The sequence below is a fragment of the Labrys sp. 22185 genome, from assembly GCF_052045555.1.
GTDB lineage: Bacteria > Pseudomonadota > Alphaproteobacteria > Rhizobiales > Labraceae > Labrys > Labrys neptuniae.
Genome location: NZ_JBQEPH010000001.1, coordinates 275,412 through 331,169, shown reverse-complemented (window position 1 = coordinate 331,169; position 55,758 = coordinate 275,412). Strand labels below are relative to the sequence as shown.

The window sequence follows — 55,758 nt, the reverse complement described above, 5'->3', positions numbered from 1 at the left end:
AGGAAGCCGGCGAATATGCCAGCCTGTCCTACCCGATCAAGAACGCTCAGGCGATTAATACGGGCAAGGCAGCGGTGGATACGCTCGGCGTCAAGGCCATCGATGCCGGCACGCTGGAAATCACCCTCGAAAGCCCCGTTCCCTTCTTCCCCGAACTCCTGGCGCATCAAAGCGTCGTGCCGGTGAACAAGGCCAATGTCGAGAAATATGGCCGCGATTTCGCCAAGGCGGGCAAGCTGGTGTCGAACGGCGCCTATACGGTCACCGAGCAGATACCCGGCGATCACCTCACCTTCGTCAAGAACCCCAATTACTGGGGCGCGGCAAATGTGAAGATCGATCGCGTCGTCGCCTATCCAAGCGAGGACCAGGCCGCCATCCAGCGCCGCTTCCTGGCCGGGGAACTCGACCTCGCCTATCAGTTCCAGGCCGATCAGCGCAAATTCCTGCAGGAGAAGGTCGGCGACGAGGTTCACGTCTCGCCATCGACGTCGAGCGAATATTACGCCTTCGACACCCGCAAGCCGCCCTTCGACGACATCCGGGTCCGACGGGCCTTCGCCATGGCTATCGACCGCGACTTCCTGGCCAATGACGTGCTGAACGGTGTCTATCAGCCTCTCTATAGCTGGATCCCGGAGGGTATCGCCAACTACACGCCGGCCAAGGCCGACTTCGCCGACACGCCTCAGCTCGACCGCGAGGACAAGGCCAAGGAACTCTTGAAGGAAGCGGGCTACGGCCCGGGCGGCAAGCCGCTCAAGGTCGAGATCCGCTACAACACCAACGAGAACTGGAAGAAGGTCGCCACGGCGATCGCCGATATGTGGAAGAGCCTCGGCGCCGAGGTCACCATGCTCAATTCCGATCTCAAGTCTCACTATTCCTATCTGCAGCAAGGCAATAGTTTCGACGTCACGCGGGCAGGCTGGGTCGCCGACTATGCCGATCCGGAGAATTTCCTGACCCTGGGTGTCTCCACCAACAAGGTCTTCAACTACGGCCACTACAACAATCCCGAATTCGATGCCTTGATGGCCAAGTCCTTCACCGAGCGGGACGTGGCCAAGCGCATGCAGATCCTGCACGACGCCGAAGCCATGCTGCTGCGCGATGCGTCGGTCACACCCCTGCTGGTTTATAACGACCCCTGGCTGGTCTCCAAGAAGGTCAAGGGCTGGCACGACAACCTTGCCAACCACCACGGCACGCGTTTCCTCACCAAGGAATGAGCTGCTGCGTGTGAGAGGCAGGAGGCCATCCTCCTGTCTCTCATCCGCGGTTGGAGAAGCGTGCTTGCCTCGCCGATGACAGGCCTGAACGCTTCGCAGACAGCCAATCCGAGGCGATGTCATGCTTTCATTCGTGCTGAAGCGTCTGGCGAGCGCGATTCCGACCCTATTCGTGATCGTCACGCTTTCTTTTTTCCTAATGCGCCAGGTACCGGGCGGGCCCTTCAATCTCGCCCGGCCGCTGCCGCCGCAGATCATGGACAACCTGAATCGCGTCTATCATCTCGATGACCCGGTATGGAAACAGTATCTAAATTATATCTGGAACGTATTGCGCGGCGATTTTGGCCCCAGTTACGTCTATCGCGACTATACGGTCTCTGAAATCATCCTCCAGAAACTGCCCTACTCCCTGCAACTGGGCAGCATGGCCCTGCTTCTGGCTGTCGTCGGCGGCATTCTGATCGGAACGACCGCCGCACTGCGCCAGAATTCGATCGTGGATGTTGCCGTGACCGCGATCGGCAATATCGGCATCACCATCCCCAATTTCGTCATCGGGCCGGTCCTCGCGCTCCTCTTCGGACAAACCCTGCATTGGTTGCCGACCGGCAGTTGGGGCGACGGTTCGTTTCGCTATCTGCTCCTGCCGATGATCACCCTGGCCCTGCCGGAACTGGCGACCTTTGCCCGCCTGATGCGTGGCTCCATGCTGGAGGCCCTGCATGCCGACCACATCCGCACGGCGAAGGCCTATGGCCTGCCCGCTAAGCTGACCATCGTCGCCCATGCCATGCGCGCCGGCATCCTGCCGATCGTCACTTATCTTGCTCCCGCCGCCGCCTCGCTGCTGACGGGCTCGGTAGTGGTCGAGAAGGTGTTCGGCATTCCCGGCGTCGGCAAGGATTTCGTCGAGGGTGCGCTCAACCGCGATTATACGCTGGTGATGGCGACCGTGGTGCTGGTTTCGGTCTTCATCATCGTCTTCAACCTGATCGTCGACCTGCTCTATGCCTGGCTCGATCCGAGGGTGCGTCATGACTGAAACAAGCCTGGCACCCGCCACGCTCCCGCGCAGCCGCAGCCTGCTCGAACTCGCCTGGCTGCGCCTGCGCCGCAACAAGGCCGCCATGGTCAGCCTGTTCGTGTTCGCGGCCATCGTGATATTTTCCGTGCTGGGACCGTTCTTTTCGCCCCACGGCTATGACCAGGTCTATGGGTCCTACGTCAAGGTTCCCCCCAGCCTCTCGCCCTATCCCAAGCACGCGACGCTCGAGGAGGCCATGAAGCGCGCTGCTTCACAGGCCCGTCTGCAGGTCCAATCCTTCGAGACCTCGGGCACCCAGTTCACGGCCACATTGACGTCAAGCCGGGCGATCGATCCGCGCGCCACCCGCTATGTCGACCGCATCGACGAATTCCGCAACACCAAGGTCACCGATATCAGGGCCGACGGCCGTACGGTCGTCATGCAGGGTGACATCAATGGCCAGTATTTCCTGCTCGGCACCGATGGCAATGGCCGCGATCTCATGACCCGTATCATGATCGGCGGCCAGGTCTCGCTGCTCGTCGGCCTGCTCGCCAGCCTGGTCAGCTTGGTCATCGGCGTTACCTACGGCGCCGTGTCGGGCTATATTGGCGGGCGTGCCGACAATCTGATGATGCGCTTCGTGGAGATCCTCTATTCGCTCCCGTTCATGTTCTTCGTCATCCTGCTGGTGGCTTCGTTCGGGCGCGATTTCTGGCTGATCTTCGTCGCCATCGGCGCCATCGAATGGCTCGACATGGCCCGCATCGTGCGGGGCCAGACCCTGTCCCTGAAACGGCGCGACTTCATCTCGGCAGCCCATGCCCTGGGGCTCAGCGAGGGGGCGGTGATCCGCCGCCACATCATTCCCAACACGCTGAGCCCGGTGCTGGTGTTCCTGACGGTGCGCATTCCCCGCATCATCCTGCTCGAAAGCTTCCTTTCCTTCCTCGGGCTCGGTGTACAGGCACCGCTCACCAGTTGGGGAGCGCTGATCAAGGAAGGCGCCGATTCCATGGAGGCGGCCCCCTACCTGCTGATCTGCCCGGCCATCTTCCTGGTCACCACCCTGTTCTGCCTCAATTTCATCGGCGACGGCCTGCGCGACGCCTTCGACCCCAAAGATCGCTAGGGCGTTTTTCTTTCAGACGGAGGCGCTTTGAACCGCAAAATGCTACCGATATCAATACGTTAAAACGCGGAGACGGTTCGGCTTAGCCGCATTTTGCTTAAGGGAAGACCGATGCAACAGACACCTGTGGATCAGGCTACGAAAGACATCCTCCTCGACGTCAGCGGCCTGGAGGTCGACTTCAGCACCCCCGACGGTACGGTCAAGGCGGTCAAGGGCATCGACCTCAAGGTCAGCAGAGGCGAGACCGTCGCCATTGTGGGCGAATCCGGCTCGGGCAAGAGCCAGACCATGATGGCATTGATGGGCCTGCTGGCCGGCAACGGCCAGGTCCGGGGATCGGCCAAATATCGCGGCAGGGAACTGCTCGGCCTGCCGGCGAAGGAGCTCAACAAGGTACGCGGCGACAAGATCACCATGATCTTCCAGGAGCCGATGACCTCGCTCGACCCGCTTTACAAGGTCGGGCGCCAGGTAGCCGAGCCGATCGTCCATCATCGCGGCGGCAGCTACAAGCAAGCCCGCAAGAAGGCGGTGGAGCTGTTCAAGCTCGTGGGCATTCCCCATCCCGAGCGGCGGGTGGATGCCTATCCCCATGAGATGTCGGGCGGCCAGCGCCAGCGCGTGATGATCGCCATGGCACTCGCCAACGATCCCGATCTCTTGATCGCGGACGAGCCGACCACCGCGCTCGACGTCACCGTGCAGGCGCAGATCCTGTCCCTCCTCGCCGATCTCCGGCAGCGCCTGGGCATGTCCATCGTCTTCATCAGCCACGACCTCAACATCGTCCGGCGTTTTGCCGATCGCGTCTATGTCATGCGCCGTGGCGAAGTGGTGGAGACCGGCACCACGCAGGAAGTCTTCGACAATCCCCGACATGACTACACCAAGATGCTGCTGGCAGCCGAACCGTCGGGCCACAAGGATCCGCCGCGTCCCGATGCTCCCGTGCTGCTCGAGGGCCGCAACATCCGCGTCACCTATCATCTCAGCGGCAGTCTGTTCGGCGGCCACAAGGCGATGGATCTGAAGGCGGTGGACGATGTTTCCGTGCGCCTGCAGCAGGGACAGACCATCGGCATCGTGGGTGAGTCGGGGTCGGGCAAGTCGACCCTGGGCCGCGCCCTGCTGCGGCTGAATACCGGCGAAGGCGACATCCGTTTCGATGGCCGGGACATCTCGCGGGCGAGCGTGCTCGAGATGCGCCCACTGCGGCGCGCCCTGCAATTGGTGTTCCAGGACCCCTATGGCTCGCTCTCTCCGCGCATGTCGGTGGGTTCCATCGTCACCGAAGGCCTCAGGGTGCATGAACCGAATCTGTCGGCCGCCGAGCGCGACAAGCGCGCCGTCCAGGCTCTGACCGAGGTTGGTCTGGATCCTGCCGCCCGCAACCGCTATCCGCATGAATTCTCGGGCGGCCAGCGCCAGCGCATCGCTATTGCACGGGCGATGATCCTCAAGCCCAAGGTGGTGGTGCTGGACGAGCCGACCTCGGCGCTCGACCGCTCGGTGCAGAAACAGATCGTCGAGCTGCTACGCAACCTGCAGGCCGCGCATGGCCTGTCCTATCTGTTCATCAGCCATGACCTTTCGGTGATCAGGGCCTTGTCCGACTATGTCGTCGTGATGAAGGAGGGCCGCATCGTCGAAGAAGGGGCCACCGCCCAGATTTTCGATGCGCCGCGGGAAACCTATACCCAGACCCTGATGGCGGCAGCGCTGGGCAAGGAACGTGTGGAGGCCGTAAGGGACCTGAGCGACCACCATTGACCAAGGTGACAAGATACGCGTCTGGTGGGTATCCTGGGAAACGCCGCATGATCACGCTTGCTGGCATGGTTCTTCGTCCTACTTTGTAATGGAACCGTTCGATGAAAAGGCCCCGCTTCTTCCTCTGCGTCATCCTCGCGCTGGCACTGATGCCTTCTGCTTTGAGCACTCCTGCCCTGGCCGATGATTCGATGGTGAGCTTCGCCATGCCGAGCGGCAATATTTCCTGCCAGTTCATTCCGCAGAGCGATGGTGCCAGCGCGGGATCAGGATTGCCGACCCTGAGCTGCGAAAGGGATAAGCAATCGCCCGCACGGATCATTCTCGGGCCGAGCGGGAAGGGCGCCCTCTATAAGGATGTCAGCGATCCCTTCTGCTGCGAGGGCGAAACCACCGTTGGCTATGGCCAGACCTGGGAGAACGGTCCCTTCAAATGCGTCTCGGCCGAGGATGGCTTGACCTGCCGCAGGCGGGACGGGCACGGCTTCTTCATCAGCCGGACGAAATTGCTGGCCTATTGAAGAAATCGCGAAGAGCTGTCGCCGACGCGTCGCTTTGCGGGACCGTTGTCATGCCCCCGTCATCGCAAGGTCTTATCCGCGATTCCCAATTCGTAACCTGGAATCGGGAAGGAGCGGATGGGCATGACGGATGCGAACAGCATCGGGACGCAGGCGCCGGCCAAGCGGCAGGGGCATGTCAAGCAGGCCGTGGAGCACCACCGACTGCTGTCGTTGCGCGGCCTGCAGGATCGGCTCTTCACCCTGGCCTTCAGCGGCCTCGTCTATGCCCAGATCTGGGAAGATCCCGAGATCGACATGGAAGCGCTGGCGCTGAAGTCCGACGACCGGCTGGTCGCCATCGCCTCCGGCGGCTGCAACGTGATGAGCTACCTCAAGGCCGATCCGGCCTCGATCACCGCGGTCGACCTCAACCGCCACCACATCGCGCTCAACCGCCTGAAGATCGCCGCGGCCCGGCAGTTGCCGGATCATGCCGCCTTCTACGATTTCTTCGCCCGCGCCGACCAGCGCCGCAATATTCAGGCCTATGAAACGGCGCTTCGTCCCCATCTCGATGCGGAGACGCGGGCCTACTGGGATGGCCGCGACCTGCTCGGCCGCCGCCGTATCGGCTATTTCGGCAAGAACCTCTACCGCTATGGCCTGCTCGGCCGCTTCATCGGCTTGGGGCATCTGATCGGGCGGCTGCATCGCATCGATCCGGCCGACCTGCTGGCGGCGCGCGACCTCGCCGAACAGCGCCGGGTCTTCGACGAGCGCATCGCCCCCCTGTTCGACCGTCCGCATATCAAATGGCTCACGCGCCGGCGGGCCTCGCTTTATGGCCTGGGCATTCCGCCCGAGCAATATGACGCCCTGGCCGGGGCGGCCGCAGACGGGGAAGGCATTGCCGACGTGCTGCGCGAGAGGCTGGAGCGTCTCGCCTGCGACTTCGACCTCAAGGACAATTATTTCGCCTGGCAGGCCTTCGGCCGCGGCTACAAGCCGGAAGGCGACGGGCCGGTGCCGCCCTATCTCGAGCAGGCCGCCTATGAAGCCGTGCGCGGCCGTGCCGATCGCATCGATGTCCGCCACGTCAATTTGATCGACCACCTCAAGGCCCAGCCGGCAGCCAGCCTTGACGCCTATGTGCTGCTCGATGCTCAGGACTGGATGACCGATGTCATCCTCACCCAGCTGTGGAGCGAGATCACCCGCACGGCCCGTCCCGGTGCCCGCGTGATCTTCCGCACCGCCGCCGAGGAGAGCCTGCTTCCCGGTCGCATCCCAGCCGACCTGCTGGCTCGCTGGTCCTACGACCGCGAGCGCTGCCGGGCCTGGACTGCGCGCGACCGCTCCGCGATCTATGGCGGCTTTCATCTCTACGAACTGCGAGCCCTCCATTGAGCATCGGGATGCAGACGGACGATGCTGCGGCGGCGATGAACCGGATCTATCGCCACCAGCGCTACATCTATGATCTCACGCGCAAATATTACCTGCTTGGCCGGGACCGCCTGATCGCCTCGCTGCAACCGGCCACCGGCGATGCCATTCTCGAAATCGGCTGCGGCACCGGCCGCAACCTCATCGCCGTGGCCCGGCGCTATCCGGCCACGCCGCTCTCCGGCTTCGACATCTCGACGGCGATGCTCGAAACGGCACGAGGCTCACTCGACCGCAAGGGACTGGCCCGCGTCGCGGTGGCCCAGGCCGATGCCACCCGTTTCTCGCCCGAGCAATTCGGGCGCAAGGGTTTCGAGCGCATCTATATCTCCTACACGCTGTCGATGATCCCCGATTGGCACGCCGTGCTGCAACGGGCCGTTTCAGCCTTGGAGCCGGGCGGTCGCCTTCTCATCGTGGATTTCGGCCAGCAGGTGGGCCTGCCGAGCTGGTTCAAGCGGGTGCTCTTTGCCTGGCTGGCGCGCTTCCACGTCCATCCGATCGCCGCACTGCCCGCAGCACTGGCGGATCTCGCAAGCCGCGAGGGCTTGCAGCTCCGAGCCAAGGACCTCTACCGCGGCTACGCGTTCTATGCGGAACTGGAACGGAAACCGAGCAAGCCGATCTCCTGATCGCGCCACGTCTTGGCGCTGGTGCTGGGAGGGTGGGAGAAACCCCTCTGCTCTTTTCGGAGCCCCAGCTGATCGCCTCGCCAAGTCTTACCTCCCGGCCTGGCTAAGGCATGTCCATTGAGCCCGATCGACAGGGTTCGAGCAAATATGCGACAAGGCTGATGGCGTCAGCTCCTTCAATGCCGGTTGACGACCGGTACACCGAGACGCCTCATCCCCGCCTTTCCCAAAACACCGTGCCCTCGAAGCGGAAAGCCTGCTCGCCATGCTGGTTGAGCGCCGAGCTCAGCATGGAGACGATGCCCCATTCGGGACGGGAGGCGCTTTCCTTCTTGCCCGTGATCTCCACGCTGTAGCGCAGCGTATCGCCGGCGCGCACCGGCCTGGCCCAGACCATGTTGCGGAAGCCCGGCGACGGGCCGAGCTTGACTACCGGCTTGCCGAGCTGACGCGCCCTGATGATCTCGACCTCCTGATGCGCCACCAGGAGCTTCATCCAGACTGCGGCAACCTGCCAGCCCGACGCCACCAGGCCACCGAAATGGCTGTCCGCCGCAGCCGCTTCGTCGACATGAAAAGGCTGGGGATCGTAGAGGGTGGCAAAGCGCTTGATATTCTCGGCCGAAAAGGTGAAAGCGCCGATCTCGTCGGTATCACCGATGGCAAGATCCTCGAAATATTTCATGCCGCCTGCCTCCGGCCGAACATGATGGAACCGGTCTGGGTGGTCACCACCGTCTTGCCGTCCGCCACCAATTCGAACAGGAACTTCACCAGGCCCATCTCGGGGCGGCTCTTGGAAGCGCGCGCTTCCAGGACCGTGCGGCGAACGCTCAGCGTGACATCCGGGCGGAGCGGCGCCAGCCACTTCACCTCGTCGATGCCCGGCGCGCCCATCGAGGTGGAGTTGAGCATGAAGCCATCGCAGTTGAGCCGCATCAAGATGCAGCAGGCGTGCCAGCCCGAAGCGGCGAGCCCGCCGAGCATGGTACCTTTTGCCGCCTCGTCGTCGAGATGAAACGGCTGGGGATCGTATTCCCTGGCAAAAGCCAGGATGGCCTCGCGTGTCAGCCTGTACGAGCCGTAGGTGGCAATCTCGCCGACCGGGAAATCTTCGAAATGGAGCAAGGTATCAGCCATGCCCTCAGGATGGACCGATTAGGCCCTCAACGGCAAGAGCCTGGTATTTGTCGAGGAAGGCCTCGACTGGGAGCCTGCGGAAGTCCGGCAAAGCGGCTCGCAGGGTTTCGTGCGGCCAATTCCACCAGGCCAAGGCCTGCAGGCGCTCGGCAACCGCTTCCGCGAAGCGACGACGGATCGGCCGCGCCGGATTGCCCGCAACGATGGTATAGGCTTCCACGTCGCGGGTGATCACGGCGCCGGCCCCCACCACGGCGCCAGTGCCGATACGGCGACCCGGCAGCACGATTGCGCCATGGCCGATCCAGACGTCATGGCCGATATGGACGTCATGCTGCCTGCGCCAGGCAAAGAAGTCGTCCTCGTCGCCCTCGCCTTCGAAATAGGCCGAGGCGCGATAGCTGAAATGGCTCTGGCTCGCGCGATCCATCGGATGATTGCCCGGATTGATGCGCGTATGGGCCGCGATCGACACGAAACGCCCGATATGGCTGTAGGCGATGTCCGCATCGTTGACGACATAGGAATAGTCGCCGAGCTCGACCTCGTTCAGGTTGGTCCGCGGACCCACCTCGGTGTAACGCCCGAGCCGGCTCGCTGAAATCGAAGCCGTCGGGTCGATGAAAGGCGTGTGGCTGAGTTTGGGCAAGACAATTCACCGGTGATGGAAAGCCCCCTGCTTCCCATCCTCCTGCGACAGCGCCATGACAGGAAACGATCCGAGCGCCCGGCCTGTCGCAATTGCCGGCGACATCCGCGGGGGATCGTCACCGAAACATCATTGAACTGCCATCCCTCTGTAATCGCCCGGCGTTACCGACTCCGGAAACCTGCACGAGAAGGATCTGTTCATGCTGGCGATCAAAGGAGTTTCCAGGCGCTTCGGCGGCAAGGCGGCCGTCGCCGACGTCAATCTGGAAATCGCGCCCGGCGCCTTCATCGGCGTGATCGGGCGCTCAGGGGCCGGCAAGTCGACCTTGCTGCGCATGCTGAACCGCCTCGTCGACCCGAGCGAGGGTACGATCTCCTTCGATGGCGTCGATGTCACGGCCCTGCGCGGACAGGCCCTGCGGGACTGGCGCGCGCGCTGCGCCATGATCTTCCAGCAGTTCAACCTCATCGGCCGCCTCGACGTCCTCACCAATGTGCTGATGGGCCGCCTCAACAAGGTCTCGACCGCCAGCGCCGTACTGCAGCTGTGGGGCCTCGAGGACAAGGCCATGGCGCTCGCCGCGCTGGAGCAGTTCGACATCGCCAATCTTGCCGGCCAGCGTGCCGACAGCCTGTCCGGCGGTCAGCAGCAGCGCGTGGCGATCGCCCGCGCCTTGGTACAGGAACCTTCGATCATCCTGGCGGACGAGCCGATCGCCTCGCTCGACCCGCGCAATACCAAGGTGGTGATGGATGCGCTCTTACGCATCAACAAGCATTTCGGCATCACCGTCATCTGCAATCTCCATTCGCTCGATCTCGCCCGCGGCTATTGCGACCGCCTGATCGGCATGTCCGCCGGTCGGGTGGTGTTCGACGGCGCCCCCGCGGCGCTGACGGCAGATGCGGCCCGCGACCTCTACGGCCTGGAGGCCGGCGAAGTCATGGACGCCGATGCCGACACCAAATGGGCAGGCGGTACAAATTCGGCAGGCTTGGCTCGCCCTGCCAGCGTCGCGGCCTGACAGGCCGGCTGCGCATCTTCAAGAGCCATAAGAATACGATATTTCCGACAGGAGAGACCTATGCTTTCGCGCCGCACGCTGCTCGGCCTTGCCGCAGCCGCCATGAGCTTTGCCGCGGGTACTGCCCAGGCCGAGGACTGGAAGGCCCAGTATCCCGAATTGACGCTCGCCGTCATTCCGGCCGAGAACGCCTCCACCACCAATGACCGCTACCAGCCGCTGGCCGACTACATCGCCAAGCAGGTCGGCGTACCGGTCAAGCTCAACATCGCCAACGACTACGCCGCCGTGATCGAAGCCCAGCGCGCCGGCTTTGCCCAGATCGCCTGGTATGGCCCGGCCTCCTATGCCCGCGCCATCATCACCGGCGTCGCCACCGAGCCGGTCGCCGTTCCCCGCCATAACAATGGCCTCACCGGCTATTATTCGGTGATCTATGTGAAGGCTGACAGCCCCTACAAGACCATCGAGGACCTCAAGGGCAAGAAGCTCGCCCTCGTCGACCCGAACTCGACCTCCGGCAACAACGCACCGCGCTTCGGCCTGCACAGCCAGGGCATCGACGTCGACAAGTTCTTTTCGTCCGTCGTCTTCGCCGGTAGCCACGACAATGCCGTGCTGGCCCTTGCCCAGGGTACCGCCGACGCCGCCGCCAACAGCTGGAACTCGGAAGACGATTCCAACCTGACCCGCATGCTCAGCCGCGGCATCCTCAAGAAGGATGACGGCACCGCGATGACCAAGGCCGATTTCCGTGTCATCTACAAGACGCCCTTCCTGCCTGAAGGCCCCTATACGGTGCTCGCCTCGCTGCCCGAGGACCTGAAGAAGAAGATCGGCGCCGCCCTGATCGACTACGCCAAGAACGACAAGGCCAATTTCGACAAGCTTTCCGATGGCAAGGATCTCGAACTCACGGCGATCAGCGCCAAGGAATATCAGCCGATCGTGGACATGGTGAAGTTCAACGACGCGCTCCGCAAGACCCAGTAAAGCCAGGCACGACCGAAAGAAAGGGCGCGTACCGCAAGGTGCGCGCCCTTTGCGCAGACGGATTTCGCCTTGGACCGCGCTCGTTCGACTTGGCAGGAGGATATAATATTGCCGGCTATCAATAGCCTGCCGGAGGCGCAGGCCCAGGCCTTGCTAAAAGCCTACCAGGCAACCATTGCCGCCAAGAAGCGGCGGATCTGGCTCGCCGTCGCTGTCGGCATCGCCCTCTACGCCCTGTCGGCGCATGTGGCATCGGTCCGGCCGGGTTTCCTGTGGACTCATCTCGGCAACTTCACCTCCTTCTTCAGCCGCATCGCCCCTCCCCTCAGCCTCGGCAACTTCCTCAGCGATATCAGGGAGTGGTATTGGGGCTTCGGCAAGTGGCTGGTGCTGCTCGGCGACACGCTGCTCGTCGCCTATCTCGGCACGCTGCTCGGCGTTCTCGGTGCCTTCGTCCTGTGTTTCATGGCCGCTGCAAACCTGACGCGTAGCCGGCTTTTGCGTGCCGTGGTCCGCCGCTGGCTCGAATTCTGCCGCACGGTTCCCACCATCGTCTTTGCCATGATCTTCCTGATCGCCTTCAAGTCCGGACCGATGGCCGGCGCCCTGGCACTCGCCATCCACACCATGGGCGCGCTCGGCAAGCTGTTTGCCGAAGTGGTCGAGAATGCCGACATGAAGCCGGTCGAGGGCACGGTCGCCACCGGCGGTTCCTGGCTGGAGAGCATACGCTTTGCCGTGCTGCCCCAGACCCTGCCCAACTTCGCGTCCTATTCCCTGCTCCGCTTCGAGATCAACGTGAGGGAGGCCGGCGTGATGGGCTTCATCGGCGTCGGCGGCATCGGCCAGGAACTCCTGGTGGCGATCCGCACCTTCGCCTATGCCGACGTCAGCGCCATTCTTTTGATGATCATCGTCACCGTCTTCATCATCGACTTCGCCACCGAGAAGCTGCGCCACCGCCTGATCGGCCAAGAGGCACTCCATTGAACAAGGCGATGCCATGAACAATCGCATCAACGGCCCGGCACCGCGTCCGGCGGGTCCGCTCGCCCCGCTCGGCCCTGAAAAGCTCGCCTCAGTGGCGGCCCGCCACCGCGCCCATTTCGAAACCTCCTGGCGGACGCGTTTCCTGGCGGGCGGCGTGATCGCCGTCCTGCTCGCCCTTGCCGTCGTCGCCATGATCCGGCTCGAAGTCACGCCGGATCGGTTCTTCAGCGGCCTTTCGCGGCTCGGCACCTTCGTGGTGCAGATGTTCCCGCCCAATGACGAAGGCAAATTCTGGTTCTTCGTCGAAGCCCTCGCCGAAACGCTCGCCATCGCCTTCGCCGGCACGCTCACCGCGGCCGTGCTGGCCGCGCCTGTGGCCTTCCTGGCGGCCCGCAACGTCATTCCCAATGTCTTCGTGCGGTTCGCCGTGCGCCGCGGTCTCGATGTGATCCGTTCCGTCGATGCGCTGATCTGGGCGCTGGTCTGGGTCGGCGTCGTCGGCCTCGGTCCCTTCGCCGGCGTGCTTGCCATCATCTGCGTGGACTTCGGTGCCTTCGGCAAGCTGTTCTCCGAGGCAATCGAGACCACCGACAACAAGGCGAGCGAGGGCGTTCTCTCCACGGGCGGCAACCGGATCCACCGCATCCGCTTCGCCCTGATCCCGCAGGTCCTGCCGGTGATGGCGAGCCAGGTGCTCTATTTCTTCGAATCCAATGTGCGTTCGGCGACCATCATCGGTATCGTCGGGGCCGGCGGCGTCGGCCAGTATCTGGCCGAATTGCTGCGGGTACTCGACCTGCCACCGCTCGGCGTGCTGATCTTCATGATCCTGGTCACCGTCGCCGTCATCGACGTGATTTCGTCGCGCCTGCGGCTCGCGATCATCGGCCAGCCGCAGCGCCCCTGAGACCTATCCCGCCAGGCCGAATGTTGCATCGAACGCCTTCGCGCCGGCGGGCGTGAAGGCGATCACGCGCCCCTCCTTGCGCCGGGCCCAGTTGCGTTCGATCATCCAGTCGAGCAGCCTCGCACCCAGGGCTCCGCCGAGATGGCTGCGGCGTTCGCTCCAGTCGAGGCAGCGTCGGCAGAGGGGACGCCGGCTCCTGGCCATGGCCGGAACGTCGAGCCCCAGCCCGACGAAGAAATCCCTGCCCGTGGCCGTCACCACGGGATCATCGTCACCGCTGATGAAGCCCTGGCAGACGAAGCCGTCCAGCAGGGCAACACCGCGTGCCCCGGCCAAGTGGTCGTAGCAGATCCTGGCCGTCCGCATGGCTTCGTCGCGCGGGCCGGTCCGCACTCTTATCGCACCGGTGCGCTGGGCCAGCCCCATCAGGGCTTCCAGGACCTGGGCCACGTCGTGGCCGGACAGGCGGAAATAGCGGTGCCGCCCCTGCTTTTCGGCGCAGAGCAGGCCGGCGGCATCGAGCTTGGCGAGATGGCCGCTGGCCGTCTGCAGACTGATGCCTCCGGCCTCGGCCAGTTCGCTCACGGTGAGGGCCCGCCCGTCCATCAGCGCCGTGAGCATGTTGGCGCGGGCGGGGTCGCCGATCAGGGCGGCGACAGAGGCGATCATCGGTCCGTCTTTCATACTACGATCATAGCCGAAGCATCCAGGTCGCTCAATCGCCTAGCCTGTCCCGGTCGTTTTCAACCACGGGACACCCACGATGATCGCCTGCCATGACATCGCCCCCTGCAAGCCCGCGCCGCATGAGGGATCGGCGACGATGGCCCATGGGGCCGACAACACCGAAGACCTTGTCGATCTGGCGGTCGAACCATGACCATGGCGCAGATTGGCTACATTGAGCAGCCTTGTTTGCAGGAGAGCGCTGCGGAAAGGAACAAGTCACGGTCGACAAACCCGCGGACGGTGCCGAAGAAGAGGTTGCGCGGTCTCTCCGATCGTTTGTTGCGCGATATCGGCGTGATCGACGGTCATGAGAAGAATGATCCGCCCCTGCCCGCCGCCTGCGCCCGAGACTTGATCGATCGCTATCGCTAGAGCATCGCGCTGAAAAACGGATGCCGATTTCAGCGATAAAGATGCGACAACAATGACCGGCGGCCTCGAATCCGCTTCCGAAATCGGGTTCGAGGCTGCAGAGCAAAACGCCTTTTAGCGGAAACGCGTCCGGGTTGGCATATCCAGCCATTGCCTGCTAAAGGGCTGCCTCGCCGTGGCGATCCAGCCGGCATCATGGCAAGAGCATCGAAATGAACAAGCATTCCAGCCTTCGGAGCGCTTCCGATCTGGAAGCCAACGGGCTCATTTCTTCGGCCGAGCGTCTCGACATCGAAGAGGTAGCGCGGCGTTTTTCGGTGGCAGTCACTCCAGCGATGACGGATCTCATCGCTGGTTCCCCCCAGGACGATCCCATTGCCGCCCAATTCGTGCCGACCAGCCGCGAACTGATATCGAGCCCGGACGAACTCTCGGACCCGATCGGGGATGACGCCTTCTCGCCGGTGAAAGGCATCGTCCATCGCTACCCCGACCGCGTCCTGCTCAAGCCGCTGCATGTCTGCCCGGTCTATTGCCGTTTCTGCTTCCGCCGGGAGATGGTAGGGCCGGAGGGCGAGATGCTCGCCGGCGGCGAACTCGATGCTGCCCTGGCCTATATTGCCGGCAACCCCGCCATCTTCGAGGTCATCGTCACCGGCGGCGATCCCTTCGCGTTGTCGCCGCGGCGCATCGGCCGGATCGTGAAGGCGCTGTCGGCCATCGATCATGTCGGCGTGATCCGCTTTCACACCCGCGTGCCGGTGGTGGCGCCCGAACGGATCACGGACGAACTCATCGAAAGTCTCGACAGCCCGAAGGGCGTGTTCGTCGCCCTGCACGCCAACCATGTGCGCGAACTCACGCCCGCCGCGCGGGAAGCCTGTACGCGGCTGGTCAAGGCGGGAATCGCCATGGTCAGCCAGACCGTCCTGCTCAAGGGCGTCAACGCCACTGCCGAGGCGCTGTCGGCCCTCTTCCGGGCGCTGCTCGGCCTGCGCATCAAGCCCTATTACCTGCATCATGGCGACCTCGCCAAGGGCACGAGCCATTTCCGCACCACCATCGCCGAGGGCCAGGCGGTGATGCGGCAATTGCGCGGAAGTCTCACCGGTCTCGGCCAGCCCACCTATGTGCTCGACATCCCCGGCGGACACGGCAAGGTGCCGATCGGACCTGGTTATCTCGACGATGGCGAGAACGGCCCTGTCGTGACGGATCCGCGTGGAAACAGGCACGATTATCGCGGCTAGGCACGCCCGGAAGCGAACGAAGGGTAGCCCCGTCATGCTTGGCCCCGCTACCACCAATGCCGACATTTGATCGAAATACCCGTTTGAACGGCGGCGTTCACGAGGTCTCGGTGCACCAGCCATGGCAAGCATCGGGCCCATCGCTGGATTCGCATGGACACCGCCTTACTTTTGGATAATAGGCCTTATCCTCCTGGGCTTGAGCCGGCGTCTCGCCGTAACTCGCCGATTCGAGGTATAAATCATGTTTCTTCTCGACCATGTCTCGATCGGCGTTCCCGATCTTCAGCAGGCACGGGCGTTTTATGATGCAATCATGAGCGCCCTCGGGGCGCCCAAAGTCTATGACCGGAGCGAGGCCATCGGCTATGGCGAGTGCTGTCGATCAAACGACACGCAATCGACATTCCTGGCTATCTACCTCGACCCATCGAACATCGAAGAGAACAAGCGGCATTGGTGCTTCAAAGCCGCATCTCGCGCCCAAGTCGATGCATTCTATGCCGCCGGCCTTGCGTCCGGGGGTCGCGCGAACGGTGCTCCGGGATTACGAACGCACTATCACGACCATTATTATGCAGCTTTTCTGATCGACCCTGCCGGAAATCGGGTCGAAGCGGTGTGCCACGAGGCGATTTGATCGGTCATTCGCATTCTGGAAAAGCCTATCGGGTCATCAGCTCTGCACCACGATCTCGGTACGGTCCGCGGCGAACAGGCTGAAGATCGCCTGGATCGGCACGCCGTCGGCGTCGATATTGACGCCTTCCACCGTCAGGACGGGGCGGCCGGCCGCAATGTCGAGCCTGGCTGCTTCGTCGGGTGAGGCAAAGCGCGCTCCGACACGGGTCGATACCCGCTTGTAATCATCGACGCCGCAGGCCGCCAAGGCCGGCGTCACGGCCCCGAAGCGCCGATAGGCATCGGCAAAACCGGCAAAGCGCGGCAACGGCAGGAAGGAGTTGCCGAAGGCGATCGGTACGCCGTCAGCCGAACGCATGGTCAGCAGTTTCAGCACCGGACTGCCCGGCGTTATGGCCAGCAGCCCGGCAAGACGCGGATCGGCCTCGATTTCGACGGCCTCCAGCACGATGCCCCCGGGCTCGCGCCCTTCCTGCGCCATGTTCTGGCTGAAACGCGTGCGTTCACCGATCGGATAGGCGAGCCGGGAAAGCTCGACGAAGGTCCCCCTGCCCTGCGCAGTGTGCACCAGGCCCTTGCCAGCCAGTTCACCGAGCGCCCGACGTACCGTGTGCCGGTTGACGCCGAAGCGGGCGGCCAATGCGGCTTCCGTCGGCAATTGCGTCCCGGGAGCCAGCATGCCGCCAATGATCTCGGCCTCGACGAGATCCGCAATCTTGCGCCAGGCGGCGATACCATCGCCGCGAAAGACGGCACCATCCACGGCGCTGCCATCCCCGCGGGGAAATCTGCCTTCCGCGGCGGCGAAATCGCCTGTTGCGACCTGCGACGAAAAATTTCGGGTCGGGACTGGTTTTGTCATGGAAGCGTTGCAGGGTTCCTCATATAGTTGTCTATATCACTAGACAACATGCTGTGCCAGCCTGTTGTGATCCAAGGCAGAGCAATGGTTCCGACATGAATGAGTCCTCCCCAGATCGTCATCGCCAGACGGCGGCCGAGCCCGCTGCCGGACTGAAGGCACGCCAGGCCGTCATGCGTCTTTGTGCCCACGCGACCGGTGCCGAACTCGACCAGGCCCTCTCGACCCTGGCGCCGTTGCCGGCCCATGCAGCACTGCGGCCCGCCTTAACCGGCCTCGTCATGCTGCAGGGCCGGGTCGGCGGCGACGGCGCCGCCTTCAACCTGGGCGAGGCGAGCACATCGCGCGCCACCGTCCGCCTCGAAAACGGGCCTGTCGGCTTTGCCTATCATCTCGGCCGTAACAGCGCCAAGGCCAGCGCCGCCGCCCTGCTCGACGCACTCTGGCAGGACGAGGCCCATCGTGAGGCGGTCGAACGGGCACTGCGGCCGGTGGCTACCCGGCTGAATGCGGAAGCCGGTGTTTCAGCCCGGCAGACCGCAGCGACCCGGGTCAATTTCTTCACCATGGTACGGGGAGAGGACTGATGATCGGCCTTGCACAGGACCAATTTGCACAGGATCTGGCGCCCGGCTTTGCCGATGCGGCAATCGAATCCCAGGCCGTCTTCCGAGCCTGCATGGACGCGCTGGCCCGGCCGGCCCGTCTCCGGCCCCTTGAAACGGGTCTCGTGCCGCCAGCGCCGCTGACGCCGGAGCTGGCGGCCCTTGCCCTCGCTCTGGCCGATCACGAGGCCCCGCTCTGGCTCGATGCCAGGCTGCGGACACCGCAGGTGCGGGCCTATCTCACCTTCCATACCGGCGCCCGCCTGACGGACGCCCCCCAAGAGGCGGCCTTTGCCCTCATCGCAGACGCAGCCGCCTGTCCCGATCTCGCCAGTTTCGCCCAGGGCAATGATGAATATCCCGACCGCTCGACCACGCTGCTGATCGCTCTCGAGCGGCTCGAACCCGGCCATGATCTCGTCTTCACCGGGCCTGGCATCAAGACCGATGCGGGTCTGGCACTCGCGCCGCTTCCCGACGACTTCCGCCGGCAGCTTGGCGCCAACCATGCCGCCTTTCCGCGCGGCGTCGATATCGTCTTCACGGCGCCGGGCAGGATCGCAGCCCTGCCGCGCTCGTCCCAAATTCTTGGAGTCGCCTGATGTATGTCGCCGTCAAGGGTGGCGAGGAAGCCATCGACAACGCTCATCGCCTGCTCGCCCATGTCAGGCGCGGCGACAAAGCGGTGCCCGATCTCTCGACCGAGCAGATCCGCGAACAGCTCACCCTCGGCGTCGACCGCGTGATGGCAGAGGGCTCGCTCTACGATCGAGATCTGGCGGCCCTCGCCATCAAGCAGGCCCGGGGCGACCTCATCGAGGCGATCTTCCTGGTGCGCGCCTATCGTACCACCCTGCCGCGTTTCGGCGTCAGCGTACCCGTCGACACCGACGACATGGCCATTCGTCGTCGCATCTCGGCGACCTTCAAGGATCTGCCGGGCGGCCAGGTGCTCGGCCCGACCTTCGACTACACCCATCGCCTGCTCGACTTCATGCTGGCCGCCGGCGTCGACAGCGAACCGCCGAAGGAAAGGCCCGCATCGGACGAGAAGACGCCGCGCGTCAGCGACCTGCTCGGCGGCGAGGACCTGATTGAGCGCAACGCTGCGCCGGACCCCGAACGCCCGGTGGGCGATCTCACCCGCGAACCCCTGGCCTTTCCGGCCGACCGCGACCTCAGGCTGCAGGCGCTCGCCCGCGGCGATGAAGGCTTCCTCCTGGCGCTTGCCTATTCCAGCCAGCGCGGCTTCGGCCGCACCCACCCCTTCGTCGGCGAGATCCGGCTCGGGGAAGTGGAGGTGGAATTCGTGCCGGAGGAGCTCGGCTTTGCCGTGCCGATGGGTTCGATCACCGTCACCGAATGCCAGATGGTCAACCAGTTCGCAGGCTCTGCCGAAGCCGCGCCGCAATTCACCCGCGGCTACGGCCTGGTCTTCGGGCAGGCCGAGCGCAAGGCGATGTCCATGGCGATGGTCGATCGCTCACTCCGGGCGCGCGAATTCGGCGAGGAGCGGACCGCCCCTGCCCAGGATGAGGAATTCGTGATGTCCCATTGCGACAACGTGCAGGCGACGGGCTTCGTCGAGCATCTGAAACTGCCCCATTACGTCGACTTCCAGGCCGAGCTCGACCTCGTCAGACGCCTGAGGGCGGAGCATGCCGAACGCCGCGAGGCGGCACAGGCCGAGGTCCGGCAGGAGGACGCAGCATGAGCCAGACTGAGATCCAATCCCGGACGCCGCTCGCCGGCAGCGACCGCATTCCAGCGGGGGCCGGCTACAATTTCGCCTATCTGGACGAACAGACCAAGCGCATGATCCGCCGGGCGATCCTCAAGGCCATCGCCATTCCCGGCTATCAGGTGCCCTTCGCCTCGCGCGAGATGCCGATGCCCTATGGCTGGGGCACGGGGGGCGTGCAGGTGACCGCCGCCGTCATCGGGCCGGACGACGTCCTGAAGGTGATCGACCAGGGCGCCGACGACACCACCAATGCCGTCTCGATCCGGCGCTTCTTCGCCAAGACGGCCGGCGTCGCCACCACCACCGCCACGCAGGATGCCACCATCATCCAGACACGCCATCGCGTGCCGGAAGCGCCCCTCAAGCCGGACCAGATCCTGGTCTATCAGGTGCCGATCCCCGAGCCGCTGCGCTTCCTGGAGCCGCGCGAGACCGAGACGCGCAAGCTGCATGCCCTTGCCGATTACGGCCTGATGCATGTGAAGCTTTACGAGGATATCGCCCGCCATGGCCATATCGCCACCACCTATGCCTATCCGGTGGAGGTGGCTGGACGCTATGTCATGGATCCCTCGCCCACGCCGAAATTCGACAATCCCAAGATCGACGGTTGCGAGGCGTTGCAGCTCTTCGGAGCCGGGCGCGAGAAGCGCATCTATGCCGTGCCGCCGCATACGCGGGTGAAGAGCCTCGACTTCGAGGATCATCCCTTCAGCGTGCAGCGTTTCAGTCAGCCCTGCGCTCTCTGCGCCGCGCAGGGCGTCTATCTCGACGAGGTCGTCCTCGACGATCGCGGCGGCCGAATGTTCGTCTGCTCGGACACCGACCATTGCGAGACCAGGCGGGCCGCGGGGCACAAGGGCGAGATGCTGGGCTCATCGCCCCTGGAAGCGCAAACGTCCTCATCCACCCTTGGAAACGGTACGTCCGGTGAGGAGGAAAGGGCGGATGAGGACGTCCGCGCGCCCGAGGAGACCAGGCCATGAGCATCGCACCTGCCCTGTCCGTGCGCATCGGCGGCAAGGCGGACCTGCCGGCCGTGCTCGCCCTCTACGGACAGCCCGATTTCAACGGCGACAATGTCCTGACGCTCGCCGAAGCCGAGGACAAGCTCGAACATCTCGGCCTTTATCCCGATTACAGGCTCTATGTCGCCGAACAGAGAGGCACGGTCGTCGGCAGCTTCTGCCTGATGGCGGTCGACAACCTCGCCCGGCGCGGCACTCCCTTCGCCGTGATCGAGAACGTCGTGATCGCTTCCGATCGACAGGGCGAAGGCATCGGCCGGCTCATGCTGCAGGCCGCCTTCCGCCTGGCGCAGGAGAAGGGCTGCTACAAGGCCATTCTCGCCTCCAGCCTGCACAACAGCCGCGCCCATGCCTTCTACGATTCGCTCGGCTTCGAGCGCCATGGCGTGTCCTTCCGCCTGTCCTTGCCAGAGAAAGCCGCATGACCTTCAACGATTCCCCCCTGCTCCAGGCACGCGGGCTCACCAAGCATTACGGCACGCGCCTGGGCTGCGCCGACGTTTCCTTCGATCTCTATGAAGGCGAGGTCCTTGCCGTGGTCGGCGAATCCGGATCGGGCAAGTCGACCCTGCTCGGGCTCCTCTCCAGCGAAGTCGAGCCCACCGCCGGATCCGTGCGCTATCGCATGCGTGATGGGGCTGTCCGGGACCTTTTCGCGCTAAGCGAGGCCGAACGCCGCTTCCTTCTGCGCACCGACTGGGGCTTCGTGCGCCAGGATGCACGCGACGGGCTGCGCATGGGCGTCTCGGCCGGCGCCAATGTCGGCGAGCGCCTGATGGCGGTCGGCGCGCGGCACTATGGACGCATTCGAGAATCGGCGCTGGACTGGCTCGGCCGGGTGGAGATCGAGGCCGACCGCATCGACGATACTCCCGCCAGCTTCTCCGGCGGCATGCGCCAGCGCCTGCAGATCGCCCGCAACCTCGTCACCCGCCCCCGCCTCGTCTTCATGGACGAGCCGACCTCCGGCCTCGATGTCTCGGTACAGGCCCGCCTGCTCGACCTCCTGCGCGGCCTCGTCGCCGATCTCGGCATCGCGGTCATCATCGTCACGCACGACCTCGCTGTCGCACGGCTGTTATCGCACCGCATCATGGTGATGCGGCAGGGCCGGGTGATCGAAACCGGGCTGACCGACCAGGTACTCGACGATCCGCACGAGGCTTACACCCAACTTCTGGTTTCTTCGGTACTGGCAGCATGACCTCCCCCATCCTCACCCTAGAAGGCGTTTCCAAGAGCTTCACCCTGCACCTCCAGGGTGGCCAGAGCATCGGCGTGATGCAGGATGTCCGTTTTGCGGTCGCGCCCGGCGAATGCGTTGTGCTCGGCGGGCCGTCGGGGGCCGGCAAATCCTCGATCCTCAAGATGATCTACGGCAATTATCGCTGCGATGGCGGCGCGATCCTGCTGCGCGAAGGCGATGAGACGGTGGATATCGCGACGGCCGAGCCAAGGCGTATCCTGGCGCTGCGCCGCCGCACCATGGGCTATGTCAGCCAGTTCCTGCGTGTGATCCCGCGCGTCTGCGCCCTCGCCATCGTGGCGGAAGCGGCCCGCGAGACCGGCCTGGCCGAGGATGCGGCCGAAAGGCGCGCCCAGGACCTGCTTCACCGGCTCAACGTGCCGGAGAGGCTCTGGCGCCTGCCGCCCGCGACCTTTTCCGGTGGCGAGCAGCAGCGCGTCAACATCGCACGCGGCCTGGCCGCCGACCGTCCTCTCCTGCTCCTCGACGAACCGACCGCTTCGCTCGATGCCGCCAACCGGGCCGTCGTCGTCGAGCTCGTCACCGCCAAGAAACAAAATGGCGTCGCAATTGTCGGCATCTTTCATGATGAGGATGTGCGCGAGCGAGTCGCCGACCGCGTGGTCGACGTCACCCAGTTTTCCGTCCCCTCTCTTGCCGCCTGAACGGACATTTCAACCATGCCTGATCTTGAGCAATTTGTTCTTTGCAATGCCCGCCTCGTCCTGGCCGATCATGTGATCGACAAGGGCTGGATCGCCGTCGACAAGGGTCGCATTGCCGACATGGGCGAGGGCGAGGCACCGGAAAAGGGACTCGACATGGCTGGGGACCATATCCTGCCCGGCCTGGTGGAACTCCATACCGACCATCTGGAAGCCCATTACTCGCCGCGCCCCTCGGTGCGCTGGCATGCCCTCAGTGCGGTGATGGCCTATGACGCCCAGATCGCGGCCGCCGGCATCACCACCGTCTTCGACTCCATCCGCCTCGGATCCGAGACGGAGGAAGGCACGATCTCCAGGGAAGGCACGGCCCTGGCCGGAGCCCTGGAAGAGGCGCGCCAGCACGGCCATCTGCGCGTGGAGCACCGCACCCATATTCGCTGCGAACTCGCCACGCCGGACGTCCTCACAGCCTTCCAGGCCTTCCGGGAGCTCTACCCCGTCCATCTGGCCTCGCTGATGGATCATACGCCCGGCCAGCGCCAGTTCCGCGACCTCGACACCTGGATGAATTTCTATTTCCCACGCCGGGTGCGCGGCGAGACCGATGTCGAGACCTACATCAAGGACAAGCTCGACAGGCATGCCCGCTTCGCCATGCACAGCCGTACGAACCTGGTGGCGCTGGCGCGCGAACACGGCATCGTGCTCGCCAGCCATGACGATGCCACCGCCGGTCATGTTGAAGAAGCTGTGGCGGACGGGGTCGCCATCGCCGAATTCCCCACCACGCTCGAAGCAGCACTCGCTTCGCACGCTGCCGGCATCAGCGTGATGATGGGCGCACCGAACGTCGTGCGCGGCGGCTCCCATTCCGGCAATATCGCGGCGTCGGACCTCGCCGGCGAAGGGGTGCTCGACATCCTCTCCTCCGACTATGTGCCTGCCAGCCTGCTGCTCGCCGCCTTCCAGCTGCCCGAGCGCGTGCCCTCGATCGACCTGGCGGCGGCGGTGCGCATGGTCAGCGATACGCCGGCCCGTGCCACCGGCCTTGATGATCGTGGCCGGTTGGAACAGGGACGCCGCGCGGATCTGGTGCGGGTGACCCAGGTCGCCTCGGGTGCCGGCACCACGCCGATCATCCGCCGTGTCTGGAGCGAGGGCAAGATCGCGGCATGACCGACGAACCCGCCTTGATCCAGCCCAAGCCGCGGCTCGGCAAGCTGATCGCCATCGTCGGGCCGAGCGGTGCCGGCAAGGACACGCTGATCGATGCCGCCCGCCTGCGTTTCACGGATCATCCCGGCCTGATCTTCCCGCGTCGCATCATCACGCGTGAAAGCAATGCTTCGGAAGATCACGACACGCTGTCCGAGGAGCGCTTTGCCGAGCTGGAAGCGCAAGGAGGCTTCTCGCTGTCCTGGCGCGCGCATGGCCTGAGCTATGCCCTGCCTCTCGAGGTGCGGCTTGCGACCGAGGAAGGGCGCCATGCCGTCTGCAACCTCTCGCGCTCCAGCCTGCCGGAGGCACGCCAGCGCTTTGCCGGCCTCAGCGTCGTGCTGGTCACCGCGCCTGCCGAGATCATCGCCCAACGCTTGGCGGCCCGCGGTCGCGAAAGCGAAGAGATGATCCGGGCGCGCCTGGCCCGCAAGATCGACCGCGAGGATAGTCTCGCCCCCGACCTCATCATCAGCAATGACGGCCCGGTGGAAGCGGCAACCGACAGGCTGATCGCCCATCTGCAGGCCGAACTCTCCGGGCAGGCACAGGCGATGGAATAGGTCGGAACGGCGGATCGTTCGATCAGGCGGGCGGAGCGGCGACCGATCCTCGCAAATCGAGCTCGCAGGCCACCTCGACGGTCCGGGGCGACTCGCCGGGTTCGGCCAGGCGTTGCATGAGCTGGGCCCAAGCGACTTCGGCAATCGCCTGCACCGGCTGTATCACCGCGGCAATCGGCGGGTGCGTCACCTGCATCCATTCGATGTCGTCGAACCCGACGACCGACAGATCCCGAGGCATGACGAGGCCGCGTCTTTCCACCTCACGCAACGCCGCAAGCGTGGCGGGGCTGTACAGCGTGAAGATGGCCGTCGGCAGCCTTCCCTCGTCGAAGCGCGAAGCCATCGCATGCATGGCCGACGCGACATCGGGGCCGCACAGCAGGACCTCGATATCCTCGACGATATCAGCCTGCCGCGCCGCAGCCATCGCGCCATCGACGCGATCGCGCATATTGGTGAGGTCGAGCGAGGACGGGCCGAGCAGGATACGCCGATGTCCCCGAGCCACGAGTTCACGGATGACGGCGGCGCTGGCCTCGACATTGTTGACACTGACGCGATCGAAGCCAGTCTCGTCGGGAACGCGGTCGAGCAGGACCGTGGCGACCTTCTGATCGAGGAGGGAGGCTTCGGCGGCTGGCCGCCCATCCGTCGGCACCACGATCATGCCGGCCACGCGCCAGTCGAGCAGTGCCTCGGTCTGGGCAGCCTCCCGCTCGGTCTTCTCGGCGCTGGAAACGGTCACCAGGCGATAGCCGCTCCCCTCCGCCAGACGCTCGAAATGGGCGACCATCGAACCGAAGAAAGGATTGCGGAAGTCAGGAACGATGAGCCCGACGATCGAGCGGCGCGAGCGGCGCAGATTGGCTGCCAGCGGGTCGACCCGGAAACCGAGCTCCCGCACGGCGGCATGGATACGCGCCACGCTTTCGGCCTTCACGGCGCCGAGGCCGCGAAGCACTTTGGAAACGGTGGCGGGCGAAACATTGGCAAGCCGGGCGACGTCATGGATGGTCGCCCGCTCGCCCGGCGTCTTGCGTGGCGGCTCGTTGGATTGCATGGCCCCCGCCCCTGTCACGAACGAACACTCACGCCATCATAGCACAGATAAATCGATTTTCTTCCGCCAATCGGCAGCATTCCATCAAGAGCCGCCAATTGGCCTATCACAATGCTAAATTACGCCGGTTCAGCGGACAAACAAAGACCTTTCAAGATCTTCAGATCGAGTGCGATTTATTTGCACTCAAGTCGCAAAGCGGAAATGCAGAACATCGCCGTCTGCGACCACATAATCCTTGCCTTCCAGGCGGAACTTGCCGGCTTCCTTGGCGCCCGCCTCGCCGTTGAGGGCGACATAGTCGCCATAGGCGATGGTCTCGGAGCGGATGAAGCCCTTCTCGAAATCGGAATGGATCACGCCTGCAGCCTGCGGGGCGCGCATGCCCTTGGTGATGGTCCAGGCCCGAGCCTCCTTGGGGCCCACCGTGAAATAGGTGACGAGATCGAGCAGTTCATAGCCGGTGCGGATGACGCGGTTGAGGCCGGGCTCGTTCAGGCCGATGGCGTCGAGATAGTCCTTCTGCTCCTCGGGCGGCAGGATGGCGATCTCGCTCTCGATCTTGGCGGAGACCACCACCGCCTTGGCGCCTTCCTCGGCGGCGCGGGCCTTCACCCTGTCGGACAGGCCATTGCCCTTGTCGGCCGAGGCTTCCTCGACATTGCAGACATAGAGCACCGGCTTGGCGGTGAGGAGCTGCAGCATGTCGAAGGCACGACGCTCCTCAGGCTTGACCTCGACCAGACGGGCGGGCTTGCCTTCGCGCAGCAGAACCAGGGCCCGATTGATCAAATCGAGGCTTTCCTTGGCCTCCTTGTCGCCACCCCGCGCCTTCTTCTCCAGCGCCACCACGCGGCGCTCCAGGCTGTCGAGATCAGCGATCATCAGTTCGGTCTCGATGGTCTCGATGTCGGCGACCGGGTCGATCTTGCCCTCGACATGGGTGACGTCGCCATCCTCGAAGCAGCGCACCACATGGGCGATCGCGTCGCATTCACGGATGTTGCCGAGGAACTGGTTGCCGAGGCCTTCGCCCTTGGAGGCCCCCCGCACCAGACCGGCAATGTCGACGAAGGTCAGGCGGGTGGGAATGATGGTTCCAGACTTGGCAATGGCGGCAAGCTTCTCCAGGCGCTCGTCGGGCACCGCCACGTCGCCGACATTGGGCTCGATGGTGCAGAAGGGATAGTTGGCCGCCTGCGCCGCCGCGGTCTGCGTCAGCGCATTGAACAGGGTCGACTTGCCGACATTGGGCAGGCCGACGATTCCGCATTTGAAACCCATGGTGATCGCTCGTTCATCTTGTAGCCGGCGCGCTCCTGCCGCCGACGAAATCCGTTAAGGCGCTGGGTAGATAGGAAGCAGCGCAACGTCAATGGGAAGGCAAGCCCGGCGTGCCCTCTCCTAGGCTCCCGCCAGCTTGGCAGCGCCGTGCCCCCTCGCCTCCATGAACAAATGCACCTTGTTCTGGAAGCTCGCATCCTCTCCATCAGCCAGCAGTGGTGCCGCATCGGCACAGGCGGTGCACAGATCCTCGACCCAGGGCCATTCGGCCTTGGCAAAATCGCTGAGCACGAAATGATGCACCAGCGCCTTGTCACCGGGATGACCGATGCCGAGCCGGGCGCGGCGATAGTCGTTGCCGCAATGGGCGGTAATCGATCGCAGTCCGTTATGGCCGGCATTGCCGCCGCCGACCTTCACGCGCAGCTTGGCGGGCGCCAGGTCGAGTTCGTCGTGGAAGACCGTGAGATCAGGCAGGCCAATCTTGTAGAAGCGCATGGCCTCGCCGACCGACTGCCCGCTTTCGTTCATATAGGTCTGCGGCTTGAGCAGCATGACGCGCTCACCGCCGACGCTGCCCTCGCTGACCTGCCCCTGGAAGCGCGAGCGCCAGGGCGCGAAGCGATGGCGCCGCGCGATCTCGTCGATGGCGAGGAAACCGATATTGTGCCGGTTGGCGGCATATTTGGCACCCGGATTACCGAGACCGACGAACAGACGCATGATGGCCCCTGAAGCAAAGCGCGTCTAAGCGAAAACGCTGTTTTGCTTCAGCTCCTCTTTCGGACGCGTCTTTGCGATTCTTGGTGCTTCCACCAACTCGCCAAACGCTATGAAAGCACGAATGGCCGGGACGAGCCCGGCCATCGCAGCAATGGATATGCAGCCGGATTACTTCTTGGCAGCTTCAGCGGGCTCGGCAGCCACTTCGGCGGCGGGAGCAGCTTCTTCACCGACCGGCGGCACGATCGAGACCAGGGTCGCGTCGTCCTGCCCGGCGTAGGAAACGCCTTCCGGCAGCTTGATCTGCGAGACGTGGACCGAATCGTTGATATCGAGAGCGGCGACGTCGACATCGATCGAATCGGGAATCTTGTCGGCGGGAGCCAGAACCGAGAGGGAGTGCGTCACGATGTTGACGGCACCGCCGCGCTTCACGCCCACGGAAGTCGCGGCGTTGACGGCATGCACGGGAACATCGACGCGCAGACGCGAGCCGGCATCGACGCGCAGGAAATCGACATGCTCGACGGTGTCCTTGACCGGGTCGAGAGCATAGTCGCGCGGAATGGCGCGGGTCTTGCTGCCATCAACTTCGATCTCGAACACGGTGGTGAGGAAGTGGCCAGCGTAAACCAGCTTGTTGGCTTCCTTGGCGTCGAGCGCGATAGAAACGGGGGGCTTGCCGGCACCATAGATCACGGCCGGTACCTTGCCTTCACGACGAACGGCACGCGCGGCCCCCTTGCCCACTTGCGTGCGAGCCGTGGCGGAAATCTGCTTCACGGACATTGTATGTTCCTAGGGTTGTTCAAAGAAAAAGGCCGCTGGCGCGGCCGGTTCGGTCGTTCCGCATTGCCTCCAGGGGTGTCTGGTCGCGGAACGGCGTTCTCATAGACGCATCCCGGGCGAAAAGCAAGAAGCCAGGTGTGCCGGTCTTCAGACCGGTATGAATGGCCATGGCCGGTCTGAAGACCGACCCACCATGCCTCCTCTCCCGTTCAATGGCCTTCGAAGGACACCAGCGTATGCACGGGCACGCCCAGCGCCCGGATCTTGTCGGCCCCTTTCAGCTCGGGCAGATCGATGATGAAGACCGCGGCCAGCACATCGGCACCGATCTCGCGCAGCAGCTTGACCGCGGCCTCCGCCGTACCCCCGGTAGCGATGAGGTCGTCGACCAGGATGACCCGCTCGCCCGGTTTCACCGCATCCTTGTGGACCTCCATCTCGTCGAGGCCATATTCCAGCGAATAGGCGATGCGCACGGTCTCGTGCGGCAGCTTGCCCTTCTTGCGCACCGGCACGAAGCCGGAGGAGAGCTGATGGGCGAGTGCGCCCCCCAGGATGAAGCCGCGCGCCTCGATCCCAGCCACCTTGTCGATCTTGGCACCCGCCCAGGGCTGCACCAATTCGTCGATAGCCCGTCGGAAGGCCCAGGCATCGCCCAACAAGGTGGTGATGTCGCGGAACGCCACCCCAGGCTTGGGATAGTCGGGAATGGTGCGGATCGCGTCCTTGAGGAAGCGGGCTGTGGAGCCCGAGATTTCTGTCTTGGCGGTCATGATCTGCCTTCCGGGGATTCGTTGCCGAAAAAGACCACGCTCGCACGCAAGAGTCGAGGCCGGACCAGCCAGCCGGCTTCCCACCGGTCGAGCCAATAAATCGATCGAGAGGAAACTGCAGGGCCTGAAACAGCAAAGCCGGGGATCGGCGATCCCCGGCTTTGCTCAATCAAGCATTGGTCGAAGCCCTCAATGGGCGTCGGCCCAGATCTTCTTCTTGGTGTAGTAGAGCAGTCCCGACAGCACGATCAGGAAGATGATCACCACGAAGCCGGTCTGCTTGCGCTTTTCGAGCGAGGGATCGGCCGCCCATGCCAGGAAGGCAGCGACGTCACGTGTGTACTGGTCGACCGTCTGCGGCGCACCGTCGGTATATTCCACCTGCCCATCGGCCAGAGGCTTGGCCATGCCGATCGAAGCGCCGAAGATCTTGTTGTAGTGGCCGTTCGGCGGAACGGTGACGCCCTCCGGCGGCTTCTCGTCATCCTTCAGATAGCCATCGGTGATCAGGGCATGGATATAGTCGGGGCCCTGCTCCTGATACTGGGTGAAGATGTCGAAGACGAAGCCGGGGAAGCCGGACTTCACGCCGCGCGCCTTGGCGAGCAGGGACATGTCCGGCGGAATGGCACCATTGTTGGCGACGGCAGCAGCCTGATCGTTCGGATAGACCAGCGGGAAATAATCCGCAGGCCGACCCTTGCGCTCAAGCACCTCGCCCTTGTCGTTGGGCACGTCCATCACTGTGTATTCGGCCGCGAGGGCCTTGACCTGGCCTTCGGTGAAACCGGGACCGCCTGGATCGGCCAAGGTCCGGAAGGCAACGCGATGCAGGCTGTGGCAGGCCGAGCAGACCTCGCGATAGACCTTGAAGCCGCGCTGCAGCTGGCCCTGATCATAGCGCCCGAACGGGCCCGCAAAACTCCATTGCTGGCGGGTCGGCTGCTCGCCCCCCTCCGCCCAGGCGGGCTGGGAAAGGCCGGCAGCGCCGAACAGGGTGGCAAGGGCGACAGCCAGACCGGCTACGCGTGAGGGTTTGAACATCTCAATCATCTCGTTCGCCCCTCAGCCCTTGCTTTGCGATTCGGCGGTGTTTGCGGCCGGCAGGGGGATGCCGCTCGACTTCGCCAGAATGGCATCGGCGATCGAAGCGGGCACCGGCTTGGTCTGCTCAAACAACCCCAGCAGCGGCAGGGCGATGAGGAAGTAGGCGAAGTACAGCGCGGTCAGGATCTGGCCGATCAGCACCTTCGAGCCTTCCGGCGGCTGCGAGCCGATCCAGCCGAGGCCGATGCAGATCGCCACGAAGATGAAGAACACCCAGCGGAACACCGGACGATAGACCGCCGAACGCACCTTCGAGGTGTCGAGCCAGGGCAGCAGCGCCAGCATGACGATGGCGGCGAACATCATGATGACGCCCAGCAGCTTGTCCGGGATCGAGCGCAGGATCGCGTAGAACGGCAGGAAGTACCATTCGGGCACGATATGGGCAGGCGTCTTGCCGGGATCGAAGGTGATGTAGTTCTCCGGATCGCCCAGATAATCCGGCATGTAGAACACGAAATACATGAAGAAGACGAGGAAGCAGGCGATGCCGAAAGCATCCTTCAGCGTCGCATACGGCGTGAAGGGCACCGAATCCTTGTCCGACTTGATGTCGACGCCGGTCGGATTGTTCTGGCCGACCACGTGCAGCGCCCAGATATGCAGCACCACGACGCCGGCGATCATGAAGGGCAGCAGATAATGCAGCGAGAAGAAGCGGTTCAGGGTCGGGTTGCCCACCGCATAGCCGCCCCACAGCCAGGTCACGATCGACTTGCCGAATACGGGAATGGCGGAGAACAGGTTGGTGATGACGGTAGCGCCCCAGCCCGACATCTGGCCCCAGGGCAGCACATAGCCCATGAAGCCGGTTGCCATCATCAAGAGGAAGATGACGACGCCAAGCAGCCACAGCACTTCGCGGGGGCCCTTATAGGAGCCGTAATACATGCCGCGGGCGATGTGGAGATAGACCGCGATGAAGAACATCGAGGCGCCGTTGGCGTGCAGCTTCTGAATCAGCCAGCCCCAGTTCACGTCGCGACGGATCAGATCCACCGAGGTGAAGGCCAGGCTCGAATCGGAGACGTAATGCATCGCCAGCACCACGCCCGTGAGGATCTGCGCCCCCAGCATGAAGGAGAGGATGGCGCCGAAGGTCCACATATAATTGAGGTTGCGCGGCGTGGGATAGGCGATGAACGAGGAGTGGACGAGCCCACCGATCGGCAGGCGGCTCTCGAACCACCGTCCAAGGCTGGATTTCGGGGTCCAGGTCGAGGTTCCGCTCATGAATTGTGACCTTAAGCTTGTGCGTTCGATTCGGCGCCGATCATGATCTTGGTCGGGCTCTCGAAATTATAGGGCGGAACTTCCAGGTTGAGCGGAGCCGGACCCTGACGGATGCGTCCCGAGGTATCGTAGACCGAACCATGGCAGGGGCAGAACCAGCCGTGATAGGAGCCTTCGTTGACCAGCGGGATGCAGCCCAGATGCGTGCAGATGCCGACCACGACCAGCCATTGTGCCTGATCTTTCTTGACCCGGTCCGCATCGGCCTGGGGGTCCTTCAGGTCGGTCAGCTTGACATCCTCGGCCGCTGCGATTTCGGCCTTGGTGCGGTGACGAATGAAGATCGGCTTGCCGCGCCAGAAGATCTTCACCGACTGTCCCTCGGGAATCGGCGTCAGGTCGACCTCGACCGGCACGCCCGCCGCGATGGTCGCCTTGTCCGGATTCATCTGGCTGATGAAAGGCCAAGCTGCGCCAGCGACACCCACAGCACCGACCGCGCCGGTGGCAATGTAAATGAAATCGCGACGAGTGGGCTCTGCGGCGTGTTCGTTCGTGACTGCCACGGATCGATCCTTCTCATACGTCGCATCCCGGCCGTCGCCGGGATGATGGAGGAACCGGACCTATCAGCCCCGTACCGTCCATACTCTGCCAAATCTCGGCCACCCCAGCCGCGCCAAACCGGATCGCGGCGAAACTGGGGCAAACCTTATCAAGGGGCTCATGCCACTCTGTTGCGAAGTTGTCTAGATCGTGCAGCCCGCAAATGGCGCTATGTCGCATGACATCAACGCCATAAATGCAAATTCTCTATCCCCGATGCCGGAAGCGTCCCCTATGAAGAACGTCTCCGCCCTCGCCCTGCCGATGCCCCAATGCCGCTCACTCTCGCCCTGTTTCAACCCGACATCCCTCAGAACGCCGGCACGATGCTGCGCCTGTGCGCCTGCCTCGGCGTAAAGGCGGCCATCGTCGAGCCCGCGGCCTTTCCCGTGTCGGACCGGGCATTCCGCCGCGCCGGGATGGACTATCTCGACCGCCTCGCCATCGACCGCCATGTTTCCTTCCCGGCCTTCGAGGCCTGGCGGGCCGCGAGCGGACAAAGGCTGGTGCTGCTGACCACCAAGGGCGCGGTGCCCCATACCGGCCATGTATTCCGGCCGGACGACATCCTCATGGTCGGCAGGGAATCAGCCGGCGTGCCCGATGCGGTCCATGCCGCGGCCGACGCGCGGGTGTTCGTACCGATGCGCCCGGGACTACGCTCGCTCAACGTGGCCGTCGCCGCCGCCATGGTGCTGGGCGAGGCCCTGCGCCAGACCGACGGCTTCCCTTCCTCGGCGGAATCGTCCTGATCGAGCACGTCCGCCTTTCGGCCGTCATTGATCCTGCGCAATTGCCTGCTAGCGGAAACGGACTATAGAGGCAGCATGACAAAGCCCGGTTCCGCCCCTCTTTCCTCCGAGATCGCCCCCCGCCAGGCCGAGGCCCGTGCCTGGTTCGAGGCTCTGCGCGATCAGATCTGCGCCGCCTTCGAGACCCTCGAGGACGCGCTGCCCCAGGCCCGAGCCCCGGCCGGTACGGCCGCAGGACGCTTCAGGCGCACGCCCTGGCAGCGCACCGACCACACCGGCCACCCGGGCGGTGGCGGCGTGATGGCGATGATGCATGGCAGGGTTTTCGAAAAGGTGGGCGTACATTGTTCGACCGTCCACGGGGAATTTTCACCCGAATTTCGCACCGACATTCCCGGCGCCGCCGAAGATCCACGCTTCTGGGCCTCCGGCATCTCCCTGATCGCCCATCCCTGGAACCCTCATGTGCCCACCGTGCACATGAACACCCGATTCGTGGTGACAACCAAGGCCTGGTTCGGCGGCGGCGCGGACCTGACGCCGATGCTCGACGGACGCCGCACGCAGGAAGACCCGGACAGCCTCGATTTTCACGCCGCCATGCGCCGGGCCTGCGAGGCTCACGCCGTGGCCGACTATGCCCGCTACAAGAAATGGTGCGACGACTATTTCTTCCTCAAGCATCGCAACGAGTCGCGCGGCATCGGCGGCATTTTCTATGACGGGCTCACCAGCGGCGACTGGCAAGCCGATTTCGCCTTCACCCGGACGGTCGGCACGGCCTTCGCCGCCATCTATCCCGAGCTCGTGACGCGCAATTTCGAAAAACCCTGGACGGAGGCCGAGCGCGACGAGCAGCTGGTGCGCCGCGGACGTTACGTCGAGTTCAACCTGCTCTATGACCGTGGCACGCTGTTCGGCCTCAAGACCGGCGGCAATGTGTCCTCGATCCTGTCGTCGATGCCGCCCACGGTGAAATGGCCCTGACCCGCCGTTTCCTGCCTTCCGCCCGCCGTCAGGCTGCAGGCGGATAGGTCCGCGGCCCGCTTTCGGGTCGAAGCGTTTTGCGATTTGACGGAATCACTCAAATCGCACTTTGTCCCCAGGGGCAGCGCGGCCTGTTGCTGCCATCGACAAGATCGGGCCACAATGTCTCTGACAGATGCGCGTCGACTCCGGAGACCCTGCTGCATGCACCGTCCGACGACCGCCCTGGTGGCCCTTGCCGCCGCCGTCTTCTCGACGATGCCGGCCGGTGGAGGCAGCGCCCTGGCCCAGCCATCGGAGGCCGCCGTCGCGAGCGCCTGCACGCTGCTGGCCGACGTGGCGACCGGCAAGCTGCTCAAGCAGGAAGGGAGCTGCGACAAACCGATCACGCCGGCCTCGACCTTCAAGATCGCCATCAGCCTGATGGGCTATGATTCGGGCCTGCTGAAGAACGAGCATGTGCCCGCCCTGCCCTTTCGCGAAGGCTATGCCGACTGGGTGCCGGAATGGCGCACCAGCACAGACCCCGCCAGCTGGATGAAGAATTCGGTGGTCTGGTACTCGCAACAGATCACGCGCAGTCTCGGCAAGCAGCGCTTCAAGCGCTACGTCGCCGAATTCGACTACGGCAATCAGGACGTCTCCGGGGATCCAGGCAAGCAGAACGGCCTCACCCAGGCCTGGCTGAGCTCATCCCTCAAGATCACACCGCTCCAGCAGCTCGACTTCCTGGAGCGGATGGTGCGTCACCAATTGCCGGTCTCGAACCGGGCCTACGACATGACAGCCCGCATCCTGGTGCTTGCTCCCCTGCCCAATGGCTGGGAAATTCACGGCAAGACCGGCTCCGGCGCGCCCCGGCGCTCCGACGGCAGGCTCGATTTCGATCATGCCTATGGCTGGTTCGTCGGCTGGGCCAACAGGGACGGCCGCAACGTGGCCTTCGTGCGCCAGGTGCAGATGGGCTCCAAGGGCAATCTCAGGGCCGGGCTGCAGGCGCGCGACGCCTTCCTGGCGGAGTTGCCCGACTTGCTGGACCGGCTGTAATCCGGTCCGTCCGGTCGGGCTGGCTCTCGTCACAGCAATTCCTCCCCATCGAGATAGTTGCGCAGGAAGGTGGGCACTCGGACCTGCCCCTGCGGCGTCTGGTGATTCTCGATCAAGGGCACCAGGATGCGCGGCGTCGCGATCGCGGTGTTGTTCAGCGTGTGGCAGAACCGGACCTGCCCCCGCCGATCGCGCCAGCGGATATTGGCTCGCCGGGCTTGCCAATCATGCAAGGTGGAACAGCTATGGGTTTCCCGATAGCATCCGAGGCTCGGCACCCAGGTCTCGATGTCGTTCATTCTCACCTTGCCCGGCCCCATGTCTCCGGTGGAGCATTCGATGACCTGATAGGGCAGCTCCAGGGCCTGCAGGGCGGTCTCGGCATTGGCGAGCAGCCGGCCATGCCAATGGGCGGATTCTTCGGGATCATCGCGACAGATCACATATTGCTCCACCTTGTAGAACTGGTGAACCCTGAGCAGGCCACGCACGTCGCGTCCCCCGCTGCCGGCCTCGCGGCGGAAGCAGGGAGAGAAGCCGGCATAGAGCAGCGGCAGGTCGCGCTCATCGATGAGCTCGCCGCCATGCAGGCCGGTCAGCGCGATCTCGGCGGTGCCGGCAAGATATGCACCGTCCCGCGGGAGTTCGAAGGTGTCCTCCCTGGCGAAGGGAAAATGGCCGGTATTGACGAAGGCATTCCCACGAACCAGGGCGGGAACGGCGATGGGCTGGAACCCCTTGCGGGCGAGCCGACGGGACGTGTCGAACAAGAGCGCCTGTTCCAGCAAGGCCAGGCGCCCCTTCAGCACATAGCTGCGGGCCCCGGCAACCTTGGCAATCCGGGATTGGTCGATCCAGCCATGCCTGTCGGCAATGGCGAGGTGATCGAGCGGCGGAAAGGCGAAGTCGGGCCGATCGCCGACGGCGCGCACCACCTGATTGCTCTTTTCATCCGGCCCAACTGGCGCCCCTGGCCAGGGCAGGTTGGGAACCGTCAGCAAGAGGTCGCGCAAGGTCTGTTCCGTTTCTCCGGCATTCCCCTGGAGGGCGGTAAGCGCGCTTGCGATCGCCCTGGAACGTTCGGCGCCGGCCGCGCGCAGCGGCGCAGAGGCCTCGGCGAACTGTGCCGTAATGCGATTTCGTTCCGCCCTCAAGGTTTCGATCCGTGTCTTGCCCCGACGCAAGGCAGTATCGAGGGCCAGGATCCGATCGAGATCGACGGTCATGCTCTTGGCCCGGGCCGCCTCGGCGACCGCGGCGGTGTTGTTACGAATGAAAGCGATGTCCAGCAATGTTGCCTCCTGATGCTGGCGACGCACAGCGGCAGGAGCAAACGAAAAGGCCCTGCCGGATGGCGGGGCCCTGGTTGAAACGCGATGGCGGAGAGAGTTCAGCGCATGCGACTGCAACCCGGCCCCGAGGGGTCGGACGAGATCAGCCGCGAGTTCGATCGATTGAACCTGAACATGGGACCACCCTGCCAGCGACTTCGGCGGAGGTCAACTGGCCCTGGCCGCGAAAACCGCCCTTCTCAGTCGGCCGTCGGCAAATGGCGCATGGTGACGAAGATCTGCCCGTCCGGCAGTTCTTCCCAGTATTCGATCTCGGTCATATAGGCCGCCTTGGGGTAGCGGGTAAACAGATCGCGCGCCTTGGCACGTGCTTCCTCACGCGGCAAAGTAAAACTCTCGCGCCGGAAGCCCAGCGTCGTTTGGGATCGTCGGTCTGCATGGCGCTTGGCCAACGTTCCTGGCCGGATCTCGTCGCTACGCATTCTCGTATCCTTGGCCCATTCCGTTGAGGCAGGCTCGGTTGGAAACCTGCATCTCCAATTTAGGGCCTCCCGGCTCAAGAGTCGAATCGTCAGGCCAGGCATGGCGGAAGGGAGGCATCGACGCCATCCTGCCTGTCAGCCGCCATCCGTGAGAGCGCAGGGAGGATATAGCTGCAATTTTCATCCGAGAGGCATCCGGCGTATCAGCCGGGAGGCCGACACTCCGCATATCCCGCGCTCTGCCATGCAAAAGCGTGTGTTGGGCTACCGGCCTTCCCGGGCCCAGAGCAGGGTGACGCCGCCCAGCAGCAAGGCAAGGCCGAGCAGGCCCGCGAAGAGCGGGATAGTGTCGATGCCCTGTACCACCGACGCCTCGCTGCGCTTGAGGCCGATCCAGCCGCTGCCGCCATAGGCGGAGCCGGCGCCGACCGCGCGAACCGCCGGTATCGACAGGCCGGACGCGGTGGCGAGGCGCTCCACGCTGCCGCCGGTCTCGCCGGCTATGCCCTTCAGCCCGTCGGGCGTGGAGAGCAGGTCCTGGAATTCGCGTGGATTGGCGGGACCGACATTGGTGATCGCCTGCAAGGCGCCGTCCTGGGCCCGCCACAACCCCATCACGTCGGTGGAATAGACTGCGCTCCACAGGCCCGGTTTCTCCGGTTTGAGGGCAAGCCTAACCTTCTCGCCATTCGGGCCGATCAGTTCGACCGGTGCCGCCGTCTCCGCCATGGTCTGGCGCTCGACCGTGATGTCGCGGCCGACAGCCCGTGCACGCAGAGCCTCCTCGTCGAGATCGGGCTCCTTCAAAAGCCAGTGCGACAGGCGCCGCAGCAGATCGACATGGGGCCCGCCGCCCTCATAGCCACGTGCCCACAGCCAGGCATGGTCGGATAGCAGCAGGGCCACCCGGCCCTTGCCCTGGTGGGCGAGCACGAGCAGCGGATCGCCCCGGGCGCCGGTCATCACGGCGCTGCCCTCGCGCAGCTTGGTCTCTACCGTGGTGAACCATTGGCCCCAGGCCGGTGGATTGGCATTGCCGCCCGGCAGGTCCCGCGTCACCGGATGGCGTTTGCCGAGCGCGCTGATCTCCGGCCGGTAAGGCTGATAGAGCACGTTGCCAGATGGCGAGGCCGGCAGGATCTCGGCCAGGCCGGTACCCCACAGACTGTTCTCGGAGGCGTAATCGGCGCCCGATGCCAGCAGGATCGCCCCGCCATTGCGCACGAACTCCGTCATATTGTCGAAATAGGCGGCCGGCAGCAGGCCTTCCTGCGCGTAGCGGTCGAAGATGATCAGGTCGAAGCGGTTGATCTCCTCGTCGAACAGGCGGTGCGTCGGGAACTGGATCAGGGAGAGCTCGTTGATCGGGGTGCCGTCCCCCTTCTGCGGCGGCCTGAGAATGGTGAAATGCACGAGCTCGACATTGGCGTCGGCCTTGAGCAGGTTGCGCCAGGTGCGCTCGCCGGCATTGGGTTCGCCCGAGACCAGCAGGACGCGCATCTTCTCGCGGATGCCCTCGATCTGCAGCACGGCCCGGTTGTTCACCGGCGAGAGTTCGCCCGGCACGGTTTCGGCTTCGAGCTCGACCACATTCACGCCGGCATGCTCGATCGGCACCTGCAGCGACGACAATTCGCCGACCGGCACGGTGGTGCGCGCAATCTCTTCGCCATCGCGGCGCAGGATCACCGCGGCCGTCGACGGCATGTTCGGACCGCGATCGACGACGCGGAAGCGAATGGTGGTGGCCTGCTTCACCAGTCCGAAGCGCGGCGCCTCGACCAGGTTGATCTGGCGGTCGCGTTCATCCTCCCGGCCGGTGATCAGGGCATGGAGCGGCGCCTTGAAACCGAGGGCCGCCGCTCGAGCCGGCACGTCGTGGACCACGCCGTCCGTCAGCAGGATGGCGCCGCCGACGCGGTCCGGCGGCACGTCGGACAGGGCAGTCGCCAAGGGAGTGAAGAGCTGGGTGCCGTCAGCACCGGACTTGACCCCACCTCCCGCTTCGACCACCCGCAGCTCGGTATTGCCCAGCGCCTTGATCTGCCGGCTCAGCTCGTCGCGGGCCGCGTCCGTCTGCCGCGTCCTTTCGTCCAGCGACTGGGAGGCGGAACGGTCGACCACCAGGGCCACGACATTGGGCAGCACCGCGCGCTGCTCTCGCGTCAGGATGGGCCCGGTGAGAGCGAGGACGAACAGGCCCAGCACCAGCGCGCGCAGCCAGGCCCCACGCAGCCGCGCCAGCAGGCACAGCGCCGCGACCGCAGCCGCCAGCACGGCCAGGCCGATGACGACAGGCCAGGACAGCAAGGGCAGGAATTGCAGGGAGAAATCGCTCATCAGCGGCCGAGCCTCTCCAGGAGATCCTGTACATGCACCTGATCCGCCTTGTAGTTGCCGGTCAGCGCATACATCACCATGTTGACGCCGGCGCGATAGGCCAGCTCACGCTGGCGCTCCAGCCCGGTGGAAACGGGAAAGAGCGGATTCATCTGGGCATCGACGGCCCAGGCTGCGGCCAGATCGTTGGAGGTGATGATCAAGGGCGAAACACCGTCTCCCCCCAGCACGGGCTTGTCGCTGTCCTCGGATGTCGGGGCGGTGGCCTGCACCCAGGTTTCGCCATTGTCGTAACGCCCGACGAATTTGTCGAGCAGGTAGAAGGTCTTGGTCAGCACGTGCTTGGCCGGTATGGGCTCGAGCTCGGGAATGTCGAGCCCCGAGAGCAGGCGCTTGAGCGTTTCGCCGGCCGGCGTGGCCGCTCCCCCCGCATCCTGCTGCACCGCATCGCGCGTATCGAAAATGATGGTGCCACCCGATTTCATGAACGCGTCGATGCGCGCCATCACTGCCGGCGGCGGCGGTTCCTTGCCCGGCACGATCGGCCAGTAGATCAGCGGATAGAAGGCCAGTTCGTCCTTGGCCGGATCGATGCCATCGGGCGGCCCCGGCTCCAGCGCCGTGCGTTCGGCGATATAGGCGGTCAGGCCCTTGAGACCGGCGAGGCTGGTATCGTCCGTCTCCTTGTCGCCGGTGACGACATAGGCAAGGCGGGTCTTCAGCGCAGCGTCGAAGGGGCGGCTCTGCGCCTGGGCATCCGGCGATGCCAACAGGGTGAGGGACAGCGCCAGCACTACGAGGGCCGCCGACCCCACACCGGGACGGGCAAGACGCGTCCAGCCGCCCGCCATGGAGAAGACGATCAGGGCATCGGCCAGCAGCAGGGCCAGCGCGACCAGCAGCAGAACGGGCCCGAGGGCGATCGGCTTGGCAACCGTATAGTCGGCCAGGGACGCATTCACGGTGGTATAGTCCAGGGGCTTCAACACGGCATTGGCAGCCAGCGCATTGACGGCCACCAGGCCATCGGGCGGCCCGTAGAAGCCGGGCGGGTGATCGGGACGGCCGATGCCGGGCTGATCCGCCCGCACGGGCTGGGCGGTGGCCGGCGGCACCTGGAAAGCACCCTGCCCATCGAGCGTCCGGCTCGGCGCCGCATAGACCGGCGCTGCTGCGCTCACCTGCGCTGCGGCAGCCCCCGCAACCGGCGCGGATTTGGCCAGCCCCACCACCTTGCGCAGCATCTCCACGAAGGTTCCCGACAGGACGAGGTTGGACCAGGTGGTGTCGGCCGTCACGTGAAAGAGCACGATGACGCCATTGCCCCGTTTCTCGGCCGTGACCAGCGGCGTGCCGTCGGCCAGGGCAGCCCAGGTCCGGCCGGGCAGATCGATATCGGGCTCGGCCAGCAATTGGCGCTTGACGCTGACGTCATCCGGCAAGGCGAGGCCTGCGAAGGGGCTATTGGCATCGAAGCTTCCGAGCTTTTGCGGCTTCTCCCAGGAGAGCGTCCCGCCCAGTGTGCGCCCGCCCTGGCGCAGCTTCACCGGCAGCAGCGTATTCTCGGCGGCAGCGAGACGCGAGCCGGCAAAGCGCACCAGAACGCCGCCATTCTCGATCCAGGTCGAGAGCTTGGCTTCGGCATCGCCGAGATTGCCGACATCGGCCAGCATCAAGACCGGCAGTTTGTCGTCGAGAAAGCGGCCGATCGCCTCGGCCGGCGAGGTTCCCTCGGCAGTCCTTACATCGGCATAGGGTTCGAGCGCTCGCGTGAGGTAATAGTTCGCCGACAGCAGGGGCTGGCTGACATCCTTGTCCTGCCCCGAGACGATGCCAACCATGCGGCGGCGCCAGGTGCGGTCGAGCAACTGCACCGCTCCGGCCGACGCGTCGCCGACGATTTCCAGCCGCGCCACATCATTGCGAATGTCGAGGGGCAGGTCGAGCTGCGCCGTGGTCTCGCCGGCGCCTGCCGGGAAACTGAAATCGGCTTGGCCAACCGGCAGGTTCTTGAGGTCGAGCGCCCTCACCGTGCCTGACAAGACGCGATCGAGCTTGCCCGTGCGCAAAACGCGCACCGAGATGCCGCTCGGCGCATTGGCCGCGCCCGCAAGGGCCAGCGAACTGCGGCCATCGTCACGATAGACCGTCACTCGCCCCTGCTTGCCGGCTTCCGACAAAGCGGCGAGAAAGCCATTGTCGCCATCCCCTGCCAGGCCATCCGAGAACCAGAGGATCTCGGCCTCCGGCGCCGCACGCAGGAAGGAGGCGATGGCGGGCGCATAGGCGCCACGATTGGCCTTCCAGGGCTGCGGAGCAAGCGCTGTGAGGCGCGGACCGAGGCTCGCAGCAGGACTGAGCGAAAGATCGGTGAGCGGCTCGGCCAGGGCCGCCATTGCCACCGGGCGGCGATCCTGCTCGGCCGCGGCGAGTGCGGCCTGGATCACTTCCTGGCGCTTCGCCCAGGTCGCGGCGGAACCCCAGCCATTGTCGACGAGGAACAACAGCGGCGCCGTACGCGTCGGTCCGGCCTGACTGAAAGGTCGCAGCGTCGGCACGGCCAGCATGGCGATCACCAAGGCAGCCAGGATGAGGCGCAAGGCCGTCAGCCACCAGGGCGAGCGCGCTGCCACCCGCCCGCGCGGCAACAGGCCGTAGAGCAGGCGCAAGGGTGGAAAGTCGACGCGTTGCGGCCGTGGCGGCACCAGGCGCAGCAGCAGCCAGATGGCCGGCAGCAGGGCCAGTGCCGCCAGCATCCAGGGCGAGGCGAGAGCCAGCGAACCTAGCATCGACCAAGCCTCCGTCCGCCAGGCTTGCGTTCGGCAACAGGTGTTCCGTCATCCCCGGCTGCGCCACTCGCGAGCGAAGCGAGAGAGGGCGAAGGGAAGGGGATCCAGGGACCAAAGGCATCGGTTGCAGCCCTGGATCCCCTTCCCTCGGCCTCCGGCCTCGCCGGGGATGACAGAGCACTTATCCCCAACCTCCGTAGGCCAGGCCTTTCGATCGCCGCCATCAGGCGCCCTCCCCCTGCTGCAGCAGCGGATGCAGGGCCAGCACGGCCTGGGAGGCCGGCTTGTCGGTGCGATGCAGCGTCATACTCCAGCCATAACGGTGCGTGATCGCCCGCAAGGCGTCACGATGGGCGGCAAGCCGAGCCTCATAGGCCTGGCGGATGTCCTGGGCCCGCGGAGCCTGGAACTTCGCTCCCGTTTCAGGATCGATCAGTTCGGTACGGCCGGCAAACGGAAAGGTCTCTTCGATCGGATCGGCGACGACCAGGAGATGACCGCGCGCGCCGCGAGCCGCCAGGGCCGCAATGGTGCCCCCCGTTACTTCCGGCTCGTCGAGAAAATCACCGATCAGAATGGCTTCGCTGCGAGGCCCGAGCGCAATCCGCTCGGGCAGTCCGCTGCGCTCCGCCGTGGCGGGCGGAGCCGCCGCCATCAAGGCGAGAGCGAATTTTTCGATGATCGCCCTCTGCGAGGTCGGCCTGGCCAGGCCGATCAGGCCGACGCGTTCACCGCCCTGCACCAGGAGGTCGGCAAAAGCCAGGCACAGCACCAGCGCCCGTTCGAGCTTGGAGGTCTGCGCCAGGTTCGACGCCAGATTCATCGAGATCGAACGATCGACCCACAGCCACAGGGTCTGGGCCGCGTCCCATTCGTGCTCGCGCACATAAAGTTCGTCGCCACGCGCCGACCGGCGCCAGTCGACATTGGCAGCCGCCTCTCCGGGGGCAAAATGGCGGAACTGCCAGAAATTCTCGCCCTGTCCGGCCCGGCGGCGGCCATGCAGGCCATGCAATGCCGTTGCCGCCACGCGGCGCGCCTCCAGGGCAAGCCTGGGCATGGCTTCGGCCAGATCGAGCGCCGCCTGCTGCAGGCCTGATGACCTGACCGCCTTATGCTCGTCGATCAGCCGCGTGGAAACCGCCATTCGGCTCAGCCCAATTTGCGCGCAAGGCGTCCGATCACGCCCTCGATGCTCTCGCCATCGGCCCGGGCGGCAAAGCTGAGGGCCATGCGGTGCTTGAGCACGGGTTCGGCGAGAGCGATGACATCGTCGATCGAAGGAGAGAACCGGCCCTGCACCAGGGCACGTGCCCGCACAGCGAGCATCAGGGCCTGGCTGGCGCGCGGGCCCGGGCCCCAGGCGATCTTGCCGGCAAGGTCTGGCGTCTCGCCGGGGCGGGCCGAGCGCACCAGCGTGAGGATCGCCTCGACCACCGATTCGCCGACCGGCAACCGCCGGACCAGGCGTTGTGCGCCCAGGAGATCCTCCACGCTCATGGCGGGCCGCGCGGGAGCCTCCTCGGTGCCCGTGGTGAAGAGCAAAATGCGCTTCTCGTCCTCGCGATCGGGATAGGGCACGTCGATCTGCATCAGGAAACGGTCGAGCTGGGCTTCCGGCAAGGGGTAGGTGCCCTCCTGCTCGAGGGGGTTCTGCGTCGCCAGGACATGGAAGGGCTTGGGCAGGTCGTGGCGCTCGCCCGCCACGGTGATGTGGTATTCCTGCATCGCCTGCAGCAGGGCCGACTGGGTGCGCGGCGAAGCGCGGTTGATCTCGTCGGCCATCAGCAATTGGGCAAAAACCGGGCCACGCACGAAACGGAAGCTGCGCTTGCCGGTCTCGCTGGCGTCGAGCACTTCGGTGCCGAGGATGTCCGAGGGCATCAGGTCCGGCGTGAACTGCACGCGCTTGGCATCGAGCCCCAGCACCACGCCGAGCGTTTCGACCAGCTTGGTCTTGGCAAGGCCGGGGACGCCGACGAGCAGGCCGTGCCCGCCGGACAGCAAGGTGATCAGGGCGCCATCGACCACGGCCTCCTGGCCGAAGATCACGCCATGCACCGCTTCGCGGGCCCGCTTGATCAGGTCTGCCGTGTTTTCAGCCGAGCGGATGATGGCTTCATCGAGATTGGTGGCGGTATCGGCCGTCATCATGCCTCGCAGGAAACGCGCCGGACAGGCGCTGGATAATGGGAAAGCTTGCGCGATTCCCTTGTATCGCAGGATACTAGAGAGCAACTAAGGCAGGAGCGAGAGCTTGTCTGTCGTTTTCACGTCCGTTTTATCACCGAGTGTTTTCGACTATGGCCCAGACCGATCTGGCCGGATTGACCAAGGCCGTCAAGGAAACCGGCAAACATGCCGGCGCCCGTCCGGTGCATCTGTGGAATCCCCCGTTCTGCGGCGATATCGACATGCGCATCGCGGCCGATGGCAGCTGGCATTACATGAAGAGCCCGATCGGGCGGATCGAACTCGTCAAGCTGTTTGCCTCGATCCTGCGCCGTGACGAGGATCGCTATGTGCTGGTGACGCCGGTGGAGCGCGTCGGCATCGCAGTGGATGACGTGCCCTTCGTCGCCGTGGAAATGCGCGTGGAAACAGGCGCAGGCGGGCAGATCCTGTCCTTCCGCACCAATGTCGACGACTGGACCGAGGCCGGCCCGGACCATCCCATGCGGTTCGAGATCGGGGCTTCCGAGGGGCTGAAGCCCTATGTGCATGTGCGCGCCGGCCTTTGGGCTCGGGTCAATCGCGCTCTCTATTACGATCTTGCCGACCTCGGCGAGATCCGGGAAGTCGACGGGGTCGCCATGTTCGGCGTCGCCTCTGGCGGCAGCTTCTTTGCCATGGCCCCTGCCGATGAAATCGGTGCCGAGCCTCGAAACACCAATCCCTGACATGCTGACCGCCCTGCCCCCTGAGACCCACCATCCCGAGCTCGAGGCCTTCCTCGAACGAGCCCGACACCGGCTTGCCGTCGAGGCGCCGGCAGGGCTCCATCTCGACAGCGTGCCTGATCATGGCGATCACCGCTTCTCCCCCGGCCTGCTTGCCGAATTGCCTGCGGCGCCCTCCAAGCCAGCGGCCGTGCTGATCGCCCTCATCGACCGGCCCGACGGACCCACGGTGCTGCTCACCCATCGTTCGAGCGCACTGCGCAACCATTCGGGCCAGATCGCTTTTCCCGGCGGTCGCATCGATCCCGACGACGGCAGCGCCCTGGCAGCTGCGATGCGCGAGGCCGAGGAGGAGGTCGGGCTGTCGGCCAGCCTGATCAGCCCGATCGGCTATCTCGATCTCTATCTTACGGGCTCGGGCTACCGTATCGCGCCGGTGGTGGCCCTGGCCGATCCGGGCATGGTGCTGCATCTCAATCCCGCCGAGGTCGACAGCGTGTTCGAATGCCCGCTCGCCTTCCTGATGGATCCGGCCAACCACATTGCCGAAAGCCGGGAATGGCGCGGAGCCATGCGCCAATATTATGCAATTCCCTGGCAGGGCCACTATATCTGGGGCGTGACGGCGGGGATCATCCATACCCTCTATGAGCGGATCTATGGCTGAGACGATGAAGGTCGCAAGCTGATGTTCCGGCCTTTCCTGTTCGAGGCAGTGCTGTTCATCCTGCCTTTCCTGGTCCATGGGATCTGGGTGCTGCTGCGCGGCGGCCAGCCTGGCACCCCCGAGCGGACAGGGGTCCCGCTGCTGCGACTGATCGCGCTGGGTGTGGTGAGCATGGCGGTTGGCCTGGCGCTCTTTGCCCATTATGGCGGAGCCCCTGCCGGCAGTGCCTATGTCCCCGCGCATATGGAGGACGGCAAGCTGGTCGAGCCTCAGACACGATAGGGAAAAGTGCGCATTCTCCGAATCGGATTTTCTCTCTAACTTATTGTTTTGACGCATTTTCTCAGCTGAGAAGCCCGACGACTTTTCTTGAAGATGCCATTGGATGCATGACCGGATGGATGAGCGTTTCCCCTGGCTCGACAAGCCCCCCTTGTCGACGCTGCTCGCGGCCCTGAACCAAGACGGGGAAGAAGCGCGGGTGGTGGGAGGCGCCGTGCGCAATGCCTTGCTCGGCGAGGCCGTCGCCGACTGGGACATCGCCACCACGGCCCTGCCCGTCGAGACCCAGGCCCGGGCTCGGGCGCGCGGCTGGAAGGTCGTGCCCACCGGCATCGAGCACGGCACCGTGACCGTGGTCATCGATGGCCACCCGCTCGAAGTGACGACGCTGCGCGAGGACATCGAGACCGACGGCCGCCGCGCCGTGGTGCATTTCGGCCGCGACTTCCGGGCCGACGCCTTCCGGCGCGACTTCACCATCAATGCCCTCTCGCTCACCCCCGACGGCCGGCTGCACGACTATGCCAGCGGCCTTGCCGACATCGCCGAGCGGCGGGTGCGCTTCCTCGGCGAGGCCGATCAGCGTATCGCCGAGGATTATCTGCGCATTCTGCGTCTTTTTCGCTTTCATGCCCGTTTCGGGCAGGGACCGCTCGATAAAGCGAGCTTCACAGCGGCGATACGCGGACGCGAGGGCCTGCGCCGGCTCTCGGCCGAACGCATCAGGGCCGAGCTCCTCAAACTGCTCACGGCGCCGCACGCCAGCGAGGTCCTCGCCGAGATCGACGCTGCCGGTTTTCTCGGCATCCTGCTGGGGGGTATATCACGCATCGAGGCGTTTCGTCGCCTCGCGGACCTCGAAGCCCGGGGCCAGACGAAACCCGACGCCATCCGGCGGCTGGCGGCCCTCAGCCTGTTCACGCGGCAAGATGCCGAGCGGCTGGCGGCACGGCTGCGGCTATCGAACGCCGAGGCCAAACGCCTGGCCACGATTGCCCTGTTGCTGGAGCGCGTCAGACACGCCCCCACCCTTCCCAAGGCCCGGGAATGGCTTTATCGCCTGGGCCCGGAGCTTTATCGCGACGGCATGCTCGTCGCGGCCGCGCACCACCCCGACGCCGATTTTGCCGAGGCCCTGGCTTTACCGGAGCATTGGAGCATTCCCGAGCCCCCCTTCAGCGGGAGGGATCTCGCGCAATTCGGCATCAAGCCTGGCCCGCGCATCGGCCGCATCCTCGCGCGCGCCGAGCAGGCCTGGATCGACGGCGGCTTCGCGGAGGATGGCGCGCAGCGTCAGGCCATCCTGGACGAAGCAGTGCGCATGACCACCTGACCAGCCCGATATCTGGAATGCCCGGCCGGTTCAGCCGCCGCGCGCAGCGCCCGCAACCCCTTCGAAGGCCCCCTCCACCAGTTCTTTCACCAGGAGGCGCAGGGGATCGACCGGCCCGGGCAGCATGACCCGTCCTGGCGCGATGCGCTTGAAGCCGACCCGGCTGTAATAGGGCTCGTCGCCCACCAGGATGACGAGCCGATGGCCAATCTCGGCGGCCTCGGTCAGGCTGGCCTGCATCAGCGTCAGGCCGATGCCGCGCGAGCGGAAGGCGGGCTCCACCGTCAAGGGCCCGAGCAGCAAGGCCGGGGCCTCGCCGACATGGATCGGTGTCAGCCGGATCGAGCCCACGATCATCGAACCGATGCGCGCCACATAGGACAGTTTGGGATGCGGCGGCACGCCTTCGCGCAGGCGGAAGGCCGTGCGGGCAAAGCGGCCGGGCCCAAAGGCCCGTTCGTGCAGCTTGTCGATGACGGCACCGTCGTCGGGCGTCTCGGGGGTGAGGTCGATGGCGATTTCAGGCATTGCGATGGTTCCGGCAGGCAGGGAGCGCCCGCCGGCTTGACCGTTCAGGCGCGCGAAAGGGAGTGGGGCGAAACCACGGTTCGTCGTCGCAGCTGAAGGCTCTTCGTCATCATGGCCGGCGCGTACAGCAAAAGAGGCCGCCTTACAACCGGATTTATCGATGGGACGATATTTTGCTGCGCGGATCGTGCCATTTCGGGAACCCGCGCGTCGCAAATGCCGTCGGCACGGACCGCCGCATCACCACAGGCCATCCGGCTGTCGCCGTCCCGCCACTTCATCGAGCCGACGGCGGGTCGCCTTAGTGGTTTCCTCCGGCAGGGCATCGAGGGGAAAGAAGCCGGCCTCGGCGATCTCGTGATCCGGCAGGCGGGGTTGTGCCTGGGTGTAGTGCCGCACCAAGAAGAAGGCAATGTGGTCGCGGCGGCTGATCTCCCGATTCCAGTAGAGCCCCTGCAGCTCGGGCGATGCATCGAGATGGATATGCCCCTCCTCATCCAGCTCACGGGCCAGGGCCTCCAGTGCGGTTTCCCCGGTCTCGACGCCTCCTCCCGGAAGATACCAGCCCGGCACATAGGTATGCCGCACCAGAAAGACCCTGCCCTGCCCGTCGAGCACGGCGGCGCGCACGCCCAAAGTCATACCGCGCTGCATGCGGGAATAGATCATGAAAAGCGGAGTCACCAGACGTCCGATCTTCTGTCGCAATGTAATTGAAGAAGAATTCATTCATCGACGCTCAGTGAGTGGAAGGAAGTGGCCCGGCCCTGTCTGGGATCATATCGCAAAAAAACTTCCCACACCCTGCCATCCCGCCCATGCATGGCTGTCCAGCGTGCCAAGCAGCCTTTACCGGCTGGTAAAATACCTGTTCCTGCGGTATAGAAGCGCCACCCTAATAGAGGAGACCCAGGGGCTTTCGCCCCGGTATAGTTCGATGTTTACCTATTTCCGGCTGCTTGCCAGCGCCGTTCGTATCCGTGCCAAGACCCAGGCTACCCGCGACACTGTCGCATTGTTGACCTTCAGCAAAGCTTAACGATCGTCCCGCTGCGTAGCGGCGGTTGATGGTCCCCGGCCAAAACGACGCCTGCCGTTCGCGAGAACGCGCAGGCGTTTTGCGTTGACAGAGGCAGGCCATATGGCCACGCTAGCGTCACTGCCTGTCGCTTCGTGATTACCCTGCCTCCCCGATTGCCTCCTCATGTTCAAGCTCGCGCATCTTTCAGACCCCCATATCGGGCCTTTGCCGCGAGCCAGGGCCAAGGAACTGGCGGGAAAGCGGGTTCTGGGCTGGATCAACTGGAATCGAGGGCGCCGGGACGTCCACCGCATGGATGTGCTGCAGCAACTCCTGGTGGATTTGCATGCGCAGGCGCCCGACCATATCGCCTTGACCGGCGACGTGGTCAATCTCGCTCTGCCTGGCGAGTATCCGGCGGCGCGCGCTTTTCTCGAAACCGTCGGCGCGCCCGACTTCGTCTCGCTGGTGCCCGGCAATCACGATGCCTACACCAAGGGCGGCGCCCTCCATTTGCTCTCGGCCTTCGATCCCTGGATGCGCGGCGACAACGCCGGCGCCCATCCCCTCGACGAGGACGAGCGCTTTCCCTATGTGCGCATCCGCGGAAAAGTGGCGCTTGTCGGCCTGTCCAGTGCCATCCCCACCGCGCCGTTCATGGCCACCGGCAAGCTCGGTCCGCGCCAGATCGCCAAGCTCGGCCCCATCCTCGAACATCTGGAGCATGAAGGCTATTGCCGCGTGGTCATGCTGCATCATCCCGTGCGACGTCAGGATGCCGGACCGACCGCGATGCTGATCGATTGCGACCGGCTGAACGCCGTGCTGCGCCGTACCGGGGCAGAGCTCGTCCTGCACGGGCATATCCACACCGGGCTGGTGCATCGCATCAAGGGCCCCAAGGGGCCGATACCGGTGGTCTGCACCCCCTCGGCCTCGGCCGCCCCGGAGCGTGCCCGCTGGCCGGCCTCCTACAATCTCTTCTCGATCACCGGCAAACAGAAGAACTGGAAAATCGGGCTGACGGTCCGGGGCTTCGTAGCCGCCGGCCACCCGCCAGAGCAGCTGCGTTCGCAAGAACTGGCCTGAAGGCGGCAGCATCGCTCGAGGAAGTGGATGCGCCGGGCTTGACCCGGCTATCCAGAAGCCACCCGCCGAAGAGAACGGTATTGCCTGCGAGAGCGCCCTGAATGGGAGCGCCCTTCGGAGTTTCTTCCGGATCCGCCGTTACGCGGCAGCCCGCCTGTGGGCGATCACAGCAAGCCGCGCCTGGCCAGGTTGCGCAGGAGGTGGCTGGCACCAAAGGTCCAGGGCGGTGCGTCGGAACTGCGCACCATGCGATTGGTGAGCGAGCCGAGCTCGGGGGCGGCAATGGTGACGATATCACCGATCTTGTGGGTGAAGCCCTTGCCCTTCTCGTCGCGATCATCGATGGGCGCGAACATGGTGCCCAGGAAGAGGACCGCGCCATCGGGATACTGATGGTTGACGCCGATCATCTGCGAGACGAGATCGCCAGGATCGCGGCTGATCTTGGAGATCGAACTCATGCCGGTGAGCCGGTAGCCTTCGGGCCCGCGTACCTCCAGCGTCACGTCGGCGCGCCTGACATGATCGAGCGAGAAGGTGGAGTCGAACAGGCGCACGAAGGGGCCGACCGCCGCCGATGCGTTGTTGTCCTTGGCCTTGGAGAGGAGCAGGGCCGACCGGCCCTCGAAATCGCGTAGGTTGACGTCGTTGCCCAGCGTCGCGCCGACGATCTTGCCGGCAGCAGAAACCACCAGCACCACTTCCGGCTCGGGATTGTTCCAGGTCGAATTGGGATGAAGGCCGGCATCGGCGCCGGTACCGACGGCCGCCATGGGCTGGGCCTTGCTGAAAATCTCGGCATCCGGTCCGATACCGACTTCCAGATATTGCGACCATGCGCCCTGGGCGATCAGCACCTCCTTCAGCTTTGCAGCCTCGGCCGAGCCGGGACGCAGGCGCGCCAGGTCGTCACCGACCAGCTTGACGATCTCAGCCCTGAGGGAAGCGGCTGCAGCCGAGTTTCCCCGCGCCTTCTCCTCGATCACCCGCTCGAGCATCGACACCACGAAGGTGACACCGGCCGCCTTGATGGCCTGGAGATCGATCGGCGCCAGCAGCCAGGGCTTGCGCAGGTCGCGGTTGGCCGGCGGCGTGTTGGCCAGGATTTCCGCCAGGGCCCCGATTTCGGTGGAGGGTGCCGCCTTGGCAGCCTGGGCTGGATTTCGCGCTTCGCAGAGATCCCTGACCGTCGGGAAGCTGGAGGTAATGTCGTGCAGGCCATCCTCCTTGGCAACCACGACGGCCGGTCCCTCGACATCCGGCAGCCAGACACGCCCGATCAATGTCCCGGCGACACCGTCGACCGGGAGGGTATTTTCGGGGGTGAGCGTGAACGACATTGCGGACCTCGCGGCTGGTAAGAGCTCTATCAACCTGCCCTTAGCGTCAACCGCGCGAATGGGCAAGACTTGCATAAGCGGTATACAAAGATATGCGCCGTACGAATGTGGATTAACCTCACGGGTATAGGCCCGTAAGCAAAATTGACTAGCGAGGTATTCTCATGGATTTAAGATTTAACTCAATATATAAAGAGACAAATACAAAATATTTCAAAAATTTAAACGCCAATATTTTGGTATTAGGTTTTGTTTTAAAAGTTTAACACACAAAACCTAACGTCTACGGCCACATTCGGCCATCCCACGCATGCAACTAGTCCGACGAATTCCACGCGATACGGAGCGCTCTAGGTATTAAAGTACGTGCTAGAGACGTTCCGAGATTGCAAAAAAGCTCCGAAAATCTTCCGGCGTGTCCAAGCTGGAATCATAGACAGGATTGCGTGTAGGAAAAGCCGCGATTTGGTCGGGATAATCGGCAATCAGACTTTCGCTCAAAAGATCAACGCCCTCCACTTCAAAATCCGGCGGTATCATCACGGGGTAGCCTCTTCGCTCGCCGCGCACCGGAACCAGTGCCTTGCGCCGGTCACTGGCGTTGTATTGCTTGATCAAACCGGCGATTTCACGCTCCGTCAGTCGCGGCTGATCGCCGACACATAACATGATACCGTCGTACCGCCTCTGGGCCGCGAGCAGGCGCGCGCGCTCAAAAGCACGCCGGATTGCGGTCGCCGCGCCATCGGACGGAGGCGAAGCCACGAATTCGACCGGTGTACGGACGAGCGCCTCCTCGATGCGTTCCTGCTGGTGGCCGGTCACCACAATGACGTCGGCGATGACGCCGCGGATGGTCTCGACGACATGGCGGATCATCGGGCGGGCAGAAATATCGAGCAACAGCTTGTTGCAGCCCATGCGCCGCCCTTCGCCGCCGGCGAGGACGATCGCGATGTAATTCGCCAAAGGCCGATCATCGTCCGTGGGCATGGATGACACTTTTCTCTTTGGAAAAGGCAAAGCGGCATACACGCTTTTGGCCTGATTGGCCATCGTGGAAGCGACCCTCGTGGATGAAATTGATCACGTCCGCGCGGTTAACGCTTCTTTTTGAAAATGGCCGGTAAACTCCGGGTATGTTGCGTCGCGTTGCGTGTTCTCTCGTGCTGGGTACGGTTCTGGGTAGCCTGGCTGGTTGCGGGTCGTTCTTCAATCTCGAAGAGCGAGAACCCTGGCGTGCCCAGGCCGAATCCCAGTGCCTTGCTTCCGGCGAGGTCCGGGAAACCGCCGGCATTCGCATCGCCCAGGCGATCGAAGGACCTGGCGTCTGCGGTGTCGACCACCCCTTCCGCGTCACCGCCCTCAATACCACCGGAGCACCTGCCGCGCCCGTCTATGCGGCGCTGCGGCCCCGCGCACCGGCAACCGTGGCGCCTCAGCCGAATGAGGCGTCTCAGCCGCAATATGCTCCGCAGCCATCGGGCGCACCGGATGGCTTGCTGCCGCCTGCAGCGGTCGGCGACCAGACCGGAGCGATCGGTGACGGCGACGCCTCGGCTCCGATGTCCTACCGGGCTGCTCCATCCCCCGGTCCGGTTCGTATCGCCGACGGTGGCCCCTTCTCGGTTTCGATGGATCGCAGCCTGGTGCTGTCCTGCTCGATGATCCCCGCCATCACACGCTGGCTGGTTCAGGACGTGCAGCCGGCGGCGATGGCCAATTTCGGATCCCCGATCGTGGAGATGACGACGTTCGGCAGCTATTCCTGCCGCCGGCGCAACAATGGCCATTTCGGCCGCATGTCCGAACACGCTTTCGCCAATGCCGTAGACGTCAAGGGCTTCAAGCTGGCCGACGGCCGCGAGACGCGCATCCTGACCGGCTGGCGTGGTTCGGCCCAGGAGCGCGGCTTCTGGCGCGATATCGCCTTTGGCGCCTGCGCCAAGTTCACCACCGTGCTCGGCCCCGGCGCGCCGCTGCACGACAACCATCTGCATCTCGATCTCGCCCGCCACGGCGTACGCAGCAAGAGCATCTGCCGCCCGCGCCCTCCCGCCGGCTGGGTCGCCGCCGCGCAGCGTGGTGCCGGCGGGGCACCGCCGCCGTCCGAGGACTATACGGGCTCGATCCAGGACGTTCCGGCCGGCGGCTATGACGAATGACGGCGCCCTAAGCCAGGAGCGCCGCCTCTTCCTGCCCGATTACACCCAGCCGCGTCGCCGCCCGCAAAAGATGGCGGCGCATGGCGCTGCGCGCATTCGCAGCCGAACCCGCCTCGATGGCACGGCAGATGTCGCCATGTTCCTCGATGACGCTGTCGACATGAGCCGGCCCCTTCTGCGTCAGGGTGTTGCTGCGGGCAACCGTCACGCTCTGATGCAGCAGCAGGGATAGATAGCGCTGGAAATCGGCGACCTTGCCATTGCCGCTTGCCGCCGCGACGGCGCGATGAAACTCGATATCGGCACCGACGCCGAGATCCTCGCCAAGCTTGGTGCGATCCATTTCCTGCAGCCAGTGCCGGAGCGTGGCGAGATCGTCTTGCGAGCGGCGGACTGCGGCGAGACCGGCACCTTCCACTTCGAGGCACAGGCGCAATTCGAATATCTCGCGCAGGGCAATGCCGCTGCCGACTTCGGCATCCCGGATACGGAAGGAGCGCTGCAGCGGGGCGGCGCTGACAAAAACCCCGGCGCCCTGGCGGCTGACCACGATGCCATCGGCCTTCAGCCGGGATACCGCCTCGCGGATCACCGTGCGGCTGACGCCGAAGCTGGCGGCCAGTTCGGGCTCGGTCGGCAGGCGGGCACCCGCTTCATAGCGCCCCTTCTCGATATCCTCCTGCAGCGCGGCAACCACCCGATCGGCCAGAGGCAAGGGCCTGCCGATCCGCCTGTCCTCATCGCCGACAGGCCCCGCAGCTTCCGGGACCGGGCGCATTCGCTCTTTGAGGGCCAAATACGCCTCCTCCTGGATTCTCGAGCGGACCATTGCCGGGATTGGAAATGTTACGCGGACCGACAATCCGTTTCAAAACATCGCGAGACTAAATTCATCATATGACCATGTCACTATGTGATATTGACATGTTTCTACCATTGTGGAAGCCTCCCATCAACTTCGCAAGTCAGGACATACGACCCGATCACGGACTGGCCGCGCGGCTCCCTCGCCCGGCTCGGCAGAATGATCGCCGGCGCAGGAGGACATGACGATGGCACCCATCGATCGGGGCGCGAACGAGACCATCTTCACCCTGGAGGCAACGCAGCTCAAATTCGGCAATGGGGCGGTCGAGGAACTCGACTGGGAGCTCAAGCGCCTTGGGCTGCGCAGGATATTGCTGGTCGCCGATCCTCGGCTGCGCCGGCTCGGGATTACCGAACGCGTCACCGGCATTATAGCGCGCGCCGGCGTCGGCATCAGCGTCTTCGAGAGCATTCTCGTCGAGCCGACCATCGAGTCGCTGGGGGAAGCTGCGGCCTTCGCTGCATCCCAGGATGTCGACGGCTTCGTTGCCCTGGGCGGGGGCTCGACCATCGACACCGCCAAGGTCGCAAACCTGATCCGCAGTCACGGCGGCGCCATCATCGACTATGTCAACGCGCCTGTCGGCGGCGGCCGCAAGCCCCCCTCGCCCCTGCGCCCCCTGATCGCCATCCCGACCACGTCCGGCTCGGGCTCGGAGGCGACCACGGTGGCGGTGCTCGACATTCCCGAACTCAAGATGAAGACCGGCATCTCGCATCGCTACATGCGGCCGACGCTGGCCATCGTCGATCCCGAACTGGCGCGCACCACGCCGGGAGCGGTCACGGCCTCCTGCGGCCTCGACGTCGTCTGCCACGCGGTGGAATCCTTCATCTCCCGCCCCTTCGACGCCAGGCCGCGCCCAGCCACGCCGGATGATCGGCCGCCCTATCAGGGCAGCAATCCGGTGGCCGACATCTGGTCCCTTAAGGCGATCGAGTTCGGCGGGCGCTTCCTCGAGCGCGCCGTCCGCGACGGCAATGACCTGGAAGCGCGTGGCACCATGATGCTCGGCGCCACCATGGCGGGTATCGGCTTCGGCACGGCGGGCGTGCACATCCCGCATGCCTGTGCCTATCCCCTCGCCGGCCTCAAGCACAGCTACAGCGCCCCCGGCTATGAGACGAGCCACAATTTCGTGCCACATGGCTTCTCGGTGATCGTCACCTCCCCCGCCGTGTTCCGCTTCACCTATGACGCAGCGCCCGACAAGCACATCCAGGCCGCCGAGCTCCTCAATGCAGGGCCGATCGCCAATCCGGGCCCGGACTCGCTGCCGGACACCCTGATCAGGCTGATGAAGGCTGTGGGTGCGCCATCGGGCATCGCCGAACTCGGCTATGGCGAGGAAGACATTCCCGCTCTGGTGCAAGGAGCGCTCAAGCAGCAACGCCTCCTGGTCGGCGCCCCCAAGGCCATCGATGCCGCCGGGATCGAGGCCGTCATGCGCCAGTCCCTGCGCAACTGGTAGGCATGCCGGACGGAAAAAATACCAGGAGGAAAGCATGGGTGAGATCGAACTGCACATGTTCCAGTGCGGCACGCTGAAGTGCAAGCTGCACAACATCAAGATGAATCAGGGTGCCAACACGGACTACGAGATCCCCGTGCCCTGGTATCTGCTCAAGCACCCCAAGGGGCTGGTGGTGATCGATGGCGGCAATGCTGTCGAGTGCGCCAGCGATCCACGCGGCTATTGGGGCGGCATCTCGAAGACCTATTGGCCGGTGATGCAAGAGAGCGATGGCTGCGTGCAGAAGCTTGCCGCCATGGGTATTTCGCCTGACGACGTCACCCATGTCGTGCAGTCGCATCTGCATCTCGACCACACCGGCGCGATCGGCCGCTTCCCCAATGCCGTGCATGTCGTGCAACGCCGCGAATATGAATATGCCTATGCGCCGGACTGGTTCGCCGCCG

56 protein-coding genes and 1 pseudogene (2 of these 57 running past the window's edge) are annotated in these 55,758 nt (G+C 64.6%); 34 read left to right on the top strand and 23 right to left on the bottom strand.

What is annotated here, in order from left to right; translation table 11 throughout:
- The 7 genes from ACTJKX_RS01565 to ACTJKX_RS01535 all read left to right on the top strand — a co-directional run.
- Nucleotides 1-1,232, top strand: partial view of a peptide ABC transporter substrate-binding protein gene (locus ACTJKX_RS01565; RefSeq protein ID WP_440724143.1) — the 3' portion only. 364 nt of this gene lie to the left of the window's left edge; 1,232 of the gene's 1,596 nt are visible here — the last part of the coding sequence; the start codon falls outside the window, past its left edge; its stop codon occupies nt 1,230-1,232.
- 121 nt (nt 1,233-1,353) lie between these two features.
- The gene (locus tag ACTJKX_RS01560) at nt 1,354-2,277 is read left to right on the top strand and encodes an ABC transporter permease subunit (RefSeq protein WP_394310295.1); all 924 of its coding nucleotides are present in this window, start codon (nt 1,354-1,356) and stop codon (nt 2,275-2,277) included.
- On the top strand, nt 2,270-3,394 hold the full coding sequence (locus tag ACTJKX_RS01555) for an ABC transporter permease (RefSeq protein WP_440724142.1): 1,125 nt from the start codon (nt 2,270-2,272) through the stop codon (nt 3,392-3,394). Before ACTJKX_RS01560 ends, ACTJKX_RS01555 begins: the two co-directional genes overlap by 8 nt.
- Before the next feature lie 111 nt (nt 3,395-3,505).
- A complete protein-coding gene (locus ACTJKX_RS01550; protein ID WP_440724141.1) occupies nt 3,506-5,167 on the top strand; it encodes an ABC transporter ATP-binding protein in 1,662 nt (553 codons plus the stop codon).
- A 101-nt stretch (nt 5,168-5,268) separates the two neighbouring features.
- Entirely contained in the window at nt 5,269-5,688 is a 420-nt protein-coding gene (locus tag ACTJKX_RS01545) for a DUF6636 domain-containing protein (protein ID WP_440724140.1), read from the top strand.
- A 123-nt stretch (nt 5,689-5,811) separates the two neighbouring features.
- Complete coding sequence (locus ACTJKX_RS01540) at nt 5,812-7,077, top strand: DUF3419 family protein (protein WP_149254210.1); 1,266 nt, start codon at nt 5,812-5,814, stop codon at nt 7,075-7,077.
- A gap of 8 nt (nt 7,078-7,085) precedes the next feature.
- Nucleotides 7,086-7,748 (top strand): class I SAM-dependent methyltransferase, encoded by a 663-nt coding sequence (locus tag ACTJKX_RS01535; protein WP_149254209.1) that lies wholly within the window; start codon nt 7,086-7,088, stop codon nt 7,746-7,748.
- 211 nt (nt 7,749-7,959) lie between these two features.
- On the opposite strand, the gene ACTJKX_RS01530 is transcribed toward ACTJKX_RS01535, so the two are convergent.
- The 3 genes from ACTJKX_RS01530 to ACTJKX_RS01520 are packed head-to-tail and all read right to left on the bottom strand — an operon-like array spanning nt 7,960 to nt 9,543.
- The gene (locus tag ACTJKX_RS01530) at nt 7,960-8,433 is read right to left on the bottom strand and encodes a MaoC family dehydratase (RefSeq protein ID WP_149254208.1); all 474 of its coding nucleotides are present in this window, start codon (nt 8,431-8,433) and stop codon (nt 7,960-7,962) included.
- On the bottom strand, nt 8,430-8,888 hold the full coding sequence (locus ACTJKX_RS01525; RefSeq protein WP_187829606.1) for a MaoC family dehydratase: 459 nt from the start codon (nt 8,886-8,888) through the stop codon (nt 8,430-8,432). Before ACTJKX_RS01525 ends, ACTJKX_RS01530 begins: the two co-directional genes overlap by 4 nt.
- 4 nt (nt 8,889-8,892) lie before the next feature.
- Complete coding sequence (locus ACTJKX_RS01520; protein ID WP_440724499.1) at nt 8,893-9,543, bottom strand: chloramphenicol acetyltransferase; 651 nt, start codon at nt 9,541-9,543, stop codon at nt 8,893-8,895.
- A 196-nt stretch (nt 9,544-9,739) separates the two neighbouring features.
- Here ACTJKX_RS01520 and phnC point away from each other — a divergent pair, with 196 nt between their 5' ends.
- The 4 genes from phnC to phnE (ACTJKX_RS01500) all read left to right on the top strand — a co-directional run bounded on the left by phnC (nt 9,740) and on the right by phnE (ACTJKX_RS01500) (nt 13,454).
- A complete protein-coding gene (gene phnC / locus ACTJKX_RS01515; RefSeq protein ID WP_440724139.1) occupies nt 9,740-10,564 on the top strand; it encodes a phosphonate ABC transporter ATP-binding protein in 825 nt (274 codons plus the stop codon).
- 60 nt (nt 10,565-10,624) lie between these two features.
- Entirely contained in the window at nt 10,625-11,557 is a 933-nt protein-coding gene (gene phnD, locus ACTJKX_RS01510) for a phosphonate ABC transporter substrate-binding protein (protein WP_440724138.1), read from the top strand.
- A 105-nt stretch (nt 11,558-11,662) separates the two neighbouring features.
- Nucleotides 11,663-12,547, top strand: a complete 885-nt coding sequence (phnE, locus tag ACTJKX_RS01505) for a phosphonate ABC transporter, permease protein PhnE (RefSeq protein WP_440724498.1) — start codon at nt 11,663-11,665, stop codon at nt 12,545-12,547.
- A 13-nt stretch (nt 12,548-12,560) separates the two neighbouring features.
- Nucleotides 12,561-13,454, top strand: a complete 894-nt coding sequence (gene phnE, locus ACTJKX_RS01500) for a phosphonate ABC transporter, permease protein PhnE (RefSeq protein ID WP_082979743.1) — start codon at nt 12,561-12,563, stop codon at nt 13,452-13,454.
- Between the two features lie 3 nt (nt 13,455-13,457).
- Here phnE (ACTJKX_RS01500) and ACTJKX_RS01495 read toward each other — a convergent pair whose 3' ends face one another.
- On the bottom strand, nt 13,458-14,138 hold the full coding sequence (locus ACTJKX_RS01495; RefSeq protein ID WP_440724137.1) for an ArsR/SmtB family transcription factor: 681 nt from the start codon (nt 14,136-14,138) through the stop codon (nt 13,458-13,460).
- Between the two features lie 192 nt (nt 14,139-14,330).
- Between ACTJKX_RS01495 and ACTJKX_RS01490 the strand changes: the two genes are divergently transcribed.
- The 3 genes from ACTJKX_RS01490 to ACTJKX_RS01480 all read left to right on the top strand — a co-directional run bounded on the left by ACTJKX_RS01490 (nt 14,331) and on the right by ACTJKX_RS01480 (nt 16,445).
- On the top strand, nt 14,331-14,555 hold the full coding sequence (locus ACTJKX_RS01490; protein WP_440724136.1) for a hypothetical protein: 225 nt from the start codon (nt 14,331-14,333) through the stop codon (nt 14,553-14,555).
- A 212-nt stretch (nt 14,556-14,767) separates the two neighbouring features.
- Nucleotides 14,768-15,805, top strand: coding sequence for a lysine-2,3-aminomutase-like protein (locus ACTJKX_RS01485; RefSeq protein ID WP_440724135.1), 1,038 nt, complete (start codon nt 14,768-14,770; stop codon nt 15,803-15,805).
- Between the two features lie 244 nt (nt 15,806-16,049).
- Nucleotides 16,050-16,445, top strand: coding sequence for a VOC family protein (locus ACTJKX_RS01480; protein ID WP_440724134.1), 396 nt, complete (start codon nt 16,050-16,052; stop codon nt 16,443-16,445).
- 36 nt (nt 16,446-16,481) lie between these two features.
- Here ACTJKX_RS01480 and phnF read toward each other — a convergent pair whose 3' ends face one another.
- Entirely contained in the window at nt 16,482-17,210 is a 729-nt protein-coding gene (gene phnF, locus ACTJKX_RS01475) for a phosphonate metabolism transcriptional regulator PhnF (RefSeq protein ID WP_440724133.1), read from the bottom strand.
- 194 nt (nt 17,211-17,404) lie between these two features.
- On the opposite strand from phnF, the gene phnG reads away from it, so the two are divergent.
- The 9 genes from phnG to phnN are packed head-to-tail and all read left to right on the top strand — an operon-like array spanning nt 17,405 to nt 24,378.
- A complete protein-coding gene (gene phnG / locus ACTJKX_RS01470; RefSeq protein WP_440724132.1) occupies nt 17,405-17,896 on the top strand; it encodes a phosphonate C-P lyase system protein PhnG in 492 nt (163 codons plus the stop codon).
- Nucleotides 17,896-18,516: a phosphonate C-P lyase system protein PhnH gene (gene phnH / locus ACTJKX_RS01465; protein WP_394310319.1), complete on the top strand. Its 621-nt coding sequence runs from the start codon at nt 17,896-17,898 to the stop codon at nt 18,514-18,516. The genes phnG and phnH overlap by 1 nt, the downstream gene beginning before the upstream one ends.
- Nucleotides 18,516-19,628: a carbon-phosphorus lyase complex subunit PhnI gene (locus ACTJKX_RS01460; protein ID WP_440724131.1), complete on the top strand. Its 1,113-nt coding sequence runs from the start codon at nt 18,516-18,518 to the stop codon at nt 19,626-19,628. The genes phnH and ACTJKX_RS01460 overlap by 1 nt, the downstream gene beginning before the upstream one ends.
- On the top strand, nt 19,625-20,644 hold the full coding sequence (locus ACTJKX_RS01455) for an alpha-D-ribose 1-methylphosphonate 5-phosphate C-P-lyase PhnJ (protein ID WP_440724130.1): 1,020 nt from the start codon (nt 19,625-19,627) through the stop codon (nt 20,642-20,644). Before ACTJKX_RS01460 ends, ACTJKX_RS01455 begins: the two co-directional genes overlap by 4 nt.
- A complete protein-coding gene (locus ACTJKX_RS01450) occupies nt 20,641-21,111 on the top strand; it encodes an N-acetyltransferase family protein (RefSeq protein ID WP_440724129.1) in 471 nt (156 codons plus the stop codon). The genes ACTJKX_RS01455 and ACTJKX_RS01450 overlap by 4 nt, the downstream gene beginning before the upstream one ends.
- Nucleotides 21,108-21,890 (top strand): phosphonate C-P lyase system protein PhnK, encoded by a 783-nt coding sequence (phnK, locus tag ACTJKX_RS01445; RefSeq protein WP_440724128.1) that lies wholly within the window; start codon nt 21,108-21,110, stop codon nt 21,888-21,890. The genes ACTJKX_RS01450 and phnK overlap by 4 nt, the downstream gene beginning before the upstream one ends.
- Entirely contained in the window at nt 21,887-22,597 is a 711-nt protein-coding gene (gene phnL, locus ACTJKX_RS01440) for a phosphonate C-P lyase system protein PhnL (protein WP_394310326.1), read from the top strand. Before phnK ends, phnL begins: the two co-directional genes overlap by 4 nt.
- A 15-nt stretch (nt 22,598-22,612) precedes the next feature.
- Nucleotides 22,613-23,776 carry an alpha-D-ribose 1-methylphosphonate 5-triphosphate diphosphatase gene (locus ACTJKX_RS01435; RefSeq protein ID WP_440724127.1) on the top strand — a complete coding sequence of 388 codons (1,164 nt, stop codon included), beginning with the start codon at nt 22,613-22,615 and terminating at the stop codon, nt 23,774-23,776.
- Entirely contained in the window at nt 23,773-24,378 is a 606-nt protein-coding gene (gene phnN, locus ACTJKX_RS01430; protein ID WP_394310328.1) for a phosphonate metabolism protein/1,5-bisphosphokinase (PRPP-forming) PhnN, read from the top strand. Before ACTJKX_RS01435 ends, phnN begins: the two co-directional genes overlap by 4 nt.
- Before the next feature lie 22 nt (nt 24,379-24,400).
- Here phnN and ACTJKX_RS01425 read toward each other — a convergent pair whose 3' ends face one another.
- The 7 genes and pseudogenes from ACTJKX_RS01425 to petA all read right to left on the bottom strand — a co-directional run bounded on the left by ACTJKX_RS01425 (nt 24,401) and on the right by petA (nt 31,916).
- Nucleotides 24,401-25,441 (bottom strand): LacI family DNA-binding transcriptional regulator, encoded by a 1,041-nt coding sequence (locus ACTJKX_RS01425; RefSeq protein ID WP_440724126.1) that lies wholly within the window; start codon nt 25,439-25,441, stop codon nt 24,401-24,403.
- 186 nt (nt 25,442-25,627) lie between these two features.
- Nucleotides 25,628-26,725 carry a redox-regulated ATPase YchF gene (gene ychF / locus ACTJKX_RS01420; RefSeq protein ID WP_367624160.1) on the bottom strand — a complete coding sequence of 366 codons (1,098 nt, stop codon included), beginning with the start codon at nt 26,723-26,725 and terminating at the stop codon, nt 25,628-25,630.
- A gap of 120 nt (nt 26,726-26,845) precedes the next feature.
- Nucleotides 26,846-27,448 (bottom strand): aminoacyl-tRNA hydrolase, encoded by a 603-nt coding sequence (gene pth / locus ACTJKX_RS01415; RefSeq protein ID WP_311933583.1) that lies wholly within the window; start codon nt 27,446-27,448, stop codon nt 26,846-26,848.
- Between the two features lie 168 nt (nt 27,449-27,616).
- On the bottom strand, nt 27,617-28,237 hold the full coding sequence (locus tag ACTJKX_RS01410) for a 50S ribosomal protein L25/general stress protein Ctc (RefSeq protein ID WP_311933586.1): 621 nt from the start codon (nt 28,235-28,237) through the stop codon (nt 27,617-27,619).
- A gap of 209 nt (nt 28,238-28,446) precedes the next feature.
- Nucleotides 28,447-29,010, bottom strand: a complete 564-nt coding sequence (locus ACTJKX_RS01405; RefSeq protein WP_311933588.1) for an adenine phosphoribosyltransferase — start codon at nt 29,008-29,010, stop codon at nt 28,447-28,449.
- Nucleotides 29,011-29,199: 189 nt separating this feature from the next.
- Nucleotides 29,200-31,350: pseudogene (locus ACTJKX_RS01400) on the bottom strand (cytochrome c1).
- 11 nt (nt 31,351-31,361) lie between these two features.
- The gene (gene petA / locus ACTJKX_RS01395) at nt 31,362-31,916 is read right to left on the bottom strand and encodes a ubiquinol-cytochrome c reductase iron-sulfur subunit (RefSeq protein ID WP_105861606.1); all 555 of its coding nucleotides are present in this window, start codon (nt 31,914-31,916) and stop codon (nt 31,362-31,364) included.
- Nucleotides 31,917-32,228: 312 nt separating this feature from the next.
- Between petA and ACTJKX_RS01390 the strand changes: the two genes are divergently transcribed.
- The 3 genes from ACTJKX_RS01390 to blaOXA all read left to right on the top strand — a co-directional run bounded on the left by ACTJKX_RS01390 (nt 32,229) and on the right by blaOXA (nt 34,742).
- Nucleotides 32,229-32,708, top strand: a complete 480-nt coding sequence (locus ACTJKX_RS01390) for a tRNA (cytidine(34)-2'-O)-methyltransferase (protein ID WP_440724125.1) — start codon at nt 32,229-32,231, stop codon at nt 32,706-32,708.
- 75 nt (nt 32,709-32,783) lie between these two features.
- Nucleotides 32,784-33,695, top strand: coding sequence for an oxygen-dependent coproporphyrinogen oxidase (hemF, locus tag ACTJKX_RS01385; protein ID WP_311933595.1), 912 nt, complete (start codon nt 32,784-32,786; stop codon nt 33,693-33,695).
- Nucleotides 33,696-33,953: 258 nt separating this feature from the next.
- Nucleotides 33,954-34,742: a class D beta-lactamase gene (blaOXA, locus tag ACTJKX_RS01380; RefSeq protein WP_376717619.1), complete on the top strand. Its 789-nt coding sequence runs from the start codon at nt 33,954-33,956 to the stop codon at nt 34,740-34,742.
- 29 nt (nt 34,743-34,771) lie between these two features.
- Here blaOXA and serS read toward each other — a convergent pair whose 3' ends face one another.
- The 6 genes from serS to ACTJKX_RS01350 form a co-directional block, all read right to left on the bottom strand.
- Entirely contained in the window at nt 34,772-36,034 is a 1,263-nt protein-coding gene (serS, locus tag ACTJKX_RS01375) for a serine--tRNA ligase (RefSeq protein WP_440724124.1), read from the bottom strand.
- A gap of 239 nt (nt 36,035-36,273) precedes the next feature.
- Nucleotides 36,274-36,516 (bottom strand): hypothetical protein, encoded by a 243-nt coding sequence (locus tag ACTJKX_RS01370; protein WP_311933601.1) that lies wholly within the window; start codon nt 36,514-36,516, stop codon nt 36,274-36,276.
- 264 nt (nt 36,517-36,780) lie between these two features.
- A complete protein-coding gene (locus tag ACTJKX_RS01365) occupies nt 36,781-38,856 on the bottom strand; it encodes a hypothetical protein (protein ID WP_440724123.1) in 2,076 nt (691 codons plus the stop codon).
- On the bottom strand, nt 38,856-41,645 hold the full coding sequence (locus ACTJKX_RS01360; RefSeq protein WP_440724122.1) for a DUF4159 domain-containing protein: 2,790 nt from the start codon (nt 41,643-41,645) through the stop codon (nt 38,856-38,858). The genes ACTJKX_RS01365 and ACTJKX_RS01360 overlap by 1 nt, the downstream gene beginning before the upstream one ends.
- Before the next feature lie 223 nt (nt 41,646-41,868).
- Nucleotides 41,869-42,792, bottom strand: coding sequence for a DUF58 domain-containing protein (locus ACTJKX_RS01355; RefSeq protein ID WP_311933606.1), 924 nt, complete (start codon nt 42,790-42,792; stop codon nt 41,869-41,871).
- A 5-nt stretch (nt 42,793-42,797) separates the two neighbouring features.
- A complete protein-coding gene (locus ACTJKX_RS01350) occupies nt 42,798-43,796 on the bottom strand; it encodes an AAA family ATPase (protein ID WP_394310700.1) in 999 nt (332 codons plus the stop codon).
- Nucleotides 43,797-43,948: 152 nt separating this feature from the next.
- Here ACTJKX_RS01350 and ACTJKX_RS01345 point away from each other — a divergent pair, with 152 nt between their 5' ends.
- The 4 genes from ACTJKX_RS01345 (at nt 43,949) to ACTJKX_RS01330 (ending at nt 46,827) form a co-directional block, all read left to right on the top strand.
- Entirely contained in the window at nt 43,949-44,545 is a 597-nt protein-coding gene (locus ACTJKX_RS01345) for a DUF1285 domain-containing protein (protein WP_440724121.1), read from the top strand.
- A 1-nt stretch (nt 44,546) separates the two neighbouring features.
- Nucleotides 44,547-45,212 carry a CoA pyrophosphatase gene (locus ACTJKX_RS01340; protein WP_311933611.1) on the top strand — a complete coding sequence of 222 codons (666 nt, stop codon included), beginning with the start codon at nt 44,547-44,549 and terminating at the stop codon, nt 45,210-45,212.
- Between the two features lie 21 nt (nt 45,213-45,233).
- Nucleotides 45,234-45,494, top strand: a complete 261-nt coding sequence (locus ACTJKX_RS01335; RefSeq protein WP_440724120.1) for a DUF6111 family protein — start codon at nt 45,234-45,236, stop codon at nt 45,492-45,494.
- Nucleotides 45,495-45,609: 115 nt separating this feature from the next.
- Nucleotides 45,610-46,827 (top strand): CCA tRNA nucleotidyltransferase, encoded by a 1,218-nt coding sequence (locus ACTJKX_RS01330; RefSeq protein WP_394310338.1) that lies wholly within the window; start codon nt 45,610-45,612, stop codon nt 46,825-46,827.
- Between the two features lie 30 nt (nt 46,828-46,857).
- Here ACTJKX_RS01330 and ACTJKX_RS01325 read toward each other — a convergent pair whose 3' ends face one another.
- Nucleotides 46,858-47,355, bottom strand: a complete 498-nt coding sequence (locus tag ACTJKX_RS01325) for a GNAT family N-acetyltransferase (protein ID WP_394310340.1) — start codon at nt 47,353-47,355, stop codon at nt 46,858-46,860.
- Nucleotides 47,356-47,595: 240 nt separating this feature from the next.
- Nucleotides 47,596-48,039: an NUDIX domain-containing protein gene (locus ACTJKX_RS01320; protein WP_440724119.1), complete on the bottom strand. Its 444-nt coding sequence runs from the start codon at nt 48,037-48,039 to the stop codon at nt 47,596-47,598.
- A gap of 520 nt (nt 48,040-48,559) precedes the next feature.
- On the opposite strand from ACTJKX_RS01320, the gene ACTJKX_RS01315 reads away from it, so the two are divergent.
- Nucleotides 48,560-49,465: a metallophosphoesterase family protein gene (locus tag ACTJKX_RS01315; protein WP_311933620.1), complete on the top strand. Its 906-nt coding sequence runs from the start codon at nt 48,560-48,562 to the stop codon at nt 49,463-49,465.
- Between the two features lie 164 nt (nt 49,466-49,629).
- On the opposite strand, the gene ACTJKX_RS01310 is transcribed toward ACTJKX_RS01315, so the two are convergent.
- Complete coding sequence (locus ACTJKX_RS01310; protein WP_367624167.1) at nt 49,630-50,805, bottom strand: fumarylacetoacetate hydrolase family protein; 1,176 nt, start codon at nt 50,803-50,805, stop codon at nt 49,630-49,632.
- A 369-nt stretch (nt 50,806-51,174) separates the two neighbouring features.
- On the bottom strand, nt 51,175-51,861 hold the full coding sequence (locus ACTJKX_RS01305; protein WP_440724118.1) for a nucleotidyltransferase family protein: 687 nt from the start codon (nt 51,859-51,861) through the stop codon (nt 51,175-51,177).
- 110 nt (nt 51,862-51,971) lie between these two features.
- Here ACTJKX_RS01305 and ACTJKX_RS01300 point away from each other — a divergent pair, with 110 nt between their 5' ends.
- Entirely contained in the window at nt 51,972-52,970 is a 999-nt protein-coding gene (locus ACTJKX_RS01300) for an extensin-like domain-containing protein (RefSeq protein WP_440724117.1), read from the top strand.
- A 7-nt stretch (nt 52,971-52,977) separates the two neighbouring features.
- Here ACTJKX_RS01300 and ACTJKX_RS01295 read toward each other — a convergent pair whose 3' ends face one another.
- The gene (locus ACTJKX_RS01295; protein ID WP_440724116.1) at nt 52,978-53,766 is read right to left on the bottom strand and encodes a FadR/GntR family transcriptional regulator; all 789 of its coding nucleotides are present in this window, start codon (nt 53,764-53,766) and stop codon (nt 52,978-52,980) included.
- Between the two features lie 250 nt (nt 53,767-54,016).
- On the opposite strand from ACTJKX_RS01295, the gene ACTJKX_RS01290 reads away from it, so the two are divergent.
- Nucleotides 54,017-55,309, top strand: a complete 1,293-nt coding sequence (locus ACTJKX_RS01290) for a hydroxyacid-oxoacid transhydrogenase (RefSeq protein ID WP_394310343.1) — start codon at nt 54,017-54,019, stop codon at nt 55,307-55,309.
- 34 nt (nt 55,310-55,343) lie between these two features.
- Nucleotides 55,344-55,758 carry the 5' portion of an AttM family quorum-quenching N-acyl homoserine lactonase gene (gene attM / locus ACTJKX_RS01285; RefSeq protein WP_440724115.1) on the top strand. It continues 377 nt past the right edge of the window, so the window shows 415 of its 792 coding nt (coding positions 1-415); its start codon is at nt 55,344-55,346; its stop codon lies off the right edge, out of view.

Bases quoted from the DNA above. Each gene is read 5' to 3' on its own strand.
- ACTJKX_RS01560 (WP_394310295.1), top strand. From the start codon at position 1,354: ATGCTTTCATTCGTGCTGAAGCGTCTGGCGAGCGCGATTCCGACCCTA.
- ACTJKX_RS01555 (WP_440724142.1), top strand. From the start codon at position 2,270: ATGACTGAAACAAGCCTGGCACCCGCCACGCTCCCGCGCAGCCGCAGC.
- ACTJKX_RS01550 (WP_440724141.1), top strand. From the start codon at position 3,506: ATGCAACAGACACCTGTGGATCAGGCTACGAAAGACATCCTCCTCGAC.
- ACTJKX_RS01545 (WP_440724140.1), top strand. From the start codon at position 5,269: ATGAAAAGGCCCCGCTTCTTCCTCTGCGTCATCCTCGCGCTGGCACTG.
- ACTJKX_RS01540 (WP_149254210.1), top strand. From the start codon at position 5,812: ATGACGGATGCGAACAGCATCGGGACGCAGGCGCCGGCCAAGCGGCAG.
- ACTJKX_RS01535 (WP_149254209.1), top strand. From the start codon at position 7,086: ATGCAGACGGACGATGCTGCGGCGGCGATGAACCGGATCTATCGCCAC.
- ACTJKX_RS01530 (WP_149254208.1), bottom strand. From the start codon at position 8,433: ATGAAATATTTCGAGGATCTTGCCATCGGTGATACCGACGAGATCGGC.
- ACTJKX_RS01525 (WP_187829606.1), bottom strand. From the start codon at position 8,888: ATGGCTGATACCTTGCTCCATTTCGAAGATTTCCCGGTCGGCGAGATT.
- phnC (WP_440724139.1), top strand. From the start codon at position 9,740: ATGCTGGCGATCAAAGGAGTTTCCAGGCGCTTCGGCGGCAAGGCGGCC.
- phnD (WP_440724138.1), top strand. From the start codon at position 10,625: ATGCTTTCGCGCCGCACGCTGCTCGGCCTTGCCGCAGCCGCCATGAGC.
- phnE (WP_082979743.1), top strand. From the start codon at position 12,561: ATGAACAATCGCATCAACGGCCCGGCACCGCGTCCGGCGGGTCCGCTC.
- ACTJKX_RS01495 (WP_440724137.1), bottom strand. From the start codon at position 14,138: ATGAAAGACGGACCGATGATCGCCTCTGTCGCCGCCCTGATCGGCGAC.
- ACTJKX_RS01490 (WP_440724136.1), top strand. From the start codon at position 14,331: ATGACCATGGCGCAGATTGGCTACATTGAGCAGCCTTGTTTGCAGGAG.
- ACTJKX_RS01485 (WP_440724135.1), top strand. From the start codon at position 14,768: ATGAACAAGCATTCCAGCCTTCGGAGCGCTTCCGATCTGGAAGCCAAC.
- ACTJKX_RS01480 (WP_440724134.1), top strand. From the start codon at position 16,050: ATGTTTCTTCTCGACCATGTCTCGATCGGCGTTCCCGATCTTCAGCAG.
- phnG (WP_440724132.1), top strand. From the start codon at position 17,405: ATGAATGAGTCCTCCCCAGATCGTCATCGCCAGACGGCGGCCGAGCCC.
- phnH (WP_394310319.1), top strand. From the start codon at position 17,896: ATGATCGGCCTTGCACAGGACCAATTTGCACAGGATCTGGCGCCCGGC.
- ACTJKX_RS01460 (WP_440724131.1), top strand. From the start codon at position 18,516: ATGTATGTCGCCGTCAAGGGTGGCGAGGAAGCCATCGACAACGCTCAT.
- ACTJKX_RS01455 (WP_440724130.1), top strand. From the start codon at position 19,625: ATGAGCCAGACTGAGATCCAATCCCGGACGCCGCTCGCCGGCAGCGAC.
- ACTJKX_RS01450 (WP_440724129.1), top strand. From the start codon at position 20,641: ATGAGCATCGCACCTGCCCTGTCCGTGCGCATCGGCGGCAAGGCGGAC.
- phnK (WP_440724128.1), top strand. From the start codon at position 21,108: ATGACCTTCAACGATTCCCCCCTGCTCCAGGCACGCGGGCTCACCAAG.
- phnL (WP_394310326.1), top strand. From the start codon at position 21,887: ATGACCTCCCCCATCCTCACCCTAGAAGGCGTTTCCAAGAGCTTCACC.
- ACTJKX_RS01435 (WP_440724127.1), top strand. From the start codon at position 22,613: ATGCCTGATCTTGAGCAATTTGTTCTTTGCAATGCCCGCCTCGTCCTG.
- phnN (WP_394310328.1), top strand. From the start codon at position 23,773: ATGACCGACGAACCCGCCTTGATCCAGCCCAAGCCGCGGCTCGGCAAG.
- ACTJKX_RS01425 (WP_440724126.1), bottom strand. From the start codon at position 25,441: ATGCAATCCAACGAGCCGCCACGCAAGACGCCGGGCGAGCGGGCGACC.
- ychF (WP_367624160.1), bottom strand. From the start codon at position 26,725: ATGGGTTTCAAATGCGGAATCGTCGGCCTGCCCAATGTCGGCAAGTCG.
- pth (WP_311933583.1), bottom strand. From the start codon at position 27,448: ATGCGTCTGTTCGTCGGTCTCGGTAATCCGGGTGCCAAATATGCCGCC.
- ACTJKX_RS01410 (WP_311933586.1), bottom strand. From the start codon at position 28,237: ATGTCCGTGAAGCAGATTTCCGCCACGGCTCGCACGCAAGTGGGCAAG.
- ACTJKX_RS01405 (WP_311933588.1), bottom strand. From the start codon at position 29,010: ATGACCGCCAAGACAGAAATCTCGGGCTCCACAGCCCGCTTCCTCAAG.
- ACTJKX_RS01390 (WP_440724125.1), top strand. From the start codon at position 32,229: ATGCCGCTCACTCTCGCCCTGTTTCAACCCGACATCCCTCAGAACGCC.
- hemF (WP_311933595.1), top strand. From the start codon at position 32,784: ATGACAAAGCCCGGTTCCGCCCCTCTTTCCTCCGAGATCGCCCCCCGC.
- blaOXA (WP_376717619.1), top strand. From the start codon at position 33,954: ATGCCGGCCGGTGGAGGCAGCGCCCTGGCCCAGCCATCGGAGGCCGCC.
- ACTJKX_RS01370 (WP_311933601.1), bottom strand. From the start codon at position 36,516: ATGCGTAGCGACGAGATCCGGCCAGGAACGTTGGCCAAGCGCCATGCA.
- ACTJKX_RS01365 (WP_440724123.1), bottom strand. From the start codon at position 38,856: ATGAGCGATTTCTCCCTGCAATTCCTGCCCTTGCTGTCCTGGCCTGTC.
- ACTJKX_RS01360 (WP_440724122.1), bottom strand. From the start codon at position 41,645: ATGCTAGGTTCGCTGGCTCTCGCCTCGCCCTGGATGCTGGCGGCACTG.
- ACTJKX_RS01355 (WP_311933606.1), bottom strand. From the start codon at position 42,792: ATGGCGGTTTCCACGCGGCTGATCGACGAGCATAAGGCGGTCAGGTCA.
- ACTJKX_RS01350 (WP_394310700.1), bottom strand. From the start codon at position 43,796: ATGACGGCCGATACCGCCACCAATCTCGATGAAGCCATCATCCGCTCG.
- ACTJKX_RS01345 (WP_440724121.1), top strand. From the start codon at position 43,949: ATGGCCCAGACCGATCTGGCCGGATTGACCAAGGCCGTCAAGGAAACC.
- ACTJKX_RS01340 (WP_311933611.1), top strand. From the start codon at position 44,547: ATGCTGACCGCCCTGCCCCCTGAGACCCACCATCCCGAGCTCGAGGCC.
- ACTJKX_RS01335 (WP_440724120.1), top strand. From the start codon at position 45,234: ATGTTCCGGCCTTTCCTGTTCGAGGCAGTGCTGTTCATCCTGCCTTTC.
- ACTJKX_RS01330 (WP_394310338.1), top strand. From the start codon at position 45,610: ATGGATGAGCGTTTCCCCTGGCTCGACAAGCCCCCCTTGTCGACGCTG.
- ACTJKX_RS01325 (WP_394310340.1), bottom strand. From the start codon at position 47,355: ATGCCTGAAATCGCCATCGACCTCACCCCCGAGACGCCCGACGACGGT.
- ACTJKX_RS01315 (WP_311933620.1), top strand. From the start codon at position 48,560: ATGTTCAAGCTCGCGCATCTTTCAGACCCCCATATCGGGCCTTTGCCG.
- ACTJKX_RS01310 (WP_367624167.1), bottom strand. From the start codon at position 50,805: ATGTCGTTCACGCTCACCCCCGAAAATACCCTCCCGGTCGACGGTGTC.
- ACTJKX_RS01305 (WP_440724118.1), bottom strand. From the start codon at position 51,861: ATGGCCAATCAGGCCAAAAGCGTGTATGCCGCTTTGCCTTTTCCAAAG.
- ACTJKX_RS01290 (WP_394310343.1), top strand. From the start codon at position 54,017: ATGACGATGGCACCCATCGATCGGGGCGCGAACGAGACCATCTTCACC.